This is a genomic window from Thiorhodococcus drewsii AZ1 (assembly GCF_000224065.1).
Taxonomy (GTDB): domain Bacteria; phylum Pseudomonadota; class Gammaproteobacteria; order Chromatiales; family Chromatiaceae; genus Imhoffiella; species Imhoffiella drewsii.
In genome coordinates this window covers 1-53,409 of sequence record NZ_AFWT01000031.1, presented here as the reverse complement: position 1 = coordinate 53,409, position 53,409 = coordinate 1, and the positions used below count along the sequence as shown (strand labels likewise).

Here is a 53,409-nt window from a genome sequence, read left to right as displayed (position 1 = left end):
ACCGACCTGCAGGAGATCTGGATGGCCGAGACCCGCCAGTCGGCCATCAGGCCTTCGAGCGCACCCTCAAGCGCTTCGAGGCCAAATATCCGAAGGCCATGGCTTGCCTGGCCAAGGATCGGGAGACCTTGCTCGCCTTCTACGACTATCCGGCCGAGCATTGGGTGCATATTCGCACCACCAACCCGATCGAATCGACCTTCGCCACCGTGCGCCTGCGCACCAACCGCACCCGCAACTGCGGGGCACGCGAGACCACGTTGGCGATGGTCTTCAAGCTGCTCCAGTCGGCGCAGAAGAACTGGAGACGCATCAAGGGATTTGGAAAACTGGAACTGGTCGTCAATAACGTCCCGTTCCGCGATGGAGAGCAAGTGAACGATCAGTCAGATCGGATCGCCGCCTGATGAGGGGCCATACACCAGATTTGACATTAACTCATTCTTGCCCGCAAGCGCTCCACCTCGGCTTCGAGGCTATCGGGTGGCACTGATGGGGGTGGGGCATCGCTCATGGCAAGAAATTACAGGCCCAGATCATGGCTTGGAAAGTGGTCCTGAATAGTTACGCTCAAAAAAAGCCAAAGTCGAGCCAGGAGTATGTTGCATATGAATCGCGCCGCTGATAACGCATTCGCTGAACCGAAGGAGGCTTTTCCTTACAAACCTCCAACGGAGGACATCAAGAAGAGCTATCGCTATCTGTTCGAGCTCGACGGCCCGCTGCCGGGCCGACTCCCGAAGCTGATTTTCGATAAACTGGTCGCTGGTTCGCTGCTCCTGGTGGCTGCTCCGATTCTGCTTCTACTCAAGTTCGGTTATCTCATAGAAGGCTGGATTCTGCCGGAGAACAAGGGGTCGCTCTTCTTCTTTTACAATGCGGTCAGCGCCGGTCGTGTCTTTCGCAAGTACAAGATCCGCATCATCAAACTTAAGTATATCGATCCAGAAGGCGCTAGACGCGGCGATTGGATGGCCTATTCAGCGGAGTGGACTCCGGAGAGCAGGACCGTCCTCGGGCGCTTTGTCAAGAGTTTTTATCTGGATGAGATCCCGCAATTCTATAGTGTGCTGCGTGGCGAAATGAGTATCGTCGGGCCGCGCCCCTTGTCGGTCCTGCATTACGAGCGGGATCGAGAACAGGGGAATGTGACCCGCTCGCTGATCAAGGGTGGCTTATTGGGGTTGGGTCATATCCATAAGGGAACCTCCGAGATGGGGAATCCGATCTATGAGTATCAATATGTCGATCAATACATCAAGCGGTCACCCATGGGGCTCTTGTGGCTGGATCTGACGATCATCGCCAGTGGTATCGGCGTGATGGTCCAGGGTAAGGGGTTGTGATGATCCGCGTGCCGTCATGCCTCGAGCCTTTCATGAATCTCCCGCCTCAAACAGGCCAGCGCCGTTTCACAGGTGATCGGCGTGTCATCCTCGCTGGTAATGAAAAAGACGTCGTCGACCTCCGCGCCAACCGTGGCGATCTTGGCGTTCTGCAGGCGGATGCCGCATTGCTGGAAGACGGCGCCGACCTCGGCGAGTAGGCCGGGGCGGTCGAGTGTGGTGAGCCGCATGATGGTGCGATGGTTGGGATCGTCGCACGAGAAACTGATGCGGGTCTCAATGGGGAAGTGGCGCAGTCGTCTGGGGACGGCGCGGGCGACGCGGATGTGGCCGTCGCCTTCTTCGGCGATGTTGTGCGCGAGTGTGGAGCGGATTTCTTCCATGCGCAGTGCGTCGTCCACCGGCTCTCCGTCCTGGTCGAGGATCTGGTAGCTGTTGACGGCCATGCCGTCGTCGGTGGTCATGACACGGGCATCCATGATGTCGAGGCCCATTTGGTCGAGCGTGGCGGTGGTGAGGGCGAAGAGGTTGGCGCGGTCGCGGGTGTAGATGAAGATTTCGGTTCCGCCGCGCGCGGTGATCGGGCGGATGACCACCAGTGGCTCTTGTGACGTATCGGCGGCGAGGATCTGGCGGGTCTGCCAGGCGATCTCGTCCGGGGAGTTGTGCAGGAAGAAGTCCAAGCTGAATTTGAGCCAGAGTGTGCCGCAGGCGCTGGGGTCGCCGCCGTAGCGCGCTACCAGTCGTATGCTCTCGGCCTGTTTCTGGGTGATGAGTTCGTCCTGGGCCTGGGGGTTGTCGAGTCCGCGCAGCAGGGCGCGCCGGGTTGCGTAATAGAGTTCGCGCAGCAGGGCGTCGATCCAGCTGTTCCAGCGCTCGGGGTTGGTGGCTCGGGCGTCGGCGACCGTGAGCAGGTAGAGGTAGTCGAGACGGTTGGGGTCGCCGATCAGCTCGGCGAATGACTGGATGACCTCCGGATCGCTGATGTCCTTGCGCTGGGCGGTCATGGACATCACCAGGTGGTGCTCGACCAGCCAGGCCACCAGTCGGCTGTCGAACTCGCTGAGGCCGTGCAGCCGGCAGAAGTCCCAAGCGTCGCGCGCTCCCAGTGTCGAGTGATCGCCGCCTCGGCCCTTGGCGATGTCGTGGAACAGTCCGCCCAGATAGAGCAGCTCCAGCTTGGGGATGCGGCGCCCGACCGCGCTGCACAGCGGGAATTCGTTGTCGTGCTTGGGGATGGTGAAGCGGCGCAGGTTGCGCACCAGCGTCAGGGTGTGCTCGTCGACCGTGTAGACGTGCAGCAGGTCGTACTGCATGCGTCCGACGATGTTGGCGAAGGCGGGGATGTAGGCGGCGAGCACGCCGTAGCGGTTCATGCGGCGGATGGCGTGCGTCAGCCCGTGCGGTTCGCGCAGGATCTCCATGAACAGGCTGCGTGCGCGCAGGTCGGCGCGGAAGTCGTCGTCGATGCGGTGGCGGTTCTCGCGGATCAGTCGGATGGTGCTTGCGCGCACGCCCTCCAGCTCGGGGCGAGTCTGGAGGATGTGAAAGACCTCCAGGAGCGCGATGGGGTAGCGTCGAAAGACGCTTGGCGAGGTGACTTCGAGATAGCCGCTGCGCGATTGGAAGCGCTTATTGATCGGTGTCGGCGGGCCGATGTCGTCGTGCAGCAGGATGGCCTCGCGAAAGAGTTGCAGCAGCATCTCGTTGAGCCGGTTGAGCTCCTGCACGGTTCGATAGTACTGCTGCATGAACTGCTCGACCGCGAGGTTGTTCGCGCCGTCGCGGAATCCGAATTGCTGGGCGAGGGTCCGTTGATAATCGAACAGTAGCCGATCCTCGCGCCGTCCGGTCAGCCGGTGCAGCGAGAAGCGGATGCGCCACAGTAAGGTCTGGCCACCGATGAGTGCCTGGTGCTCGTGCTCGGTGAGAAAGCCATGTCCGACCAGGTCATGCAGGGTTTCGGCATCGAAGTGGCGTTTGGCGACCCAGCCGATCATCTGGATGTCGCGCAGTCCGCCTGGGTTTTCCTTGATGTTGGGTTCCAGGTTGTAGGCGGTCTCACCGTATTTCTGCCAGCGCGCCTGTTGCTCGGCGGTCTTGGCGGCGAAGAAATGCTCGCTGCTCCAGATTCGATCCGGGCCGGTTGCGATGCGCATTTCTTGGAAGAGCGATTCGTTACCGCTCAGCAGTCGCGCCTCCAGCAGATTGGTGATGACGGTGACGTCACTCGTGGCCTCGTGAACGCATTCGGCGACGGTGCGCACGCTGTGGCCCACCTCCAGACCGATGTCCCAGAAAAAGGTGATGAGGTGTTCGAGCGGTTGGGCGAGCTGTGCGTCCGAGTCGGGTGCGACGAGGATGAGAATGTCGACGTCGGAGGCTGGCTGCAACTCCTGTCGACCGTAACCGCCGACGGCGACCAGTGCGGCGGACTCTTGATGCGGGCCGAGGTGGTGATCCCAGGCATCGCGCAGCACCGCGTCGATGAGCTGGCTGCGCTGCTCGACGAGCACGGCAATGGGGATGCCGAGATCGAACTGGTGATAGAGATCGTCGCAGCCGGATTTGAGTCGGGCTTTGTAAGCCGAAATCGATGGGGTAGGGTGGGGCGTCGCGTCTGGCGTCATGCTCGACTGCACCTGTGTCTGTGCGAGACCGGCGGTCCCCGTGTCTTCCCTCATGACTGTGCCGGCGGGGCGTCGTCTCGCTCTTCCGCGCGCAGTGTCAGGATCTCGTATCCGTCCTCCGTTACCAGCACGGTGTGCTCCCATTGGGCCGAGAGGCTACGGTCCTTGGTGACCACGGTCCAGCCGTCGGGCAGGATCTTGATGAAGCGTTTGCCGGCATTGACCATGGGTTCGACCGTGAAGCACATGCCCGGCTGAAGCACGAGCCCCTCGCCTGGCTTGCCGTAGTGCAGCACCTGGGGATCCTCGTGGAACTCGCGCCCGATGCCGTGTCCGCAATATTCACGGACGACAGAGTAGCCTTGCGCCTCGACGAACTTCTGGATGGTGTGGCCGATGTCGCCCAACGTGGCGCCCGGGCGGATGACCCCGATGCCGAGCATCATGGCCTGCTGCGTGACTGTCACCAGGCGGCGGGCGAGGATCGAGGGCTCGCCGACGAAGAACATTTTGCTGGTGTCGCCGTGATAGCCATCCTTGATCACGGTGATGTCGACGTTCATGACGTCGCCCTTCTTCAGCCGCTTGTCGCTCGGAATTCCGTGGCAGACCTGATGGTTGAGCGAGGTGCAAATGGACTTGGGGAAGCCCCTGTAGTTGAGCGGGGCGGGGATGGCGCCCTGTACCTCGGTGATGTAGTGGTGGCAGATCTGGTCGAGCTCTTCGGTGGTGACGCCCGGTTTGATATGCGGGGCGATCATATCGAGTACGTCCGCCGCGAGTCGGCAGGCGACACGCATCTTTTCGATCGCTTCTGGGGTCTTGATCTTTACGCTCATCTTGTCGGTTGAGGCGTCCACAGCGCTCCGTATCGAATCTCGTCTGCGTGAAGGGCAATTGCCCGTATCCAATCGGCTATGGTATAAAACGCGGCGCGCTGCCGCAATGAGCCTTAGGGTTCGTCCCAAAGATGGGGTGCGTTGCGTCGGCGCCAAGCGAAAAACCTTGGTTTTTCGCTTTTTTGTATCGGCTGTCCTCGGCGCGCATGTTGCCCGCGTGCCCTCTCTTCGCCCCCCGTCGTTGCCCGCTCTTTCAAAAGATGCGGGTGCCCGAGGGGTTGACGATGTGCATGTTCCGCCGAGTTTCGAATCATGTCCACACACGTATCGGCACATGCGACTGGGTGCCCGGCGATCCGGGTTGTCGCGTGGGATGCGTGGAGGTCCAACCCAACTTTTATCAGGAAGCAAGACCTTGAGCGAAGTCACGATGCGCCAGATGCTGGAGGCCGGTGTTCATTTCGGCCACCAGACCCGTTACTGGAACCCCAAGATGGCCACCTTCATCTTCGGGCACCGCAACAAGATCCATATCGTCAACCTGGAAAAGACCCTTCCGCTCTATCAGGAAGCGGTCAATTTCATGGGAACCATGACCGCCAACGGCGGCAAGATCCTCTTCGTCGGCACCAAGCGCGCCGCGCGCGATGCCATCAAGGAAGAGGCCGCCCGCTGTGGCATGCCGTACGTCAATCATCGTTGGCTTGGCGGCATGCTGACCAATTTCAAGACCATCCGTCAGTCCGTCAAGCGGCTGAAGGAACTGGAAGCGATGTTCGAGAGCGGCACCATCGAGCGCTTCAACAAGAAGGAAGCCCTCGGCCTGTCGCGCGAGCGCGCCAAGCTGGAACAGAGCATGGGCGGCATCAAGGATATGGACGGTCTGCCGGACGCCATGTTCGTGATCGATGTCGGTCATGAGAAAATCGCTGTGACCGAGGCCAACAAGCTGGGTATCCCCGTCATCGGTGTGGTCGATACCAACAACGATCCGAGCAGCGTGGACTACGTCATTCCCGGCAACGACGACGCCATTCGCGCCGTGCGTCTCTATATCTCGGGTGCCGCCGATGCCATCCTTGATGGTCGCAACACGGCGGCTGCGATGGCTGGACGTACCGCAGACGTGATCGAAAGCGCGGCGGTCGAGGAAGCGGACGGCGCCTCCGAAGCCTGACGCTGCACCGGCGCGTCAAGGCGCGTCGCTTCGAGTTGTTGACCGGCCCTGGCGCCCTTCGAGGCTCCGGGGCCGCCGTCACAAGTAAAGAATTCTGATTTGACTTGCCCGGAACGGGTACTACTGAGGTGATCAACCATGGCGATTACAGCCGCACTGGTCAAGGAACTCCGTGAGCGCACGGGCGCCGGCATGATGGAGTGCAAGAACGCGCTCGTCGAGGCCAATGGTGATATCGAGTCCGCCATTGAGGCGATGCGCAAATCCGGCCAGGCCAAGGCCGCCAAGAAATCTGGTCGCACCGCAGCCGAGGGTGTTGTCATGATCCGGGTCTCGGATGATGGCAAGAAGGGTGTCATGGTCGAGATCAACTGCGAGACCGATTTCGTCGCCAAGGATTCGAACTTCCAGGCATTTGCCGACGCGGTCGTCGATACCGCTTTGGCTGGCTCCGCCCAGGACGCCGCCGAGTTGGCTGGGCAGCCCCTGGTTGGCGATGCCTCCACCACCGTGGACGGTGCGCGCGAGGCGCTGATCGCCAAGATTGGCGAAAACGTCCAGGTCCGTCGTTTGATGCGCTTTGATGCATCCGAAGGCACCCTCTATAGCTACATCCATGGCGTCCGCATCGGCGTCATGGTGGAACTCGCAGGCGGCGACGAGACCCTCGGGCGCGATATCGCCATGCACGTCGCGGCTACCAACCCGCTGTGCGTCAATGCCGACCAGGTGCCTGCCGAGACGCTCGATAAGGAGCGCGAAATCTTCAAGGCGCAGGCGCTGGATAGTGGCAAGCCCGAGGCCATCGTTGAAAAAATGATCGTGGGCCGCATGCGCAAATACCTCGAAGAGGTGACCCTGCTCGGTCAGCCCTTCGTCAAGGATCCCGATCAGTCCGTCGAGAAGCTGCTCAAGCAGGCTGGCGCCAAGGTCGTCTGCTTCGCGCGCGTCGAGGTTGGCGAGGGTATCGAGAAGAAGGTCGAAAATTTCGCCGAAGAGGTGATGGCTCAGGTTCGCGGCAGCTGATCGATTGGGGTATGCTGCTCCTTTAACTGTGATCGGTTCCATGTGATCGATCTGCGATCAATTTGCAGTCAACCGGCGACGAGGTAGACGCCCATGGGGGCCTCAGTGTATCGACGCATCCTGCTCAAACTCAGCGGTGAGGCACTCATGGGCTCGGGGTCGTATGGAATCGACCCGGATGTTCTCCAGCGCTTTGCGCGGGAGATTGCCGACCTCGTCGCCGAGGGCGTTCAGGTTGCTCTGGTGATCGGCGGCGGCAATCTTTTCCGTGGCAGTGGTCTTGCCGTCAAGGGCATGGATCGGGTAACCGCCGATCAGATGGGTATGCTGGCGACGGTTATGAATGCGCTCGCCATGCAGGACGCGTTGGAGCACCTGGACGTGCCCACCCGTGTCATGTCCGCCCTTAAGATCAACCAGGTCTGCGAGGATTTCATTCGCCGCCGCGCGATCCGCCATCTCGACAAGAAGCGGGTTGTCGTCTTTGCTGCGGGTACCGGAAATCCCTTCTTTACCACCGACTCGGCCGCCAGTCTGCGGGCGATTGAGGTCGGTGCCGAACTTTTGATCAAGGCCACTAAGGTGGACGGTATCTATTCGGCCGACCCGGTGACCGATCCCACCGCGACCTTCTACCGTCGGATCAGTTACGATCAGGCGCTTCGCGAGGGATTGAAGGTCATGGATACCACGGCCATCGTCCTCTGCCGAGACCATGGAATGCCACTTCGTGTAATGAATATCAACGAGCCGGGAGCCTTGCTGCGATTGATCCGCGGCGAGGATGTCGGGTCGTTGGTGGTAAGCGGGAACTAAGATGATCGACGATATCAAGAAAGATGCTGCGGACCGGATGGCCAAGAGCGTCGAGGCACTCTCGCACGAACTCGCCAAGATCCGGACCGGGCGTGCCCATCCCTCGTTGCTCGACCACATTATGGTCTCCTATTACGGTTCCGACGTGCCGATTCGCCAGGTTGCCAACATCAACGCCGAGGATGCCCGTACCCTCTCGGTGGTGCCCTGGGAAAAAAACATGGTGCAGGCCATCGAGAAGGCCATCATGCAGTCGGATCTTGGCCTGAATCCGAACACGGCTGGGGCGGTGATTCGCGTTCCCATGCCCGCCCTGACCGAAGAGCGTCGTCGCGATCTGATCAAGGTTGCGCGTAACGAGGCGGAGCAGGCGCGCGTCGCCGTGCGCAACATTCGCCGCGATGCCAACCATGAGCTCAAGGAATTGGTTAAGGAAAAAATGATCTCCGAGGACGACGAGCGGCGTGGCCAGGAAATCGTTCAAAAGCTCACCGATCAGTACATCAAGGATGTCGACTCGGTTTTGGCCGAGAAAGAACAGGACTTGATGTCCATCTGAGGTCGCGAGGATCGACGGCGATCAACACTATTGTGGAAACAGCAGCATCAGCCGCGTTCATTGCAGAGCCCGATGAACGAATTCCCAAGCATGTCGCCATCATCATGGACGGCAATGGCCGCTGGGCGAAACAGCGCAGCCTTCCGAGGACGGCCGGGCACCGCGAGGGCGTCAAGAGTGTGCGCGCCGTGGTCGAGGAGAGCGTCCGGCGTGGTATCGGCACCCTGACCCTTTTTGCCTTCAGTAGCGAGAACTGGAAACGACCGCGTACCGAAGTCAACGTGCTGATGGAACTTTTCATCAGCGCCTTGCGTGGTGAGGTCCGGCGTCTGCACGAGAACAACGTCCGTTTTCGTGTGATCGGTGAACGGAGCGCCTTTCCGGAGAAGTTGCAGCACCGGGTCGCCGAGGCCGAGGAGCTGACTGCGAGCAATACTGCACTGAATCTTCAGATCGCCGCCAATTATGGTGGGCGTTGGGATATCACCGAGGCCGCGCGGCGCTTGGTGGCCGATGTCCAGGCCGGTCTTTTGGATCCGGGCGACATCGACGAGCAGGCACTGACCCGCCGTCTGTCTTTTCCCGATCTCCCTGAACCGGATCTTTTCATCCGCACGGGAGGGGAGCTGCGCTTGAGTAATTTCGTTCTCTGGCAATCCGCCTATTCCGAACTCTTTTTCTCCGACGCGCTCTGGCCGGACTTCGACGAGAAGGCCTACGCCCTGGCCCTGGACGATTATGCGCGTCGTCAGCGCCGCTTTGGTATGACCGGTGAACAGGTTAAAAAACGTCCGCTCTTGGCTGCCTATGGACGCTGAAGTCTTGCGCATATCGAGCAGTCTGCGTCAGCGCACCCTGACCGCTTTTGTCCTGGGGCCGCTGGTCATCGCGGCGGTGCTGTGGCTTCCCACGCCTGCTTTTGCCCTATTTTTCGGTGTGGTCGTGCTCGGCGCGGGCTGGGAATGGTGTGGCTTAGCGGGGATCGACGGGGTTGCGCGGCGTCTTGTCTATCTGGGGCTGATCGCCGTCTGTCTGGGGCTGTTGTGGCCGCATGCCGACTGGCGGCTGTGGCTGATCGGGATCAGCATTCCATGGTGGGCCTTTCAATCCGCACGCATGTTGCGCATGCGCGAGATTGAACCATCGCCGGGCTTTCAGCCGCTGCTGCTTCCTGTCGGTCTGCTGGTGCTGGTCGCGCCCTGGGCCGCGCTGATCGATCTGCATCGAATTCCGCATGTCGGGCCCGCGCTGGTGCTTTTCCTCATGGTCGTCATCTGGACCGCCGATTCCTTGGCCTATTTCGTTGGGCGTCGCTGGGGGCGCACCAAGCTGGCCCCGGCCGTGAGTCCGGGAAAGACGCTGGCGGGCGTCTACGGCGGCGTCGTCGGCGCCGCCCTCTGCGGTCTGCTCTTCGCCTGGCACCAATCGCTCGGTTTCGGCGCGACTCTGCTGGTGTTGCTCGTCTGCGGTGGTTCGGCGCTGATTTCGGTCGTCGGTGATCTGTACGAGAGTTTTTTGAAACGTCGTCGAGGCGTCAAGGACTCGAGTCAGCTCCTGCCTGGGCATGGCGGGTTGCTGGATCGTATCGACAGTCTCACTGCGGCCGCTCCCTTATTCGCCCTGGGGATGACCTGGGCTCTTATGTGATCGGAGTAGGATTGTGATAGGCGTAACCGTACTGGGTGCGACCGGCTCTATCGGGGTCAGTACGCTCGATGTGATTGCTCGACATCCTGAGCGTTTCCGCGCCGTGGCGCTGACCGCCAACCAGGATGCGGAGCGCTTGGCCGAGCAATGCCGGCAGCATCGTCCGAACTATGCCGTCATGGTGAATCCGGATGCGGCGCGTCGTTTGGCCGATCTGCTCGCGGATATGCCGCAGCCTCCAGAGATTCTCACGGGCGTGGAAGGGCTGGAGCAGGTCGCTGCGTTGCCTGAGTCCCAGTATGTTATGGCCGCCATCGTCGGTGCGGCGGGTCTGCGTCCGACCCTTGCGGCCGCCAATGCCGGCAAGCGTGTGCTCTTGGCGAACAAAGAATCGCTGGTCGTGGCGGGTGCCATGCTGATGCGGGCGATCACCGAGAGCGGCGCCGAGCTGTTGCCGATCGACAGTGAGCACAATGCCATCTTCCAATGTCTGCCGCCCAACTTCAGCCAGGGTCTGGCCGAGGTGGGAGTGCGCAAGATCCTGCTCACCGCCTCGGGCGGTCCGCTGCGCGACTGGCCGATCGAGCGTCTATCCTCGGTGACGCCCGAGCAGGCCTGCGCCCATCCGACTTGGTCCATGGGGCGTAAGATCTCGGTCGATTCGGCGACCATGATGAACAAGGGCTTGGAGGTCATTGAGGCCTGCTGGTTGTTTGGGACCGATACCGACCATATACAGGTGGTCGTGCATCCTCAGAGCGTCATCCACTCCCTGGTTCAATATGACGATGGCTCGGTTCTCGCCCAGCTCGGCAATCCCGATATGCGTACCCCGATCGCGCACGCCATGGCCTGGCCGCAGCGGTTCGACTCGGGCGTGGCGCCACTGGACCTCTTCTCGGTGGCCCGGCTGGATTTCCAAGAGCCCGACATGAAGCGTTTCCCCTGTCTCGCGCTGGCCTTTCAGGCGGCTCGGCAAGGTGGTACCGCGCCCACCATTCTCAATGCCGCCAACGAGATCGCCGTGGCGGCCTTCCTGGACCGGCGTATCGACCTGCCCGGCATCGCTGAGGTGGTTGCGGGGGCGCTCGACGCGTTGCCCGAGGAAGGCGTGGAGGGGCAGGGGGTCGAATTCCTGCTCGACGTGGACCGTCGCGCCCGCGAGTGTGCCGAGCAACTGGTCGTTAGGCGTAGCGCCTGATCGCAATGGATACAGTCTTCACCATCGGTTCCTTTCTCGTCGCGCTCGGGATCCTGATCGCGATCCATGAGTTCGGCCATTTCTGGGTCGCGCGTCGCGTGGGCGTCAAGGTGCTGAAGTTCTCGATCGGCTTCGGTCGACCGCTGCTGCGTTGGCAGCGTGATCCGAGCGCGACCGAATACGTGCTCGCGGTCATACCGCTCGGCGGTTACGTGAAGATGCTCGACGAGCGCGAGGAGCCGGTTGCCGAGGCAGAACTGGGTCAGGCGTTCAATCGGCAGGCGCTGTGGAAGCGCTCGGCGATCGTGGCCGCCGGTCCGCTGTTCAATCTGCTGTTCGCCATCCTCGTCTATTGGGCGATCTTTATGCTCGGCGATTCGGGTCTGAAGCCCGTGATTGCGGCCGTGGCGCCGGAGTCGATCGCCGCCGAAGCCGGTTTTCAGCCGGGCGACGAACTGCTGCGTATCGGCGATCGCCCCGCCGGTAGCTGGGAGACATCGGTCTTCGCCCTCACGATGCAGTCGATGGACGGCCGGGATCTGGATGTTCGGGTGCGCGACGCCTCGGGCGTCGAGCGGGATCGCTGGATCTCGGGTGATGCCGTCTCGGGTCTCACCGAGGAGCCGGATCTGCTCGGGCGACTCGGATTCACGCCGCAGCGGCCCGAGTTGCCGCCCGTCATCGGCGAGTTGGTGCCAGGCGAACCGGCCGATGTCGCCGGTCTGCGTCTAGGGGATCGGGTGTTGGCGGTCGACGGCAAACGCGTGACCTCCTGGCGGGCGCTGGTCGAGTCGGTGCGCGGTCGTCCGAATCAGACCCTGACGCTGGACGTCGAGCGGTCCGATGGCGCGTCCGCTCGGGTTCAATTGGTTCCGCGCGCGATCGCGGGCGAGGACGGTGTTCAGGTCGGGCGTATCGGTGCGGGCGTCCAGGTTCCGGACGATTTCATGGACGGCTATCTGGTCGATGTCCGCTATGGTCCGATCGATGCGATGGGGCACGCGGTCAACAAGACGCTGGACACCAGCCTGCTGATGCTCAAGGTCATGGGGCGGATGCTCGTCGGTGAGGCCTCGATCAAGAACCTGAGTGGCCCCATCACCATCGCCGAAACGGCTGGGCGCACCGCGAGTTACGGGTTCGATGCATTCGTCAAGTTCCTGGCTGTGGTCAGCATCAGCCTGGGGGTGCTCAATCTGCTGCCCATTCCGGTGCTGGATGGCGGTCACCTGCTCTATTACCTGATCGAGTGGGCCAAGGGCAGCCCAGTGTCCGAGCCGGTCCAGCTCCAGGCCCAGAAGGTCGGTCTCTTCCTGTTGGCGGCGCTTATGACGCTCGCGTTCTACGTAGATCTGTCACGGCTATTGGGCTGACTAGACTGTTCCCTTATACTAGCGCGCCTTGGATGCCGACTCCTGGCTGACTTGGGATTGATTAGGGGAACCCGTCTTGCGCGCGATCTATCGGATTTTACGCGGTGGCGTCCGGCAAACGTATCTGCTGTTCGCCGTTCTTTTCGTCCCCGTCCTTCTCGCTCCGAGTGCGCCGGCCGAGGCTGCTGTATTTCAGGTCTCGGACATCCGTGTCGAGGGGCTTCAGCGGATCGCCCCGGGGACCGTCTTCAACTATCTGCCCGTTCAGGTCGGCGATACGGTCGGTGACGACGTCACCGGCGGCATCATTCGCTCGCTCTACCAGACGGGATTCTTCGACGACGTGCGTGTCGAGCGCGACGGCAACGTCCTGGTGATCTGGGTGCGCGAGCGCCCGGCGATCGCCGAGATCAAGATTAGTGGTAACAAGGATATCGAGACCGATGCGCTCAACAAGGCGCTCGCCGATATCGGACTCAAGGAAGGGCGCGTCTTCAACCGTTCGGTGCTCGATCGCATCGAGCAAGAGCTGGAGCGGCAGTATTTCGCCCGAGGCAAGTACGGCGTGCTCATCCAGTCGACCGTTTCGCCCCTGGAGCGCAATCGGGTCGCCATCAATATCGATGTGACCGAGGGGCTGACCGCTCGTATCAAGCAGATCAATATCATCGGCGCCAAGGCGTTCAGCGAGGATGAGCTGCGCAAACGGTTCCAGCTCGGTGCGACCCGCTGGAATTCCTTCTATACGAAGAATGACCAGTATTCCAAGCAGAAGCTCGCCGGCGATTTGGAGGCCCTGCGCTCCTTCTATCTGGATCGCGGTTACATCAAGTTCGACATCAAATCGACCCAGGTCTCGATCAGCGCAGACAAAAAGGAAATCTATGTCACCGTCGTTATCGACGAGGGCGAACCCTTCCGTGTCAGCGACATCCGGCTCGCGGGCGAACCCTCGGTCCCGGCCGAGAAGCTCTTCCCGCTGATCCAGCTCAAGCGCGGCGAATTCTTCTCGCGCAAGGCCACGACCGAGAGCGCCGAGCGTATTTCCAGTCTGCTCGGCGACGAGGGCTATGCCTTCGCCAACGTCAACACCGTGCCGGAGATCGACGAGAAGGCCCATGAGGTTGCTGTCACCTTCTTCGTCGACTCAGGTAAGCGCGTCTATGTGCGCCGGGTCAACATGAAGGGCAACACCCGAACCCGCGACGAAGTGCTGCGTCGCGAGATGCGTCAGCTGGAGACCGCCTGGTTCTCGGCCGATCTGGTGCGTAAATCGCGCGAGCGTCTGCAGCGTTTGGGCTATTTCGACGATGTCTCGATCGAGACGCCGGCTGTTCCAGGGTCGGCGGATCAGGTCGATGTGGACGTGACGGTCAAGGAGAAACCGGCGGGCAATCTAGCGGCGGGTGTCGGTTTCTCGCAGTCGCAGGGCATTCTCTTGAATGCCAGCATCACCCAGAACAACTTCCTGGGAACGGGCAAGCGCGTCTCCGTGGCGTTCAACACCAGCACCTCGACCCGTCTGTATCAGTTGGGCTACACCAATCCCTACTACACGGTCGACGGTATCAGTCGCGGTTTCAACTTTTCCTATAGGGAAACCGATTACGACGAACTGATCGGTGCCGACTATTCCACCGATGTCGGTGTGGCCGGGATGAGCTTTGGTCTCCCGATCACGGATACCAGCCGCGCAGGCCTGGGATTCCGTTATGAGTACACTGATTTCACGGCGGGTCAATCCGAAATCGCGCAGCAGTTCGTCGCGGAAAACGGAAATACGTTCAATACCTTCATCCTTTCTGCGACCTATTCGGACGACACGCGGGATACCGCGCTCTTCCCGACCTCGGGCTTCACGCGTAATCTCTTTGGCGAACTGGCCGTTCCCGGCAGCGATCTGCAGTATTACAAGATCAACTATAAGGAGCAGCACTACGTTTCGCTGACCTCGCGCTTTGTCTTCTCGTTGACGGGCGATGTCGCTTATGGCGATGGCTATGGCGATATCGACTATCTGCCCTTCTTCGAGAACTATTACGCAGGCGGTCCACGATCCGTGCGTGGTTGGGTCGCGAATTCGCTCGGTCCGCGCGAAATCAGTACCGATGACCCCGTTGGCGGTAACCTCAAGCTGGTCGGTAGCGTGGAGTTGTTTGCGCCGGCTCCCATCGGTGGCCAATTCGAGAAATCGCTGCGTCTCGGCGCCTTCTTCGACTTCGGCAACGTCTGGTCGACTGACGATACCGATTTGTTGGACTCGACTGGATTCGATCTTGGCGATCTGCGCTATTCGACCGGCCTGTCGGTGACCTGGCTGTCTCCGGTCGGTGCGCTTTCGGTGAGTCTCGCCTTCCCGCTCAACGAGGAGGACGGCGACGACACGCAGGTCTTCCAGTTCGGGTTCGGGCAGACCTTCTGATCGTCGGTTTGGGTTCACATCGTTGGAACATTTGGTGCCTTCGTGAAGATTTTATTGCACGCTCTTCCTGTGCTGTTCGTGGCCTTGGTTTCCGGTCAGGCCGTTGCTGGCGATTATCGTATCGCCGTGGTGGATCCTAATCGGGTCGTGGAGCAATCGCCTCAGTACGAGGCCGCACGCGATGCGCTGCAGAGTGAGGTCGAGGAGCGCGAGCGCACATTGCGCGAGCAGCAGGAACAGATCGCGTCGCTTCAGAACAAGCTCGAGCGCGACGGCGCACTCATGAGCGAAAGCGAGGTCCAGCGACTGCAGAACGATATCCGCAGCCGGACTCGAAGGCTCAAGTATGCGCGCGACGAGTTCCAGGAGGACTTCGCCCTGCGTCAGAACGAGCTGCGAACCAAGCTGGGGCGGCAGGTTCAGGAGGTCGTTGTCGAGCTCGCCAAGGAGCAGAAGATCGATCTCATCCTGAGCGATGGCATCGTCTATTCCAACGCGCGTATCGACATCTCGGATCTGGTTATCGAACGGCTCAAGGCCGAGTTCGAAAAGAAGAAGTGACGCGGTCGGCTGCGTGCGATCCCCTTGCCTGTCCCCCTGGCGAGATGCATAACGATCGGAGAGAAGTCTTGGAGATCAATCTCAATGAACTCGCCGCGCGCGTGGGCGCGCGCCTATGTGGCGATGGCGGTGTCGTTGTATCCAGCGTGGCCCAGTTGACTCAGGCCAGAGCGGGAACCCTGTCCTTTCTCGGTGATTCAAAATACCGCTCTCATCTGGTCGAGACCAAGGCCTCGGCGGTGATCCTGAGGGAGGCGGATGCGGATCAGTGCCCGGTTCCGGTCTTGATCAGCGAGAATCCCTATCTGACCTTCGCGGAGGCTGCGCGCATTTTGCATCCGCAACCCCCGGTGGTTGGAGGGGTGCACCCCAGCGCGGTGGTCGATCCGAGCGCCGACATCGATCCGACAGCCTGGATCGGGCCGCTCACCGTGATCGAGGCCGGTGCGCGCATCGGTGCTCGGGTGTTCGTTGGGCCGGGCTGTATTCTCGGTGCCGGTGTCGAGATCGGTGACGACTCGCGCTTGGTGGCCAGGGTCACGCTGTGCGCCGGCACGCTGGTGGGGCAGCGTGCCATGCTGCAGCCTGGATCGGTCATTGGTCGCGACGGATTCGGTTTTGCGCGCGACGGCGAGCGCTGGGTGCGGATTCCCCAGATCGGGCGCGTCGTGCTGGGCGACGACGTCGAGGTCGGCGCCAATAGCTGCGTCGATCGTGGGGCCATCGAGGACACGTTGGTCGGGAACGGGGTGAAACTCGATAATCACATTCAGATCGGACACAACGTCGAAATCGGTGACAATACCGCGATGGCGGCGAATACCGGGATCTCCGGTTCGACGCGTATCGGCCGCAACTGCACCATTGCGGGGGCCGTCGGCATGGCCGGACATCTCGAAATCGGAGATGACGTCCATTTCACCGGCATGGCGATGGTGACGCGGTCCTTCACGGAGCCCGGCACCTACAGCAGCGGCATCCCTGCGATGCCGAGCGGGGCTTGGCGACGTAACGTGGCGCGCTTCAGACAACTTGATGATCTCGCGCGCCGATTGAAGCAACTTGAGGTATCTCTCGAAACCATGAAAGACACACAAGGGCAGGAGGAATCCTGATGGATGGGGCTCATCCGACATCAGCAGATTCCGATCAGCAGCACGACCGACCGGATAGCGTCATCAGCACCATGGACATCCATAAGGTGATGAGTCTCTTGCCGCATCGCTATCCGTTTCTGCTCGTCGATAAGGTCGTCGATTTCAAGGCCAATGACTATCTTATCGCGCTGAAGAACGTCACCTTCAATGAGCCGTTTTTCACCGGGCATTTTCCGGTGCGACCAGTCATGCCGGGGGTCCTGATCGTCGAGGCGATGGCCCAGGCGACCGGATTGCTCGCCATGGCGTCGCGCCCGGAAGAGGTTGGTGAAAAGTCGCTCTATTATTTTGTCGGCATCGACAAGGCACGGTTCAAACGTCCCGTCGAGCCGGGCGATCAGTTGATTATGGAGGTCAAGCTGGGCCCCGTGAGACGCGGGATCTGGAAGTTCGACGGTGAGGCGCGCGTCGACGATCGTGTCGTCGCCACGGCCGAGATCATGTGCACCGCGCGGGACTTCACCTCTTGATCCACCCCTCCGCCCTGGTCGATCCAGGGGCCGAACTGGACTCCAGCGTGGAGGTCGGCCCCTTCGCCGTTATTGGGTCTGGGGTCCAGATCGACGCGGGGACCCGCGTCGGGCCCCATGTTGTGGTGCGTGGTCCGACACGGATCGGCCGCGACAATCACATCTTCCAGTTCGCCTCGGTCGGCGAGGATCCGCAGGATAAAAAATACGGTGGCGAGCCGACCTGGTTGGAGTTGGGCGATCGCAATCAGGTGCGCGAATTCGTCACCCTGCATCGAGGAACCGAACAGGACCAGGGTGTCACGCGTATCGGCGACGATAACCTCTTCATGGCCTACTCCCATGTCGCCCATGATTGCCGGATCGGCGATCAGGTCATCATGGCCAACGCCGCCTCTTTGGGCGGGCATGTCGAGATCCAGGATTGGGCGATCCTCGGCGGCTTCACCATCGTGCATCAGTTCTGCCGGATCGGCGCCCACAGCTTTTGCGCCATGGGATCGGTCCTGACCCGTAATGTACCCCCCTACGTGACGGTTGGCGGCCATCCGGCCGAGCCGCACGGCATCAATAGCGAAGGGTTGCGGCGGCGCGGGTATACGCCGGATGCCGTCCAGGCCATCAAACGCGCCTATCGGGCGCTCTACATGTCCAATCTCAAGCTCGACGAGGCGGTCGAGCGGATTCGCGGCATGGCCGAGAGCCAGCCCGAACTGGCGATCCTTGCCGATTTTCTGGCCGCGACCAATCGTGGCGTCGTGCGTTGATCGCGCGGTTCTGACTCTAGCGTTTCCTGACTCTCCGTTCCGCGTCCCACTACAGGAGCCATCCGGTGCGTCCGCTCACAATTGGTATCGTCGCCAACGAGGCGTCGGGCGATCTGCTCGGCGCGGCCATCGTGCGCGAGATCCGGCGACACGGGGGCGAGGTTCGCTTCGTCGGGGTCGCGGGTCCCGCCATGTTGGCCGAGGGCTGCGAGACCCTCTTCGATATGGACCGTTTCTCGGTCATGGGGCTGATGGAGGTGCTCGGCCATCTGCGCGAGCTCCTGGGTCTCAGACGGAGCCTGGTGCGCCATTTCATCGAGAATCCGCCGGATCTCTTCATCGGTGTGGATGCGCCCGACTTCAATCTGGGGCTTGAGCGACGTCTGCGCGAGGCCGGGATCAAGACGGTTCATCTCGTCAGTCCGACCGTTTGGGCTTGGCGACCGGGGCGAGTGAAGGCCATCCGACGCTCGGTGGATCTGATGCTGAGCGTCTTTCCCTTCGAGGAGACCTTTCTGCGCCAGCACGGCGTGCCAGCAACCTATGTGGGCCATCCATTGGCCGACGAGATTCCGCTAGATGTCGACCGGGCGGCCGCGCGCGTCGCGCTCGGATTGCCGACTGAGGGATCGGTCGTCGCCATTCTGCCTGGAAGCCGTGTCGGTGAGATGCAGCGCTTGGCCGAGCCCTTCATCGAAACGGCCAAGCGTTGTCTGACTGCCCGACCGGAGCTGCGCTTCGTCGTGCCTTGTGTGAGCCTGCGTTTGCGGGCCCTGTTTGCGGCGGAGTTGGAGCGCATCGCACCCGACCTGCCGGTGATTCTGGTCGAGGGACGCAGTCGCGAGGCCATGGCGGCGGCCGACTGTCTGCTCACGGCATCCGGGACCGCCACGCTGGAGGGATTACTGTTCGAGCGACCCATGGTGGTCGCCTATCGCGTGCATCCGATTTCCTATCATGTCGTGAAGCAACTGGGGCTGGTTAAGGTGCCCTATATCGCTATGGCCAATCTGCTTGCCGGTCGGGAGTTGGCGCCCGAGTTCATTCAGTCGCGCTGCCGTCCGGATCTGCTGGCCCCGGCCGTGCTGTCCTTTTTCGACGATCCGAGGCGTGTCGAGGAGATTCAAGTGGAGTATCGCCGTATCCATCGCGCGCTGCGATGCAACGCCGCCTCGGAGGCCGCCAAGGCGCTGCTGGGGCTGGTCGAGGATCGTTCCGCATGACGCACGAGCCTCGACTCATCGCCGGTGTCGACGAGGCCGGGCGTGGTCCGCTCGCCGGCCCGGTTGCGGCGGCCGCCGTGATCCTGGATCCGACGCGACCCATACCCGGCATCGATGATTCCAAGAGGCTCACGGCCGCGCGGCGCGAGCGGTTGGAGAGCGCGATCCGCGAGGGTGCGCTCGCCTATGCCGTTGCCTGGGCAAGCGTCGAGGAGATCGATCGGCTCAATATCCTCAACGCCACCTTTCTGGCCATGCGGCGCGCGGTCGAGTCCCTGTCCGTGCGGCCCGCTCGGGTGCTGGTCGATGGAAACCGCTGCCCGGACTGGGAGATCGAGTCGCAGGCCATCGTTGGCGGCGACGGAACGGTGGCGTCTATCGGGGCCGCCTCGATTCTGGCCAAGGTCGCGCGCGATCGGCTGCTGGTGCAGCTGGATCAGGACTTCCCCGGTTACGGTTTCGCCGTTCACAAGGGCTATCCGACCCGGGTGCATCTGGAGGCGCTGCGCCGGTTGGGTCCCTGTCCGCATCATCGCCGGAGCTTCGGTCCGGTGCGCGCCTTGCTCGTCGATGGCTGATTCCGTCCATCGCTGAATCAGGAGCGATCCGCGCATTCCGAATTCAGCGGTTGGAACCGAATCAAGCTATGATAAGCGCGCTGCGTTTGGGGGTATTGCCTCGTCGGCCCTCGCGTCTTGGTTTTCGGCATCCGATGAGGCCTGTTCAGGACCATCACCCTTGGAACGTCCGCCTGCCTCGACCTCCGTCGCCGGTCGCGCGACGGCTTCAACCCCCGGTGTTGTCTTCTATGTGGTCGTGGCGCTCGTCGTCCTCGCGGCCACGGCGGTGCGGCTGTTCGGCTTGGATCATCTGTTGGTCTGGCACGACGAGGTCTTTACCCTGATTCGGGTCTTTGGCTATACGCCGAGCGAGATCCAAGCGCATCTCTTCAGCGGAACGCTGCTGACGCCGGCGGATCTGCTGCGCTATCAGATGCCGGATCCCGGGCACGGCTGGGCGGATACCATGGCGGCCTTCGCCAGTCACCCCGAGCATGCGCCGCTCTACTACATCCTGGCCCGTCTGGCGACCGACCTGCCGGTCGAGCCGATCGTGGCGGCACGTGGTGTCTCCGCCCTGTTCGGTGTCTTGCTCGTCCCCTCGACCTACTGGCTGATGCGCGAGCTCTTCGGGCGCGGCCCCGCTCCCTGGATTGCGGCGCTTCTGGTCGCCTGTTCCCCGCTAGATCTGCTCTATGCCCAAGAGGCGCGCCAGTACGCGCTCTGGATGTGCATGATCCTCGTCTCGAGCGCCGTCCTGGCGCGCGCACTGCGTGACGACCGCCAGGGTCTCTGGTGGCTCTACGGGATCACGATTACCCTGGGTTGTTATTCGCACCTGCTCTTCGTGCTGATGATTCCGGTGCATGCGCTCTTCGCCCTGATCAGCCACGCCGAGCATCGACGCTCGTTCCCTGATTTCAAGCGTCTGGCAGTGCGCTGGTCGATCGCCATCCTCGGCGCAATGGTGGCCTTTTCGCCCTGGTTGCTGGTCTTCTTGATCGGTCGGGATCAGGTCGATCAATTCACCGCCTGGATGCTGCGCCCCATCGGGCTTTCCGACATCCTCTCGGCCTGGGCTGGACACCTCTCGTCCGCCTTCGTGGATCTTTCCCCGGAGGCCGAACCCTGGTGGGGGTTGATCCTGATCCCACTGGTCTGGGTGCTCTGGCGTTTCCTGCTGCGGGCGCCACGGGGCGGGATGTGGTTTTTGGTCGCGACATTCGGGGTCTATGTGGCCATCGTGCTTGGCCCGGATCTGCTCCTGGGCGGCAGCCGCTCGCTGCATGTGCGTTATGTCCTGCCGGCGATCCTGGCGATTCAGCTCATGGTGGCTTGGGTGCTCGGCGGCTTGGTCGCCGCGCCCGTCGGAACGCCTGCTCGCACCACCGGCATCCTGCTGCTGGTCTCGCTCGTGGTGCTTGGAGGGCTGTCCGAACTCCAGATCATGCGGGCATCCAGTTGGTCGAATAAGAATTTCAGCGCCCGCAACCTGGAGGTCGCTCAGGTCGCGAACGCGGATGCGCGTACACTCGTCTTGGCCAGCGACAACAGAAGCGGCGTCTCCTCCGGCGAACTCATCTCGTTGGCCTACCATCTTGCCCCTCAAGTTCGAATCTGGGGCGAATCGCGCGGCGGAACCCCAGTGATTCCGTCCGGTTTCGGGCGGGTGATCGCCTTGACGCCGACCGAGGCGCTGCTGGCTCTGCTCAAACGACAGGGAAGGCTGGTGCCGCTGGCCGGTACCTGGCAATGGCTCATCGTCGAGCCTGCAGCGGAGCCTGTGAACGAGGGGGAAGGGGAAAAGGCCGATAGACCAGAGGACGATTAGGTCTCAGTCAGGGCCGTGGTTTCGGCCGCAGCGATCGAACTAGACATCACACAGATTCCAGCCATGAACCGTTCCATCAATTTCGTCATCCCAATCCTGATCGCGCTGCTGACCGTGTCAGCCTGGTGGTTGCTGAATCAGCCGTCCGAGGAGCCGCCATGGCCGAATCGGATCCAGGGCTTCTCTTTCTCGCCGATGCGGGCCGATGACGACCCGAGCAAGAAGATTTTCCCCTCGCTGCTGGACATCGATGCCGACCTGGCGTTGCTGCAGGGCGATGCCCACGCGGTGCGTACCTATACGGTCGAGAGCACCCTGGCCGCCGTGCCGCGCCTGGCGGCGGCCCATGACCTCAATGTGACGCTCGGTGCCTGGATCGGTGACGACAAGGCCTTCAACGACCAGGAACTCAAGAGGCTGGCCGACGTGCTTGCTGAGGGGAACCGCAACGTGGTTCGGGTCATGGTGGGCAACGAGGCGATCCTGCGCGAGGACGTCGAGGTGCCGGAGATGATCCAGTATCTCGACCGGGTGCGTAAGTTCACCTGGCTGCCCGTCAGTACGGCCGAGCCTTGGCACGTGTGGCTCAAGCATCCGGAACTGGTCGAGCATGTGGATTTCATCACCATCCACCTGCTGCCCTATTGGGAGGGCGTGCCTGTCGAACAGGCGGTGGATTACGCGATCAACCGTTACAACGAGGTTAAGGACGCCTATCCGGACAAGCCCATCATCATCGGCGAGGTTGGCTGGCCCAGCAATGGTCGACGCAATCGTGGCGCCGAGCCGTCACCGACCAATCAGACGCGCTTTCTGCGCCGCTTTCTCGCCAGGGCGGAGGCCGAGCATTACATCTATTACGTGATGGAGGCGTTCGACCAGCCTTGGAAGGCGAGGGTCGAAGGGGCGACCGGAACCTACTGGGGTGTCTACGACGCCAATCGTGAGCCGAAATTCGCCTTCACCGAACCCGTGGTACGCATCCCGCATTGGCGCGAGCTGGCGGCCTTGTCGGTCGTTATGGGCGTCTTGCTGCTGGTGTTTCTCTACCGCGACAGCTCAAGCATGTCCAAGCGCGGCAAGGGGTTTCTTGCACTCATCACCTATGCAATCTCGACGGCCGCAGTCTGGATCGTCTACGACTACACGCGTCAGTACATGACGCCCGCCACGGCGATCGTCGGTCTGCTGCTGATGGTCGGTGGTGTCGGTGTCATCGTGCTGCTGATGGCCGAGGCGCACGAGTGGGCCGAATCGCTCTGGTTGCAAAAATGGCGGCGGCCCTTCCCGCTGAGAAAGGTCGAGGACGATCGGCTTCCGTTCGTCTCCGTGCACGTTCCGGCCTACAACGAGCCGCCCGAACTGCTCAAAGAGACGTTAGACGGACTCGCGGCGTTGGATTATCCGCATTTCGAGGTCTTGGTGATCGACAACAACACCAAGGATCCGAATGTTTGGCAGCCGGTCGAGGCATATTGTCGGGAGTTGGGCGAGCGTTTCCGCTTTTTCCATGTCGATCCGTTGGCGGGTTACAAGGCGGGCGCGCTCAATTTCGCGCTGCGCCAGACCGATCCTGGGGCCGAGGTGGTCGCCGTCATCGATGCCGATTACATCGTGAGACCCGAGTGGCTGCGTCATCTGGTTCCGGCCTTCGCGGACCCCGAGGTCGCCATCGTGCAGGCCCCGCAGGATTATCGCGATGCCGACGAAAATGCCTTCAAGGCGATGTGCATGGCCGAATATCGGGGCTTCTTCCATCTGGGAATGGTCACGCGCAACGAACGCAACGCCATCATTCAGCACGGCACCATGACCATGATCCGGCGCGAGACGCTGGACGCTGTCGATGGCTGGTCCGAGTGGTGCATCACGGAAGACGCCGAACTGGGGCTGCGGCTGTTCGAGGCCGGCTACAAGGCGCTCTATATCCCCTGTACCTACGGCCGGGGTTTGATGCCGGATACCTTCTCGGACTTTCGCAAGCAACGCTATCGTTGGGCCTATGGGGCGGTTCGTATCCTGCTGCATCATTGGCGGGAACTGCTGGGCGTGCGCAAGAGCGCGCTCTCGGCCGGTCAGCGTTACCACTTTGTGGCCGGCTGGCTGCCCTGGTTTGCGGACGGCTTCAATCTGCTTTTCAATTTCGCCGCCTTGGGCTGGTCGGTGGCGATGGTCATGTTCCCGCTGTACGTGACGCCACCCTATATCACGGTCGCCCTGGTGCCGCTGGTGCTCTTCGTCTTCAAGATGACCAAGAGCTTTCTCCTCTACCGCCGTCGTGTGATCGCCACGCTACGCCAGAGCTTCGCAGCCGGATTGGCCGGTTTGGCGCTGTCGCACACCATCTCGCGCGCCATGTTCGGTGGGCTGATCACGGGGAAGCTGGGCTTCTTCCGAACGCCCAAGAAGGCCGAGGCATCCGCCGTGATGCGCGCCCTGGCGGACGCGCGCGAGGAGGCCCTGTTCGGCTTTGCCTTCTGGTTGGCGGCGGGCTTGGTCATGATGCGTGACGACGCCTTTATGCTCGATGTGCGCATCTGGGCCTCGGTGCTGGTGGTGCAATCGATCCCCTATCTGGCATCGGTCGTGGTCGCGCTCATCAGCGCCGGGCAGCATCTTTCAGCCAGTCTGGTGGGGCCGATGCACGATATGGGGTGTCAGGACATCAAAGACGCTGAGCAGCCCGTGACGCGCGATGTCTAATTTGTTGTTTTTAAAAGATGGTCTAGGCTTAAGCTAGGCTGTATGCGATGGACGATCGCTGTTGACGCGGCGATCGTCCACGGGTTGGCCGTCACGATGCGAGTGTCGATGCGATCGGTATGTAGCGAAAGCCGGAGTATTTTTGTGCTCATTAGGGTTTACCCCATATAGGGTTTTCACTTAGACTTGCGAGGTTAATAATTCTGGCGTCGTCGTTGCGTTGACTGTACGAATGAACGTGGCGTCTGTCGCAATGAGGTTTGCCCCATGAAAAAAACCTTTGCCACGGTCGCTCTCTTAATGCTGCTGCTACCCGTCGGCAGCGACGCAATGGCTCGAGGCGGCATCGGCTATGTCCAGAAGGGCATCGCTTCCTACTATCACGACAGTCTCAACGGCCGCCGGACGGCCAGCGGACAGGTCTACAACAAGAATCGACTGAGCGCGGCGCACAAGACCCTGCCATTGGGCTCCAAGGTCCGTGTCACCGACACCAGGACCGGACGCAGCGTCGTCGTCAAGGTCAACGACCGCGGTCCCTTCGTCAAAGGCCGTATTATCGACCTCTCCAGAAAGGCCGCTCGCGAACTCGGAATCGTCAAGAGAGGGGTTGCCAGGGTCGAACTCAAGGTCCTGAGCGTCCCCTCGGCCTCCGGCTCCTGATCGGGGGCATGTCTTCGTTCCCGCTCTAGTACTTCGCACCTGAAATTCACTGGTAAATTTACGCCATCAGTGGCTTGCCGATGTAGGTCCAGCGGAAGGGTTTGGCGAGAGTCTGGTTGAAGAAATCAACGAATTCGAGGATCCGCTGCTTGAGCGCCTCGGTGGATGAAAACCGTCCGCGCTTGAGCAGTCGTCGGGCCAGAATGCCGAACCAGATCTCGACTTGGTTGAGCCAGGAGCAGTGCTTGGGGGTATAGACGAAGCGGATGCGGTGCGTGGGAATCCTGGAGGAATGCGGCCCGGGAGGCCATGCTTTTGAGGATGCCGTCCTGGCCTTTGTGACCGAGATCCGTCTTGATCTCACAGCGCTCGAGCGACGAACTCCACCAGGCTGGCCGACTGGTGGATGTTGAGCTGATCGCAGATGAAGATCCATTCGCCTTGAGGATCGGTGTCGACGGTGGCGGTGAGATGGGCGAGGAAGTCGGCTTCGGTGCGGGTGTCGCCGATGGAGGGCGCGAGGATCTGCCCGGTGGCGACCTCGAAGTTGGCGATCAACGCTTGGGTGCCGTGGCGCGTGTATTCGAACTCGACGGCTTGGGGACGGCCTGGACGCGTCGGATGTGACGGATGGATCGGCTCCAGGGCCTGAATGCCGGTCTTCTCGTCCGTGGAGATGACATGCACGCCCTGCTCATGGAGTTCCTGTGCTTGATGATAGAGGGTGCACACCGTGCGGACCTCCTCGCGAAAGGCCGCCTCGTCAGGAATCTTGGGATTGAGCCAGTAGCGGGTCCGATGCGGCTTGAGGTCTGCCTGATTTTAAAATACGGCCGATTGTCGTGGCCGAAATGGTTGGCGCAATGCCGCGCTGGATCGTCTCGCGCACCAAATCCTTGCGCGTCCAGTGGGTCAAGGGAGGGGGTGGTGTTTCGCAGGCCAGGGCGATGATCTGGCAGATCTGCTCGGGCGTGAAATCGCCTGGAGCCCCGGAGCGCGGACGATCGGCCAGTACCTCCTCGATCACCGCGCGCAGGCGCTTGGGCTGACCCGCTACGGCGGCGAGTCGGTCGTGGGCGTCGAACCAACGCCGCCGCCACTGCCCGACGCCGTCTTCGTTGACGCCGAGGGTGAATGCAATGTGCTTGTTGGTCTCGCCGTCAGCGGCGCTCAACATCATCTGCGCGCGTTGGACCAAGCGGTGGGGGCTTTTCGCGACTGCGCGCGATGCGTTCGAGCTCTGCACGTTGCTCCGGGCAGAGAACAATCAAAGGGGCTGGACGGGCGATGGCGGGCGACTCCTCTGGCTGGGGTTGGATCGTCGCCTGCCATTATCCCGGCAATTTCAGGTCTGTGGTACTAGTCAGCGGGCGTCGCTACTCCCATCGAAAGAACCGGGCCGCGATTCCCAGGAAGAGTGCCGCGAGTCCCAACAGCAGTCCGATCTGGGGTAGTACGTCCAGCACTCCGCCACCATCGATCATGATCCCACGCGCGGCATCCACCAAATAGGTCAGAGGCACCAGTTGCGAGAGGTTTTGAGCCATCGCGCTGGTTCCGTCCACCGAGAACCAGATCCCCGAGAGCAACAGCATGGGCCAGGACACCAGGTTAAGTATGCCGTCCGCGACCTCTTCCGTGCGTAGCCGCGCCGAGACGATGAGTCCCAGGCTGATGAAACAGAGTGCTCCGGCGACATAGATCAGGATGAGCGCGAGATAGGATCCGTGCATGGGTGGGTGCAGGAGCAGTGCAGCTCCGAGATAGACCACCAGGCTTGCCCCCATCACCACCAGAAGTCGCGAGATCACCTGGGCGGTCAGAAACTCCCAGGGTGTCAGCGGTGTGGCCTTGAGTCGTCGCAGCACGCCGTTCTTGCGATAGCGCACCACTACCCAGCCGACGCCCCAGAGACTGGAGAACATGAGGTTCATCGCCAGCACGCCTGGTAAGGCCCAGTCCACATAGCGCAGTGCCTTGCCCTCCAGTGTGCGGCGCTCGGGTACAGCCTGAGTGGGTGTCGCGTAGGCCCCTTGCAGCAGTCGCTCGGCTACATAGCCGTTCGTCGAGTCGCGGTTGACCCAGTAGGTGGGCGCTCCACGCAGATCGAGCAGCAGATCCAACTGGTGACGCTCGACCTTGGGTATGGCGGAGTCGGGCGTCGTAAAGGGAATGAAGCGGACGTGGTCGAGTCCGAGGAAGGGCGAGGAGACGCTGGCGAGATCTCCTCCTGGAGTGACGACACCGACCTTGAGCTGAGCGCTGCCCTGTTCGTCTGGGAAGAGAAAGGCGAAGGCCATCACCATGACGATGGGCATCAGGATGTTCCAGCTCAGGCCAGCGCGGTCGCGATAAAACTCGCGATTGCGGGCGACCAGGATCGCGAGCGTTCGGTGCCACCGCATCCCTTAATGCTCCCTGTTGTGTTTCGATTCGATGTCAGGCACGCAATGCGTGTCCGGTGAGTTTGAGGAAGAGATCCTCCAGATTGGGGATGTCCACTCTCAGTGCGCTGAGATCCGCGCCCAGTCGTTCCAGATCGGCGATCGTGGCGGTCACCTCTTCGGCGAAGAGTTCGATCTCTCCATCCCGGGCCACGGCGCCCGGCGGCAAGGGCGTGTCCTCGGGCCAGGCCGAGTCCGGCAGCCGAACCACCCGCGCCGGGAAGTGCTCGCCGATCAGCTGGCTCGGTTCGCCCTCGGCGATAACGCGGCCTCGATCGACGATCGCTACACGATCGCAGAGTCGTTCCGCTTCCTCCATGTAATGGGTCGTCAGCAGCACCGTGGTGCCGCGCCGCTTGACGCGCTCGATCAGGCCCCAAAAATTGCGGCGCGCCTGTGGATCGAGTCCGGTGGTCGGTTCGTCCAGAAAGACCAGTTCCGGGTCGTTGACGAGCGCGATGGCGAGCAGCAGCCGCTGGCGCTGGCCACCCGAGAGCTTGCGGGTGTCGCGATCGAGGATCTCGGCGAGGTTGCAGATGTGGATCAGCGCGTCGCGATCGGCCGTGCGGCGATAGAGGCTTGCGAACATCTTGAGCGACTCGCCGACGGTCTGGAAGTCCTGTAGGGCGGTGGCCTGGAACTGGATGCCGATCCGTTCGTGATAGTCCCGGTCCAGTGGGCGGCCCTTGTAGAGCACCTGGCCCGAGGTCGGTTTCTGGATGCCTTCGAGCAATTCCAGCGTGGTCGTCTTGCCGGCCCCGTTGGGACCGAGCAGGCCGTAGCACTGCCCGGGCTCGACCCGTAGACCGATGCCGTCGACCGCGCGCACTCCGGGATAGAGACGAACCAGATCCCGGGCCTCGATCAATGGGTTCATGCTTGCGTCTTATCCTGTGTTGCGCATGCCGGCGGCGATGGCGTTGATGGATCGTAGCAGCGGGTCCAGCCATTCCTCGCGCTGTTCCTCGTCCTCCTCGGCCCGGTAACGCTCCAGCAGCGAGACCTGAATGTGGTTCAGCGGATCCAGATAGAGATTGCGGCGAGCCAGCGAGAGATGCAGGTCGGGCGTTTCCTCCATGAGGACGCGCAGTCCGGCCACGTTCAGGACTTGGGTCACGGTGCGTCGGTGCTCTTCCTCGATCATACCGAAGATATGAGCGGCGCGTTCCCGATCCTCTGCGAGTCGGGCGTACTGGCGCGCGATCCGCATCTCGGCCTTGAACAGCGACATCTGGGTGTTGGACAGGAGCGAGCGGAAATAGGGCCACTCCTGATACATCTTCTGCAGCTTGGCCAGACGTTCCAGGTCGTTGCCTCGGTAGCGCTCGATCGCCTGGCCGATGCTGAACCAGGCAGGAATGGTGTGTCGCGACTGACCCCAGCCGAAGACCCAGGGAATGGCGCGAATGGATCCGAGCGAGCGGTCGGCCTTCTTGCGGTGCGAAGGGCGCGAGCCGATGTTGAGCAGGCCGATGCCGTCGAGTGGTGTGCACTCGTAGAAATAATCGAGAAAACCTTCGGTGTCGCGGACCAGGGCGCGATAGGCCTCCTCGCCGTATCGGGCCAGCTCGTCCATGATGCCGAGATAGTCGTTGCGCGCCTCGTCTGGCGGCTCGATGAGGCAGCGGCTGGCCTTGATCAGACCGCTGACGCCCATGGTCAGCTCATAGCGGGCCGTTTCCGGATTGGCATAGCGGTAGGACAGTACCTCGCCCTGTTCGGTGAATTTGATCTGGCCATGCACCGTATCGACCGGCTGGGCCATGATCGCCTCGTGCGTGGGGCCGCCGCCCCGTCCGACGGTGCCGCCGCGACCGTGGAACAGTCGGCAGGCTACGCCCCGGTCGTCGGCGAGTGCGATCACCTTGTTCTGGGCCTCGTAGAGGTTCCAGCTCGCCGAAAGGATGCCGCCGTCCTTGCAGGAGTCGGAATAGCCCAGCATGACCTCTTGCTGATTGCCGGACGCCTTGAGCAGGGACTGATAGGTTGGGTTGTCGAACAGGGTGCTCATGACCTGGTCGATGTGGCTCAGGTCCTCGATGGTCTCGAACAGGGGCGAAACCTGCAGGCTGCAGAACCAGCCCTGACGGTCCTTGCCGACCAGTCCGGCGAGACGGGCCAGTAGCATCACCTCCATGACATGGCTGGCCGCGTGGGTCATGGAGATGACGTATTGGCCGAAGACCTTGTCGCCCACCTCGGCGCGCATCCGCGCCATGACCTCGAAGACCTCCAGGGTCTCGCGCGTCTCGGGGGTTAGCGTCGCCTTGTCGATGACGAACGGATGGGGGTGGGCGACGGCCTCGGCCAGCGCCATGAGACGCTGTTCCTCGCTGAACGCCTGGTAATAGGGCGCGCCGGGCTGGCGGGCGAAGAGTTCGGTCACCGCCTGGGTGTGACGGGTAGATTCCTGGCGGATGTCCAGGTGGACCAGATGGAAGCCGAACGATTCGGCCAGACGGATCAGGTCTTGCAGCGGACCGCTGGCCGCGCTGGCGTCTCCGTGGTGGATCAGCGAGTCGCGGATCAGATAGAGATCGTTCAAGAAATCGCGGTCGCTGGCGTAGCCCGCCGGCAGTCCCTCGTCGTCGTGTCCCTCCATGCGGCTGTGCAGTCGGTCCAGGTTGGCCTGGAGTCGGTGCCGCATCATGGCGAGTTTGCGACGGTAGGGCTCGTAGAGGAACAGGCGTTGGCTCTGTCCCATGGTGTCGATCCAGTAGTCCTCGTCGGAGTCGAGGCTGTCGAGGAAGGCAGGGGAGGGCTGGCAGAGCGAACTCGAATGGCTGAGCATCCGACGCAGGCGTTTCAATCGGTCGAGATACTCCTCCAGGATCAGCTCGGCGTGCATGCGCACGGCCAGTTCCGTGGTTTCGGGTTTGACGAACGGATTGCCGTCACGATCGCCACCGATCCAGGAGCCGAAGCGGATGAAACTCGGGACCTTGATCCCGGTCTTGGGACCGTAGGCGCGTCGAACCGACTTTTCCAGAAAGCGATAGATGTCCGGGACCGCCTCGAACAGTGATTCACGGAAATAGTGGAGTCCCTGGCGAATCTCGTCGGTCACCTGGGGCTTGTGGACACGGACCTCATCGGTCTTCCAGAGGACCTGGATCTGGGTCAGGATCTCCTGCAGCTTTTCCTCCAGCTCCTCTTCGTTGAGTCGGCGGCGATGCAGATCCTGGGCGATGAGAAAGATGCGTCTGAAGTTGTCCGATATGGTGCGTCGCTTGGACTCGGTCGGGTGCGCGGTAAAGACGGGAAGGTAAACGAGATGTTCCAGCAGGCTTTGGAAGTTCTCGGGACTCACTCCGTCTTCCTGGAATTGGCGGACCGTGTCGTCGAAGGAGCCAACCCACAGTCGCTCGCCCGCCGAGATACGATCCATGCGCTTGAGATGGGCGTTGAGTTCCTCGGCCGTGCTGACCAATCCGAAATAGATGTTGAAGGCGCGGATCACCTCGGACAGGGTCTGGGGATCCAGTGCTTCGATGCGTTTCATCAGCCGATCGCGTAACTCGGAGTCTTCCTGCTCGCGTAACTGCATGAAACCGTCGCGCAACCGCTCCACGATCACCAACACGCGCTTGCGGCTGTGTTCGCGTAGCACCTCGCCCAGGAGGGCGGTAAACAACTGAACATCGCGTTCTAGCGTCTGTTCCGGGGAAATTTCGTTCATCGGGGCGATACTCGATGCCGGCGGCCTCGGAATGGGGCCGGTGAGCTTGGGATACTACCTTGCCCCACGCCGACGGACAAAAATGGGCTGTTGCCAGCCGCCAGCCGCCAGCTTTCAGCCTCCAGCCGTCAGCCATACAATCTTGCTGGTAGCTGGTAGCTGGTAGCTGGTAGCTGGTAGCTGGTAGCTGGTAGCTGGTAGCTGGTAGCTGGTAGCTGGTAGCTACGTCAGTCGCAGCGCATGCACGCTGAAGAGCTGATGGGGATCGGTCCAGACACGCTCGGGTTGGAATCCGGCATCTCTGGCCAGTGCGTGGAAGTCGTCGAGTCCGTATTTATAGGAGCTCTCGGTGTGGATGGTCTCGTCCTGCCTGAAGTGGAAGGTGCTTCCCGCGACATGGACCTCTTGATCTCGGCGGCTGACCAAATGCATTTCGATGCGGCTGTGCTCTGCATCGAAGAAGGCCCTGTGCGAGAAGGCATCCAGGTCGAAGTCGGCGTCGAGCTCGCGATTGATGTGGGCGAGCAGGTTGAGGTTGAAGTCGGCCGTGACGCCCTGGGCGTCGTTGTAGGCGGCATTCAGCGTCTCGGGATCCTTGCGCAGATCCACGCCGATCAGCAGGCGACCGCCCGATCCCAGTACCTTGCCGACCCGTAGCAGGAAGCGGAGTGCCTCGTCCGGGTCGAAGTTGCCGATGCTAGATCCGGGGAAGAAGGCGGTGAGATGCGACCAGTCGGGGTCGAGCGGCAGCTCGAAGGGGACCGAGTAGTCGGCGCAGGCGGCCCGAATCCGCAGCCAGGGGAAACGCCCGGCGAGCGTTCGCGCCGAGTCGAGCAGATGGTCGCGCGAGATGTCGACCGGAACATAGACTTCGGGCTGTAGCGCGGCGAGCAGTGTCTGGATCTTGAGGCTGCTGCCGCTGCCGAGTTCGATCAGCACCCGATGGCGACCGAGGAGGTCGGCAATCTCGGTGCCGTGCGCGCGCAGGATCTCGATTTCGGTACGGGTCGGGTAATACTCGGGCAGTTCGGTGATGGCGTCGAACAGTTGCGAGCCGCGCCGATCGTAGAACAGCTTGGGCGGAAGGCGTTTTTGGGTCTGGGAGAGTCCGGTGAGCACCTCGGCGCGCACGTCGGAGGGTGTCGGGTGGTAGTCGTGGAAGCGGATTCGCTCGGACGGGCTGGCGCCGCTGTCTCGATGCTCCGATTCTCGGGTGTCCTTGGGGGTGCGACGCGTTGCTGCAGCGGTGGTCATTGGATGGTCTCCGCGAGTCGGAATCCTTTGAATTGCCAGCGTTCGTGAGGATAGAAAAAGTTGCGGTAGCTGAGCCGAGCATGATCGCGCGAGGTCGCGCAGGATCCGCCCCGCAGTACCATCTGGTTGCACATGAACTTGCCGTTGTATTCGCCGAGCGCGCCCGCTGGAGCGCGATATCCCGGGTAGGGCAGATAGGCCGATCCCGTCCATTCCCAAACGTCGCCGAAGAGCTGTTTCAGACCGTCGGCCTGTTCCGCTGGACGCGGATGCAGCCAGGCGGCGTCGACGAAGTTGCCGGCAATGGGGCGATCCGAGGCCGCACGCTCCCATTCCGCCTCTGTGGGCAGCCGTTTGCCGGCCCAGGTGGCGAAGGCGTCGGCCTCGTAGTAGCTCAGGTGACAGACCGGCTCGGCCGGATTCAGCGGGCGCAAGCCTCCCAGTGTCATGATCCGCCAGTCGCTGGGAGCGGCGTCGGGTTGGCCCTCCCAGTAGAGCGGACACGTCCAGCCCTCGCGCCGGATGGTCGCCCAGCCGTCCGAGAGCCAGAAGGCCGAATTGCGGTAGCCGCCGTCGGCGATGAAGTCGAGATACTCGCCGTTGGTGATGGGGCGGTCGGCGATCGCGAAGGGTTCGAGGAAGACGCGGTGGCGTGGGCGCTCGTTGTCGTAGGCAAAGCCTTCCGGGCCGGCCCCCAGCTCCATGAGTTCGGCGTCGAAACGGGTCCAGGTGAGCGGGGAGGGATTCGCGATCGGCGCCAGGGGCAGGTCCGCCCGGTAGGCCGGTCGCAGTGGGTTGTGTGCAAAGTGCCGCTTGATGTCCGTGACCAGCAGCTCTTGGTGTTGCTGTTCGTGATTCAGTCCGATGCCCAATCGCATCTGCACCTTGGGCCAGGCGTCCGAGGGACAGGTTGCGATCAAGCGCTCCATGGCGTCGTCGACATGGTGGCGGTAGTCATAGACCTCGGAAACGCTCGGGCGTGACAGCAGTCCACGTTCGGAACGCGGCCAGAAACCGGTGCAGGTCTGTTCGTAATAGCTGTTGAATAGATATTCGAAGCGCGGATGAAAGACCGGGTAGTCGGGAAGAAAGGGGCGCAGCAGAAAGGTCTCGTAGAACCAGGTGACGTGGGCCAGATGCCATTTGGGCGGGCTGGCCTCCGGAACCGTCTGAAGTCCATAGTCTTCTATGATCAGTGGCTCGCAGAGTTGCTCGCTGAAACGACGGATGCGTTGGAAATCGCGCCCCATCGCGAGTCGGTCCGTCTCTGCATGGTCCTTGTGTCCCGGTCTGTCCTGCTGCATGTCATCCTCGTCGAGTTCAGTGCCAGGTAGCACAGAATGCGGCCTAGCCGGATGATTTCCAGCCTGTGATGCCGCGCGTTGTCTCTGTCCCTCTTCGAATCGGACGTCGGCCGATGCGAGTGCTTGCCGATCTCGGAGTGTCGCAGGCGTTTCGGAAATACGGCAACTTGATGTAGATGCGAATACATTCGCACCTAAGAGCATCTGGAATCTGTTGCTGGATGATTCCTTCGCTTGGGTGCGATCCGCGAACGGTTCGATGATGCCATTGGCCTATTGCAGACGTTCGTGGGTGCCGGATAGCCTCTCCTTCAGTGGCTATGGAAGGATCGAGCGGTCTCGCTGTCGAAGCGTTATCGGCCCGACGCAGGTCGGGCTGTGGAACGGGTACGGGTGCCCCAAATTAGGCGAGGCAAGGCCCTTTTTAGACTCGAACCATTGGCGATGCACCCTGAAGGGGGTTCGCAGCCTGGAGTAGATGATGACGCGCAATCCATTCTTTCCGACATTCTCCGATCTGCCCGGCGAGCTCGCCATCTTTCCGCTTCCCGGCGCTGTGGTCATGCCAGGGGTCCAGTTGCCGCTCAACATCTTCGAGCCAAGATATCTGAGCATGGTGTGGGACGCTCTGGCGTCCGACCATCTCATCGGCATGGTCCAGCCGACGAGTGAAGCAGCCCTGGAGGATGCTCCGGAGATCCATCGCGTCGGTTGTGCCGGTCGGATTACCTCCTACAGCGAGACCTCGGACGGGCGTATCGTCCTGGTCCTGAGCGGGGTGTGTCGTTTTCAGGTGCGCGAGGAGATCGAGGGATGCAAGGGGTACCGCCGCGTCTCGGTCGATTGGGAGCGGTTCGCCGTAGACTATCACTCCGAGGGTGAGGTCATGGCAGACCGCTCCGGTTTTCTGACCTCGCTCAGGTCCTATTGTAAGCTGAACTCAGTGGAGATCCCCTGGGACGATCTCGACAAGATGAGCGACACGGATCTCACCAATCTGCTCTGTGCCCATCTACCCTTGAGCCCGGAGGACAAGCAGGCGCTCGTCGAGACGCTATCGATGGGCGAGCGCGCAGCCTTGATGCGCGGTCTCCTGGACATGGCCTCCGTTTCCAGTATGCGTGTCGCCGAGCATCGTCACTGAGTGGGTTTTGCTCCGGAGTGCGATCAGTTCAGCTGTTCCAGCAGCTCGACCAGCACCTTCTGTTCGAGGGGCTTGACCAGATGCCGATCGAATCCTGCCGCCAAGGAGCGTTCCTTTGCCTCCTCGTGACCCAGTCCAGTGAGGGCGATCAGCATGAGTCGTTCCGGATCCGGAAATTCCGCACGTAGCCGGCGAGCCAGTTCCAGACCATCGATGTCTGGAATGCCGATATCCAGGAAGGCGACCCGAGGACGAAAGCGCCGGACCGCAGCGATGCCGTCGGCACCCGAATTGGCCGTTTCCACCTGATAGCCCAGGATCTCCAGCAGCAGGGCCAAGGCGCCGGCGACGTCTGGGTTGTCGTCGACGACCAGGATGCGCTTGGAATTGGATGCTGGGTTGGGCTCGGCGCAATCGATGGGGGCCGGCTCCTGCGCGCTCGCCTCGGAAGGCTGTAGCCGAGGCAGATGCAGTCGCATCTCCGTGCCCTGTCCGACGCCCGTGCTGATGGCGTCAAGCCGTCCCCCGTGCATCTCGGTCAGACGCCGGGCGATGGCCAGCCCAAGCCCGAGTCCACCGCTCGGGGTATCGATGGGGCGCATCCCAGGGGAGAAAAGCTTAAAGAGCGAATCGATCTGTTCCTGGCTCATCCCTTGACCATTGTCGCTGACCCGAATCCTCACCTCGTCGGCTGTCGACTCGGTTTCGACGCTGACCCGGCCGCCCTCCGGGGTATATTTGGCCGCATTGACCAGCAGGTTGAGCAGGACCTGGGAGAGGCGGACCGAGTCCCCCTCGACCTGGACCTGCGGATCGGGAAGCGTCCAGGTGAAATGGTGGTGACGTTCGTCCATCAAGAAGCGCACACCGTCGACGACCTGCTGGACCATGTCGCTGATCTGAACCGGGCGATGCTCCAGCTCCAGTCGCCCGCTGACGATGCGCGAGACGTCGAGCAGGTCGTCCAGGAGGCGTCCCATGTGGGCCGTCTGGCGGTCGAGCAGTTCGACCGCCCAGTGGATGCGCGTATCCTCGCCGATTCCGACCCGACGGATGATTTCGACCGCATTGCGGATGGGGGCCATTGGATTGCGCAGCTCGTGACCCAGCATGGCGAGGAACTCGTCCTTGCGTCGATCGGCCTTCCGCATGGCCTCCTCGGCGGCCTTTTCCTTGCGGATGTCGCGGGTGACGGTCGCGAACCTCATGGGGCGGCCGGTTTCGGGATCGTCGATTCGCAGTGCGTCCCAGTAAACGTCGATCGGCTCTTCGGTGACGAAGTGACGGAAACGGATCTCCCCGGCCCAGCGGCCCTCGTTCATGACGGTCGGAAGCACGGTTTCCTTGGCGAACGGCAGATCCTCGGCGAAGATGAAATCCAGGATTTGCGTCGTCCGAACGGACGCGTCGCCGTCCAGTCCGACCAACTTCTGGCCCGCGTGATTGATATAGATGCCGCGCTCGTTCAGGTCGGCAACCCCGATGAAATCGGATGAGCACTCGACGACGGTGGCCAGTTCGCGTGCGCGCGCCTCGGCTTGGCGTCTGCCCGTAATATCGATGGCGGCTGCGATCGTTTTCAGCGGATATCCCGCTGCGTCACGGATGAAGGCGGCGTTGACCAAGGCCCAGACGACCTGTCCGTCCTTGCGGATATAGCGTTTTTCGGTGAAATAGTCGTCCTTTTCCTGGCGCATGGCGCGCTGGAAACTCACCAGATCCTGTTCGCGGTCTTCCGGGTGAGTCAGGTCGTAGAAGGTCATGCCGAGCAATTCGTCGACCGAATAGCCGAGCAGTCGGCAGAGCTGCTGATTCACATGCAGGATGGCGCGGGTTTCCGGGTCCACGAGCGCCATTCCGACGGTCGCCAGCTCGAACATGAGACGGAACTGATTCTCGCTTTCCCGCAATGCGTGTTCCATTTGCATCCGATCCGTGACATCACGATTGCTGGCGCGCTTTCCGGCGAATGCGCCATTCGATTCGAAGACCGCCTGACAGATCTGCTCGATCCAACGGATCTCGCCGTCCGGTCGCAGGATGCGAAAGGTCAGGGTATCCGGTTCCCTGTCTCGACAGCGCTGTAACAGATGTCGTGCGACCATCGCCCGATCTTCGGGATGGATGATTCTATCCAGGAGTTCGGGGTCGAGGAAGAAGGCCGTCGGCTCGCGCCCCGTGACGCGCTCGCTGGAAGGCGACATCCAGCGCAGGCATCCGTCGGGCGAAATCCAGTATTCCCAGTCGTACGTGTAGTCCGCCGCCAAGCGATAGCAGTCGGCGCTGTTTGCGCTCGCCTCCTCGGCCCGCAGCAGATCGGTCACGTCGAGGACGCAGACCATAAGGTGGCTCGGGGTGCCGTCGGCGGTTTTCACCGGGGTCAATGTGAGGTCGAACCGTCGGGCTCCGGTCGGCTCGCGCAGCGTCAGTCCACGGCGTTCTGCCGTCCCCCTTTCCCAGACGTGTCGTGCGGCACCAATGAACGCTGTGTCGCTGGTGAGGCGTTCGGTCCATGCCCCAGCTGGGTTCGTCTCGGGGGACGTTTCGTGCAGGGTGTCAGAGGTATAGAGCCAGGTCGGCTTCAGCTCGGCATCCAGGATGCACAGGCCGATGGGGATGCCCGTATCGATTTCTGGCGATCGGCGCTGGTCTAGGTGGAAGGTGGTCGGGTCGAGAGGCAAGAGGGGGGATCTTCTAAGCTATGGTCCCAACGTTCCGTGAAGATACTCGTGGTACATGGAGGCTTCAACCTTGAAAATGGTCGCTCGGATGTCTAATTCAGCCTCCAATGACATCAGGCAAAAATAGGGGATCACGAACATGGCTGTCACACTGACCGAAGCGGCCGCTCAACACGTTTCCAACATGCTCGCCAAGCGTGGCACAGGGGTCGGCCTGCGCGTCGGAACCAAGAAGAGCGGATGCAGCGGCTACGCCTACGAGGTCGATTACGCAGACGATTTGGCTTCCAGCGATCGGATTTTCGAGAGCCATGGGGTTAAAGTAGTCGTCGACGAGGACAGTCTTGGGCGGATCGACGGAATGGAGATCGATTTCGTCAGATCGAATCTGCTCAATCAGGGCTTCGAGTTTCGCAATCCGAACGCCAAGAATCCATGCGGCTGCGGCGAATCCTTCGGCGTCTGAGCCTGTTTCGGATCGCATACGGGCCGCTCGGATGGCGAGCCTATAAACAGACATGCGCGACAGGGGACAGATGCGGGACACAGAAATCAGCGACATCATCGACGACTTCGAACTGCTCGGTGATTGGGATCAGCGTTATCAGTATTTGGTCGAGCTCGGTGAGCGGTTGGCGCCCATGGATCCGGAAGACAAGACCGACGCCAATCGGGTCATCGAGTGCATGAGTTTGGTTCACGTCTGTGCCCGCCAGGATTCGGCTAGGGCGGATCGTGTTCAGTATCAGGGCGATTGCGATACCGCCATCATCAAGGGGGTCGTCGCGTTGCTGGTCGGGCTCTTCTCCGGCAAGACGCCCGCCGAGATCGAGACACTCGATGTGGATGCTTTGTTCGAGGGGCTGCATCTGCAGGAGCATCTCAGCCCCAACCGTCATGTTGGTGTCTATGCCATCGTCAACAAGATGAAACGCCAGGCGCTCGCCTTGGCGGCCTGATAGGCCGCGATAGAACGTGATCGATTCCGAGGCGGAGGATCTTGTTCGGATGATTGAGCGGGCGGGCGTTGCAGGTTGTTGCTCCGTCTCCGTGCTTCCATGACCCATTGATGCTTGCGCGCCTGGCCGTGACTGGTCGGGCGCGCAGGCATGGGGTTTATCCCAGTCGGATCGGCAGTGACCGAACCGGTTCTCCGGTCAGAGAGAACAGTGCATTGGCGACGGCTGGAGCCATGAGGGGCGAGGCGAGTCCGCTGACGCCGCCAGGCTCCGCATCGCTCTTCACGAGATGAATGGTGACGTCCGGCATCTCGTTTGCTTTGAGTAGCGGATAGTCCCGAAGTGTCGATTGGTCGACCCGTCCCTTGGTCAGCGTGATCTCGCCTTTGAGTGCCGAAGTCAAACCGAATGCGATTCCGCTTTCGATCTGGGCGCGAACGATTTCCGGATTGACGGCCTGTCCGCAATCGACGGCACAGATGACCCGTCGGACCCTTACCTTGGTTTCTTCGATGGACACCTCCGCAATCGCAGCGATCAGGCTGCCGAATGCCTCCATGAGCGCGATGCCGCGTCCTCGACCGGGTGCGGGCGGGTTGTCCCAATCCGCTTCCTCGGCCGCTCTGTTCAAGAGATTCAGCAGACGCGGCCGGTCGGTCAGATGGTCGCGTCGTAGCTGGAGAGGATCCTTGCCCGCGATATGGGCCAGTTCGTCGAGGAAGCATTCGGTGGCGAAGATGTTGTGTCCCTGTCCGCCGCCAGGCCAGAGCCCGATCGGTACCGGTGTATCGGCGCGGCGGTACTCGACACGGCGGTGGGCAACGCTGTAGGGCAGATCGGTCGCCCCGGCCATCATAAAGGGGTCGACGCCATTCGTGATCTGGTCCGGTGCGATACGCGCCAGAACGGAGGGGCCAGCGACGCGATGGAACCAGGCGGTCAATCGTCCCTCGGCATCGATGCCGCCGCGCAGTCGGTGGAGGCTCATCGGTCGGAAAAAATCGTGGCGCAGATCGTCCTCGCGCGTCCAGATCACCTGCACTGGGCGCTTGAGTTCCTTTGAGAGTTCGACCGCGTCCACGATGAAATCCTGCTCGCGACGGCGTTCGAAACCGTTGCCGAGGAAGGTCGTGTGGACGGCGATTCGATCCGCCGGGAGTCCGGTGATGCGTTGAGCCGTCGCCCGCGCCCTGGCTTGGGACTGGGTGGGGACATAGAGATCGCAGTGGTCGCGGCGGACATCCGCCGTGCAGTTCATGGGTTCCATACAGGCGTGGGCCTGGAAGGGAACCTCGTAGATCGATTCGATCTGATGGGGTGAGGCGTTCAGTGCCGCGCTGACATCGCCTTTCTTATAGGCGACGGCGGCGCGTCCCTTGAGCGCGATCCGCAGACGGTTGCGGATGCGCTGGGTGTCTGCTGCGAGGTTCGTGGACGGACGGGTCGTGATTTCCAATGTCTCGCGACCACGCAACGCGGCCCAGCTGGACTCAGCGATTACGGCGATTCCGTAACGGACTGCGAAGACGTTCAGGACTCCGGGGATCGCGCGCGTGGCGTTTTCGCGCCAGTTGGTGATGTGTCCGCCGATCAGATCGCAGCGTGCGATCGAGGCATAGAGCATCTCGGGAAGCCGGACGTCGAGTCCGAAACGCGCGGCGCCAAGTACCTTGTCCGGTGCATCGATCCGTCGTTGCGTGGTGCCGATCAGGCTCCAGGTACCGCTTGGCTTGAGCGCGGGCAGGGCGGGCAGCGGTAGCTTGGCGGCTGTGGCAGCTAGCTCGGCATAGGAGAGGCTGCGCTGATCGTCGAGTAGGTGGATCACTCCGCGCCGCGCCTCACAGCGGCTTTCTGGCACCGACCAGATCGCCGCCGCTGCCGTGATCAGGAGTTGGCGGGCCACGGCCCCGGCCTCGCGCAGAACCAGCCAGGCATCGCGGATCGAGGTGCTCTCTCCCGTCGCCTGCTCGCCCAATAGGTGGTTGATGTAGGCCGCATCGACCGGAGCCTGTTCCACCCGGATCTGATCGAGTCCGACCTCCAGTTCTTCCGCCAGCAGCATCGCCAGGCTGGTCGTGACCCCCTGTCCCATCTCCGAACGGGCGACGACCAGCTGGATACCGCCATCGCGATGGATACGGATCCAGGCATTGGGTGCAAGGGTCTCCGGGCCGTCATCCTGTTGCGGTTGATCTGGGGCGCTGGTTTCGGCCTGTGCCGGAAACAGGATGCCGAGCGCCAGGCCGCCGCCCGAAGCCGCCGCGACACGCAGCAGGGCACGCCGGCTCAGGCGCAGCTGGGCGTCTGAGTCAGCCATTTTGGGCCTCGGGATTGGACGCGCGGAGGATTGCGCGGCGGATGCGGTTGTAGGATCCGCAGCGACAGATGACCTCTGACATGGCGGTTTCGATCTGTGCGTCGGTGGGGCGCGGATGCGTCGCCAGGAGGGCGGCGGCCGTCATCAGCTGGCCGCTCTGGCAGTAACCGCACTGCGGCACCTCTTCGATGATCCAGGCCAGCTGAAGCGGATGGCGGCCGTCTGGAGACAGTCCCTCGATCGTCTTGACGGAGCGACCGGACGCCTCCGAGAGTGGGGTGATGCAGGCATTGACCGGCTTGTCGTCGAGATGGACGATACAGGCCCCACATTCACCCTCGCCGCAACCGTATTTGGTTCCGGTGAGTCCAAGATGGTCTCGGAGAACCCACAGCAACGGGGTATCCGGATCCAAGTCGAATTCCAGCGTCTCGCCATTCAGCGTTACGGAGATCATTGTGTCCCCAATCAAGATCAATCGAACAAAAGGCCGCTAGCATTGCAGATTTCGCTCGGCTGCGAAAGCGAGCCGGCAACCGGCGGCGCGCCGAGAGTCTACTGGCTCACGTTGGACTGGCAATCCCTGTTGCGGTTTGCGGTCGCGCATTAATCCGGGGATCTTTTCCCGAGTCCGCAACTCTAGAGTTCAGTGCCTTGTTGATGGGAGACTCCATCGAATTCTCCACCTGGTCTCGGCCTCATTCTCAACGGATATCTCTGTGCGCCATTTGGATAGTCTTTTGCTCATACACGGCCTCCCGCTCGCTATTCTGTTGTGTGGCACGCTCTGCATGGTCCCAGTCGGCCGCGCGGCGCCCGCAGATGGGGTTGTGGTCATGGTCGCCGAGGTTCAGCGCCAGACGCTCGCCGAGCCTGTCGAGGCGCTCGGAACCCTTCAGGCCAACGAATCGGTGGCTATTACCTCCAATGTGACCGAGACCATTTCGGCACTGCATTTCGACGATGGACAGCGGGTTCGCGCCGGGGATCTCCTGGTCGAGATGACCAATGCCGAGGAGCATGCCTTGCTGGAAGAGGCGCGGGTCCGTGCCGCCGAGGCGGAGCGTCAGTTTCGTCGTGTCAAATCGCTGGTCGCTCAGGGCTCGGCGTCGGAGTCGCTATTGGACGAGCGTCGACGCGATTTGGATGCGGCGCGTGCCATGTTGGTGGCGCTCGAATCCCGGTTGGCGGATCGTGTGGTCAAGGCACCCTTCAATGGGGTTCTCGGTTTGCGCAACGTCAGTCAGGGCGCCTTGGTCGAGCCGGGCGATCTCATCACGACGCTGGATGACGATAGCCGCATGAAACTCGACTTCTCGATTGCCAGCGTCTTCCTCGGGGCGCTTTCGCCTGGGATGACGATTTCGGCCAAGACGGCGGCCTTTCCCGAGCGGGTCTTCAAAGGGCAGGTGACGGGCATCGACAGTCGTATCGATCCGGTGACCCGCTCGGTCAAGGTGCGAGCGCTGATTCCCAATGCGGACGGGCGCCTCAAACCTGGATTGCTGATGCAGGTCGAGTTGCGGATCAATCAGCGCGAGACGCTCGTCATCCCCGAGGCCGCCGTTCAGCACCGCGGCGAGGAGCATTTCGTCATGCGGGTTTCGCGAGGGGAGGCGGGGCCGGTGGCGGAGCGCCGCGCGATCGCGACCGGGACGCGACAGGCTGGTGTGGTGGAGGTCCTGTCCGGTCTCGATCTCGGTGATCGGGTCGTGACGGACGGCAACGAGAAGGTCCGTCCCGGTCAGTTGCTGCGCATCCTGTCGAAGGCTGGGCAGGCGCGTCCCGAGGCATTGACGATGGAAGCGAGCCCGTGATCCTGTCCGATATCTCCATTACCCGGCCGGTTCTGGCCACCGTTCTCTCGCTGCTCTTGGTGGCCTTCGGGCTGGTTTCCTTCGATCGGCTGCCGTTGCGCCAATTCCCGGACACGGATCCACCCGTGGTCTCGATCGATACACTCTATCCGGGAGCGGCGGCGGCCGTCGTCGAGAGCCGTATCACACAGCTGATCGAGGACCGCATCTCCGGTCTGGAAGGCATTCGGACGCTCGAATCGAGCAGTGAAGACGGGCGCTCTCGCATCACGGTCGAGTTCGACATCGATCGCGACATCGATGGTGCCGCGAACGATATCCGCGACCGGGTCTCCAGCGTGTTGGATCAGTTGCCGGACGAGGCCGAGCCGCCTGAGATCGAGAAGGTCGACAGCAACGAAGACGTCATCATGTGGCTGAATCTGGTCAGCGATCGGATGTCGGTGCCGGAGTTGACCGATTATGCGCGGCGTTATCTGGTCGATCGCTTCTCGGTGCTGGACGGCGTGGCGCGCGTGCGTGTCGGCGGCAATCAGGTCTATGCCATGCGTGTTTGGCTCGATCGCAGCGCGCTCGCGGCACGCAACCTGACCGTGGCGGACGTGGAGGATGCCCTGCGCGCTGAGAATCTCGAATCGCCGGCGGGGGAGGTCGAGTCGATCGATCGCCAGTTCAGCGTGCGGCTGACCCGTGCCTTCGAGACTCCGGAGGATTTTGCGCGTCTGGTGCTGGCGCGCGGCAGCGGTGGGCATCTCACCCGTCTGGGTGATGTGGCGCGCGTCGAGCGTGGCACCGAAGAGGATCGTACCCTGTTTCGCGGCAATGGCGTGCCCATGGTTGGGCTCGGCATCATCAAGCAGTCCACCGCCAATACCATTTCCGTCGCCGATGCGGCCAAGGCCGAGATGGCGCGTATCAATCCGACTCTGCCGGAAGGTATGGCGCTCAAGCAGAGCTACGACACCTCTGTCTTCATCCGTGGCGCCATCAAGGAGGTCTACAAGACGCTGGGGATCGCCATCGGTTTGGTGGTGCTGGTGATCTTTCTCTTCCTCGGTAGTCTGCGCGCGACCCTGGTTCCTGCAGTGGCCGTACCCGTGTCGGTCGTGGCGACCTTTACGGTGCTGCTGGCGCTCGGCTTTTCGGTCAACATTCTGACCCTGCTCGCCCTGGTGCTCGCCATCGGTCTGGTGGTCGACGATGCCATCGTGGTGCTCGAAAACATCCATCGACGCATGGAGGACTATGGTGAAACGCCCTTGGTGGCCGCCTATCGGGGGACGCGTCAGGTCGGTTTCGCGGTCATCGCCACGACCATCGTGCTCTGCGCGGTGTTCGTGCCCATCTCCTTCATGGAGGGTGATATCGGTCGGATTTTCTCCGAGTTCGCCCTGACCATGGTTGCCGCCGTGCTCTTCTCGTCCTTCGTTGCGCTGTCCTTATCGCCCATGCTGGCGTCGAAGTTCCTGACGGCCACCGACTCAGGGCATCCGCGACGCGCCGCCTTGTCACGGGGCGTCGACCGTCTCTTTCAATCCCTTCGGCGTGTCTACGGCCTGGTGCTGCGTTGGCTGCTGCGTCGGCCCTGGATCGTCCTGGTTGGTCTGTTGGGAACCTTGGGGATCGCGGGCTGGCTGTTCGAACGCATTCCTCAGGCCTATACCCCGCGCGAAGATCGAGGGGCCTTTTTCATCTTGGTCAATGGTCCCGAGGGCGCCTCCTTTTCCTACATGCAGTCGTACATGGACGAGATCGAACGCCGTCTCATGCCCTACACCGAATCGGGCGAGGTGCTGCGTCTGTTGGTGCGCGCCCCGCGCTCATTCTCCAACACGGCGAGTTTCAATTCGGGCATGGTCGTCATCGTGCTCAACGACTATGCGCAGCGCCGCTCGGCCTGGACCATCATGGGCGAGGTGCGGGCCAAGCTTGGAGACCTGCCCGGCGTCAAGGCCTTTCCGATCATGCGCCAGGGCTTCGGCGGGCATACGCGTAAGCCGGTGCAGTTCGTCATTGGTGGCGGGACCTACGAGGAATTGGCCGCCTGGCGCGATACCCTGCTGGCCGAGATCGAGAAGGACAATCCGGGGTTGACCGGAATCGATTGGGACTACAAGGAGACCAAGCCGCAGCTGCGGATCGCGATCGACTACGACCGCGCGGCGGATCTCGGGGTCACCGTCAGTACCATCGGACGCACGCTCGAAACCATGTTGGGGTCGCGCAAGGTCACGACCTACCAGGATGAGGGTGAGGAATACGATGTGATCCTGGAGGGCGAGCGCGGTGAGCAGCGCACGCCCGGCAGCTTGGACAATCTCTATGTGCGCTCTGCCAGGAGCGATCAGCTGATTCCCTTGGCAAATCTGGTGCGTATCTCGGAAACGGCCGATTCCAGCACTCTGAAACGCTTCAACCGTGTGCGAGCCATTACCATCGAGGCCAACCTGAGCGACGACTTGGCCTTGGGCGATGCGCTGGCCTATCTGGATTCCAAGGCGAAGGCGTCTCTACCGGACCGCGTGCAGATCGATTACAAGGGCGACAGTCGTGATCTGCGCTCCAGCAGCGAGAGTGTGCTGTTCGTCTTTCTGCTCGGCGTGGTGGTGGTCTATCTGATCCTGGCGGCGCAGTTCGAGAGCTGGGTCCATCCGTTCATCATCATGCTCACGGTTCCACTGTCGATGGCGGGCGCCTTGATGGGGCTTTGGCTGTCCGATCAGACGCTGAACATCTACAGCCAGATCGGGCTCATCATGCTGGTGGGGCTGTCGGCCAAGAACGGCATTCTGATCGTCGAGTTCGCAAACCAGTTGCGCGATCAGGGGCGCGAGTTTCGGGATGCGTTGTTGGAGGCGTCGGATGTGCGTTTGCGCCCCATCCTCATGACAGGGATTACCACGGCAGCTGGTGCGATTCCGCTGCTGATGTCGAGCGGCGCGGGCGCCGAGACCCGCGATGTGATCGGCACCGTCATCCTGACCGGGGTGCTTGCGGCGACCTTCTTCACGCTCTTCGTGGTTCCGGTCGCCTATGATCTGCTCGCCCGCCGCACGGACTCTCCAGGCGCGGTTAAGCAGCGTCTGGAGCGGGAAAGCGGCTGAAGGCTAGATGATTCGGCGCGATCAGCGGCGCGATGTGCGGATTGCGCCGCTGGTTCGAATCAAGAAACTCGCGTCGGATCAGTCTTTCTTGGCGCCTTGCTCGATCCATTGCTCGATCGTTGCGATCTGAGTCTCGCTGATTGGATCCTTGCCATGCGGCATCCTGATGGATTGGTCGACCTCTCCCGCGACCAGCCGGTAGAGACTGCTAGACAGCGGGTCGCCAGCGACGACCACCGGGCCGAACTTGGTTCCCTTCATGACGGATTCATAAGACTCCACCAGGAAGCCGCTGGCCTCGAATCCTTGACCTCCCTTCAAATGACATTCGGCGCAGTGCGTGTTGAGGATGGGTTGAACATCCTTCTTGAACGTCACATTCGGCTGCTGCCCGCAGGCACTCAGGCACATCGCGAGCGGCAAGACGATAACGCTAGCGTTCATTGTCGTTTTCATCGTGTTACTCCTGCTCCGGCGAAAGATAAGGTCGCAGCTGCGCTCCCGCAGAGGGATCGCAGCGTCGTGATACCGCGTTCCGTGCGGTGATGACATTATTCGCTAACGGTGGAGCAAAACCATGATCGAGGCATCAGTTTAGGCGGAAAACCGCCTTTTTGTTGTGTTTGGGCAGGAGCGGAGCGGGTTTGTGGTTCTGGGCAATGGTTGGTGGATGTCGATCGATCGGTCGGCGATCTGTTCGATGCAGGCTGGTTCGCGGGCGTCCGCTATCTCGACGCGTCCGCGTTGGAAAGGTCATTGGACCGGTCTGAGGTGCAACAGGGGTTGATTTCGATCGTGACATGGGCCAATCCACAATGGGGCGGCAGCAGCTTTTTTATCTCGGAAGGCGATTTAGGGTCGTGAGATACGACCGAAATAGCTGCGGCGTACATGTCAGGTCCTATCGACCACAGGTGTAGGTCGGAGACGCAGTCTTGCGAATCCTGCTCGATCGCCGTGCGAATCTTCGAGCGAATCGTCTCTGGGCCTTGTCGATCGACCAGGACTGCGCTTGTCGTTTCCAGCAGGCGCCACGACCAGCGTCCGACCAGCATGGCTCCGACGATGCCCATGAGTGGATCCATCAGAATCCAGCCGAAATACTTGCCGGTCAGGAGCGCGAAGATCGCTAGGAGAGAGGTGAGGGCGTCCGCCAGCACGTGCAGATAGGCTGAGTGGAGGTTGTGATCCTGTTCGTGCGCGCGCGCGTGGTCGTGGTCGTGGTCGTGGTTGTGGTTGTGGTTGTGGTCGTGGTCGTGGTCGTGGTCGGCGCCAAGAATCAGTACCGAGGCGCCATTGACGATGAGTCCGATGACGGCGACGGCGATGGCCTGGTCGAACGCGATCGAGATTGGGTCGAGCATGCGTGCGAGGCTTTCCCAGGCCATGATGAGGGCAAAGATCACGAGCAGGATGGCTCCGCTAAAGCCCGCCAGGGCATTGACTTTGCCTGTTCCGAAGCTGAAGCCGGTGTCTTTGGCGTGTTCGCGCGCATAGATGTATGCGAAGGCGGCGATGCCCAGTGCGGCCGCATGCGAGGCCATATGGAGGCCATCCGCCAGTAGCGCCATGGATCCGAAGAGAAGGCCGGTCCCGATTTCGATCACCATCATCGCTGCAGTGATGGCGATAACGATGAGGGTGCGTTGCTCTCCGGGGCGTTTCTGTTCCTGGCCGAATACATGATCATGTTGCCAAAGGTGAAGATGTTCGGTGTGCATCTGCTGCCTCGCGCGTTCGATGTCGTGGGAATGTGTCGTCTCGTGCGCCGGTATCAAGCGTAAGACGTGGCACACTAATCTTAAGGCGAATCGATCTTATTATCACCGTTTGGCCGCCGAGCAAGAGATGACTTCAATCTGCGCTCGCGCGCATCCGCTACAGTCTCGTCGCGGGCTGGACCTCACCCTATCCCGGTGACAATGTGTCGACCTGCAAATACAATCCCCTGAATGTTGTGGGCAAACTCCATCCTAGGCGGAGGCGGACGCGATTGGTCGGTCGACCTCTAGTCGCGTCGCCTGCGTCGTCGCCCTCGTCCGTATCAACGATTCCTGCGTTCGTCTGGATGATGCGGCGAGAGATTATCCTTGGCTCCGAATCAATGAGGAATTGCTCGTGAAGTATGCGGCGAAGAAAACCTGGCCTGAAAAGTCCCAGTCCTGGGAACATCAGGGCGACAGTGAATCCATTGAGGCATTCGCAAACGAGTTTGCTGTTCTCGAACAGCTTGGCGCTGACGCCGAGTTCGTCGTGATGGAAAAAGAGGCGGCGTCCAGTCCCAGACTGCAGTTTTTTCGGGTGGTGAGCGTGTCTCCGCTGGAGCTTGCAGCCGCCGAGCCTAGGGCAACGGCCAGCGCCGAGCCGGTTACGGCCGTGCGCGCGGAAGACTCAGAGGTCGAGGAGGGCTCGGAGGCCGAGTCTGTGGGCATGCCCAACTTGCGTCCGGTGATTTCGACCTTTTTCTACATGGGCAAAGTGGCCTTCATCGCAACGGTTGGCATTGCTTTGATGGCGGTCCTGATATCGTTTCTTCGGAAGCTTCTGGGTTAGATCCAGGTCGTTGTTCGGGCTTGGAATAATGCCGATTGCGGTTGTTGGCATCATGCGTCTCCATGCGGCTAATGTCTTGATGCAAAAGACTTCAGGAAACCTGTGCCGGTTCGTTTGATGGCATGTAAAACATACTTGACATCCTGTCATGTCAAGCTAAGATGACACCCAGGATCTCTGATGGATCCTAAGGTTTTTGAAGCCCCATTCAAGTGGGCGTGGCATGCATCTGGTGGCTTCCTTAGAGTGGTTTCCAGATTTGAGTAACGGCATCATTTTCTTAATATCGGAGGCCAACCATGGCTGATATGAAGAGTCTGTCGGGTCTGACCGAGCAGCAGGCAAAAGAATTCCACGAGCAGTTCAAAGTGACCTACACCGCATTCGTCGGTCTGGCTGCTCTGGCTCATTTGTTCGTCATTGCGGCGAATCCTTGGTGGTAATTTAGAGAGGGCATGACAATGCAATTCATGGGTTACAAGCCGCTCGAAAACGATTACAAAATCTGGCTCGTCGTCAATCCTGCGACCTGGCTGATTCCTACCCTGATCGCTGTTGGTGCTCTGGCGATCCTGGTTCACGTCGTTGCGTTCTCGCTCGACGGTCAGGGCTGGCATGCGCCGGCGCCGGAAGCTGTTGAGGCTGCTCCGGCCGAGTAAGATTGTTCTTTCGCGGTCGTTTAAGCCGCGGTTGAATCCTTGCCAACTGTTGTAGCAGTGGCGTAGTCAAACATCCCTTTGGGAGGCAATACAATGGCCGATCAATCTCTGTCGGGTCTCACCGATCAGCAAGCGAAAGAATTCCACGAGCAGTTCAAGGTCACCTATACCGCATTCGTCGGTCTGGCAGCTCTGGCTCACTTGTTCGTGATCGCCGCCAATCCTTGGTGGTAATCCGCTTCTTATTCACTCTAGATTAAGAGAACATTGCAATGAGCGACGTCGCAAAGCCGAATAATCCCGAAGACGATTGGAAGATCTGGTTGGTTGTTAACCCAGCTACCTGGTTGATGCCGATCTTCTTTGCTCTGCTGGTCCTCGCGATCGCAGTGCATTGGGTTGTTTTCGCTGTCGGTCTCGGCTGGCAGTAAGATCCCTCTGGGATCGATGTGGTCGCGTCAGCGATCACGACCGTGCCGGGCACATGGCCATGGTGCGATGGTAGATGGGGTGTTCGTCGATTGATCGAAGCCCCATCTACCTGGATGATCAACTCAGACTAGCTGTTGCGCTAAACTTGGCTTCTGAGTTGTAAGTTATCCGCCTCCTTCCTCGTTTGACCTGTTCTGCTTGAAATCCGCCGCATCTTAATTCGTGAGCATGCATCGTTGTCTTCCGATGTCTGGCGATTGCTGGCGCTCGGGAAACAGGGTGGCCTGATGTGGAAGTCTATTTCCTCGCATTTCAGTGGCTGAAATGCAGATACATTCGTACCTACGGGCACCGGGACCGCTTGTTTGGTCGCTCCTTGGTGTGGGTCTGTCTGTCGCGACCTATTCTTTCCGTGCTCTTCCTGAGCGGGATTCTTCGGCCTTCCAAATGGTCCCAATGGGGCGTACCATCGCCGCCTTCCGCTCCGGTGGCACCTTAGGTGTGCCCGAGTCGTGGGCGGGTAATCTGTAAGTGAGATTGGATAGGGTGCCGTCGGTATCTCTCGTCGCAACTCTTTTCATCTCGAATCACAAGTGGGAGATGATCTCGGCATGAGTCAACCTGTTGATCCCCGAGTTGCCGCTGCGTGGCGCGAACTTCTGACGCGCTTGATGCCGTTTGCTGATGTGGCGTCGGCGGATTTGCCGCTACGGCGCCTGCTGCGTTTGTCGTTGTTTCAGGTTTCGGTTGCGATTGCAATGGTTCTGTTGACCGGGACCCTGAATCGCGTAATGGTGGTCGAGCTTGGTGTGCCGACCTGGTTGGTCGCGACCATGGTTGCCTTGCCATTGGTCTTCGCGCCGTTCCGCGCCCTCATCGGACATCGCTCCGACTATCATCATTCTGCGTTCGGTTTACGACGTATTCCTTATATATGGTTCGGCAGCATGCTGCAGTTCGGTGGATTCGCAATCATGCCGTTTGCGCTTCTATTGCTGGCGGACGCTGATAATGCGTTGAATTTGCTAGGTAAAATTGGTGCTGCTCTGGCCTTTTTGATGGTTGGCGCTGGTCTGCATACCACGCAGACGGCTGGTTTGGCCTTGGCGACCGATTTGGCTCCGCCGGATAAGCGCCCGCGGGTGGTGGCGCTGCTCTATGTAACCCTATTGTTGGGCATGTTGTTGAGCGCCTTGCTGTTTGGTCGATTGTTGACCCATTTTTCCCAGCAATTGCTGATCCAGCTCATCCAGGGCGCGGCTGTCGCGACCATTGTTCTGAATGTCGTAGCCTTGTGGAAGCAGGAGGCCATTAATCCCGCTCGGGCCGCCGCGCCAGAGGAGAGGCCGCCTTTCATGGACTCTTGGCGCGCTTTCACGCGTGGTGGGCGCGCAAGTCGCCTGCTGGTCGTCGTCGGCTTGGGGACCGCCGCCTTTACGATGCAGGACATCTTGCTCGAGCCCTACGGAGGGCAGGTGTTGGGGATGACGGTGTCGCAGACGACCGCGTTGACCGCACTGTTGTCGGCGGGTACCTTGGCGGCCTTTGCGATTGCTGGCTATGTGCTGGGTCGTGGCGGTAATGCCTATCGGATTACCGGCTTCGGTGCGCTTGTCGGGCTCGTGGCCTTTGCCGCAGTGATTTATGCGGCGACCATCGGGTCGACGGATATCTTCCGTGTCGGAACGGCTCTCATCGGGTTTGGGGCGGGGTTCGTCTCGGTCGGAACCCTGACGGCGGCCATGGATCTCGCCGACGGAGGGCATAGCGGTCTCGCGCTCGGGGCCTGGGGCGCGGTTCAGGCAACGGCCAATGGTGTCGCGGTTGCTTTTGGGGGCAGTATGCGGGACATCGTTTCGGATGTCGCCGAGAGCGGGGCATTCGGCCCGGACTGGACTGGCCCTGTGATCGGCTATACATCGGTCTACATGCTCGAGATCGTTCTGCTCCTGGTGACCCTCGTTATACTCGTCCCGCTGCTATTGCGCCGTGAGCCAACGGCCAAACGTTCCGCGTCCAAGATCGGTCTTGATCAGCTGCCCTGATTTCCCTGGGTGCCTTCCTCACGCCTTGTCGACGCCAGCAATTAACCCAGATTCTCTAGGTTGCTGGCGTCGGCGGTCGACCGCTGTCTAATCTCCTCGTCGTGGCGCGAAAAATGTCCCCCTCGATCGCTGAATACGCTTGATCGAGGGGAGGGCTGTCGTGTCAACTCGTCGCTTGCGCTTGCGCCCGTGTGATCAGGCCGTCCGCGATCGTGAGGATGTCCTTCAAGCTCTTTGCGTTGCGCCCAAGCACGACGAATTTTCCGCCAACGGTTAGGGTCGGAACGGCGTCGATCCGAAAACGGTTGGCGAGGTAGTCCGCGCGCCCGACTTGGGTTTGCACGTCAAAGGAATTGAATACATTCATGAAAGCGTCCGTATCGATTCCCTCTCCTTTGAGCCACTTCAACATTTCATCCTCCTTGTAGAGCTTCAGGCGCTGCTTTTGCATAGCATCGAAGACGGCTTGGTGAAGCTGTTCGAGGCGCCCGAGGTCCTTTAGCGTGTAGAAAAGTCGGGACAGATTGCTCCAGGCGGCGCGGCCGAACGAGACTGGGACCTGTCGGAAGGCGATATCTTCTGGGAGCTCTTCCGCCCAAGGTGTGATCAATGGGTTGAGGTGGCTGCAATGTGGGCAGCCGTAAGAGAAGAATTCCAGAACCTCGATCTTTCCTGGTGTGTCACTTGGATATGCAGGATTGATCGCGCGCCAGTCCTGGCCCTCCACAAGTTCTGCGGCTGCGGCAGGCAGTGCGTAGTAGCCCAGGCTGGCTATCAGAAGCTGATTGAACTGACGGCGGTTCAAGGTCACTGTGGGTCTCCTATCGAAAATGGATTCATCTGATGTCGAGGTCCGTTTAGGCTGGGCCTTGGTTGCGCAAGGTCGGTGACTGCCACAAGATCCATGCCCCGGTTGCGAGGCTGATCACGAAAAAGATCAGCGCCCAGTTGGCCAGGGAGAGGCCCGCCATGGTCATGCCTGCGTCTTCGCAAAATCCCGTGGCTAGAAACAGGGTTGGCCAATGTGCTCCGAGCCATTCGACGACCTGCTCGATCACACCTGGATTGCCTCCGGAGCAGGTCACCACGCCACTCGGCTGCATCTGCATCCAGCTTTGGTACGATGCGGCGACGACTCCGGCGAGCGCTGTCGTTAAAAAGCTGGCTTGTGTGGCGAGGCCCAGGATTCTGGTTCCGTATGCCAAAGCTGCGGCCAAGGCTTCTGCAGCCATGATAAAGAGCAGTAGGCGCTGAAATACGCAGAGATAGCATGGGTCGAGGTTGAGCTGCTCGGTTAGCATGATGGTAAGGATTGCCACCGCGCCAGAGGCGACCGCGAGGGCCGACCAGGTTAGGCGGGGCGTTGTCCTGATCATTGAGGTACTCCCATTCTGATTGGTGAAATTCAACCTGACGCTCTAGAGGCCGCATCGCGGTGGCTCAGGGTCCGTGCAAATCATACCGGAAGGCCGTGATGTTCCGGGAAAGGGCGGGGTGACTGCGGTTTCCCGTTGTTTCGCAACCGACAACGGTTAGGTTTGAAAGATCCCGAAGAGCTCGCGAATCGCCGATCGACAGCTGGCTGGCTCCTTGTGAGAAATATTTACAGTGGGTCTTGACAGCCGCGCTAAAGTCGCTAGAATGCGCCGCTCTGCTGAGGGAGCGGCGGGAAGTTGGAAGGGACTCGAGCGGTACAGGAGGTACTGCGGGCGTGGATAGCGCCGAGGTTCGGGAGCGGAACAAACGCTCTGAACTGAAGCTTGACGCGTTAGGCGCTGGATGTGCTATAATTTACGGCTCGCTGATTAGGAATTTGGCGAGGCTCTGCGACAGCGGAGCGGCCCTCTGAAAAAGAGGGGTTGACAGACCCGAAGGGAAGCGTAGAATGGTCGGTCTTGGCAGCGATTAACCGCTGCGATCGAAACGCTCTTTAACAATCTGTTCAGATAATTTGTGTGGGTGCTCCGGTGTCGCTTTGGGTTCCAAAGAGATATCGAAGGAGCATCTTCAGTGAAGATGAACCGTCGAGCAAGGATTATCTCTATC

47 protein-coding genes and 1 pseudogene are annotated in these 53,409 nt (G+C 61.2%); 31 read left to right on the top strand and 17 right to left on the bottom strand.

The window, feature by feature from the left end:
- Both THIDRDRAFT_RS17630 and THIDRDRAFT_RS17625 read left to right on the top strand, forming a co-directional pair.
- Positions 1-407: pseudogene (locus THIDRDRAFT_RS17630) on the top strand (transposase); the annotation flags it as partial.
- Between the two features lie 201 nt (positions 408-608).
- Positions 609-1,346: a sugar transferase gene (locus THIDRDRAFT_RS17625; RefSeq protein ID WP_007042256.1), complete on the top strand. Its 738-nt coding sequence runs from the start codon at positions 609-611 to the stop codon at positions 1,344-1,346.
- Positions 1,347-1,360: 14 nt separating this feature from the next.
- Here the strand turns inward: THIDRDRAFT_RS17625 and glnD are convergent, their stop codons facing one another.
- Positions 1,361-4,030, bottom strand: a complete 2,670-nt coding sequence (glnD, locus tag THIDRDRAFT_RS17620; protein ID WP_007042255.1) for a [protein-PII] uridylyltransferase — start codon at positions 4,028-4,030, stop codon at positions 1,361-1,363.
- Positions 4,027-5,151 carry a type I methionyl aminopeptidase gene (map, locus tag THIDRDRAFT_RS17615; RefSeq protein ID WP_281054771.1) on the bottom strand — a complete coding sequence of 375 codons (1,125 nt, stop codon included), beginning with the start codon at positions 5,149-5,151 and terminating at the stop codon, positions 4,027-4,029. Before map ends, glnD begins: the two co-directional genes overlap by 4 nt.
- 94 nt (positions 5,152-5,245) lie before the next feature.
- Here map and rpsB point away from each other — a divergent pair, with 94 nt between their 5' ends.
- The 18 genes from rpsB (at position 5,246) to THIDRDRAFT_RS17525 (ending at position 24,971) form a co-directional block, all read left to right on the top strand.
- Entirely contained in the window at positions 5,246-5,992 is a 747-nt protein-coding gene (rpsB, locus tag THIDRDRAFT_RS17610) for a 30S ribosomal protein S2 (RefSeq protein ID WP_007042253.1), read from the top strand.
- A 138-nt stretch (positions 5,993-6,130) separates the two neighbouring features.
- Positions 6,131-7,018 carry a translation elongation factor Ts gene (gene tsf / locus THIDRDRAFT_RS17605; protein WP_007042252.1) on the top strand — a complete coding sequence of 296 codons (888 nt, stop codon included), beginning with the start codon at positions 6,131-6,133 and terminating at the stop codon, positions 7,016-7,018.
- A 93-nt stretch (positions 7,019-7,111) separates the two neighbouring features.
- Positions 7,112-7,834: a UMP kinase gene (gene pyrH, locus THIDRDRAFT_RS17600; protein WP_007042251.1), complete on the top strand. Its 723-nt coding sequence runs from the start codon at positions 7,112-7,114 to the stop codon at positions 7,832-7,834.
- 1 nt (position 7,835) lies between these two features.
- Positions 7,836-8,393: a ribosome recycling factor gene (gene frr, locus THIDRDRAFT_RS17595; protein WP_007042250.1), complete on the top strand. Its 558-nt coding sequence runs from the start codon at positions 7,836-7,838 to the stop codon at positions 8,391-8,393.
- Between the two features lie 59 nt (positions 8,394-8,452).
- Positions 8,453-9,211 (top strand): undecaprenyl pyrophosphate synthase, encoded by a 759-nt coding sequence (locus tag THIDRDRAFT_RS17590; RefSeq protein ID WP_281054772.1) that lies wholly within the window; start codon positions 8,453-8,455, stop codon positions 9,209-9,211.
- Positions 9,201-10,040, top strand: a complete 840-nt coding sequence (locus THIDRDRAFT_RS17585) for a phosphatidate cytidylyltransferase (protein WP_007042248.1) — start codon at positions 9,201-9,203, stop codon at positions 10,038-10,040. Before THIDRDRAFT_RS17590 ends, THIDRDRAFT_RS17585 begins: the two co-directional genes overlap by 11 nt.
- A 13-nt stretch (positions 10,041-10,053) precedes the next feature.
- Positions 10,054-11,241: a 1-deoxy-D-xylulose-5-phosphate reductoisomerase gene (gene ispC, locus THIDRDRAFT_RS17580; protein WP_007042247.1), complete on the top strand. Its 1,188-nt coding sequence runs from the start codon at positions 10,054-10,056 to the stop codon at positions 11,239-11,241.
- 5 nt (positions 11,242-11,246) lie between these two features.
- Positions 11,247-12,614: an RIP metalloprotease RseP gene (rseP, locus tag THIDRDRAFT_RS17575; RefSeq protein WP_007042246.1), complete on the top strand. Its 1,368-nt coding sequence runs from the start codon at positions 11,247-11,249 to the stop codon at positions 12,612-12,614.
- Between the two features lie 76 nt (positions 12,615-12,690).
- Positions 12,691-15,036, top strand: coding sequence for an outer membrane protein assembly factor BamA (gene bamA / locus THIDRDRAFT_RS17570; RefSeq protein ID WP_007042245.1), 2,346 nt, complete (start codon positions 12,691-12,693; stop codon positions 15,034-15,036).
- A 54-nt stretch (positions 15,037-15,090) separates the two neighbouring features.
- A complete protein-coding gene (locus THIDRDRAFT_RS17565) occupies positions 15,091-15,597 on the top strand; it encodes an OmpH/Skp family outer membrane protein (protein WP_245535878.1) in 507 nt (168 codons plus the stop codon).
- A 68-nt stretch (positions 15,598-15,665) separates the two neighbouring features.
- Entirely contained in the window at positions 15,666-16,712 is a 1,047-nt protein-coding gene (lpxD, locus tag THIDRDRAFT_RS17560) for a UDP-3-O-(3-hydroxymyristoyl)glucosamine N-acyltransferase (RefSeq protein WP_007042243.1), read from the top strand.
- Entirely contained in the window at positions 16,712-17,224 is a 513-nt protein-coding gene (fabZ, locus tag THIDRDRAFT_RS17555) for a 3-hydroxyacyl-ACP dehydratase FabZ (protein ID WP_007042242.1), read from the top strand. Before lpxD ends, fabZ begins: the two co-directional genes overlap by 1 nt.
- Positions 17,221-17,991 carry an acyl-ACP--UDP-N-acetylglucosamine O-acyltransferase gene (gene lpxA / locus THIDRDRAFT_RS17550; RefSeq protein WP_083827511.1) on the top strand — a complete coding sequence of 257 codons (771 nt, stop codon included), beginning with the start codon at positions 17,221-17,223 and terminating at the stop codon, positions 17,989-17,991. The genes fabZ and lpxA overlap by 4 nt, the downstream gene beginning before the upstream one ends.
- A gap of 65 nt (positions 17,992-18,056) precedes the next feature.
- On the top strand, positions 18,057-19,214 hold the full coding sequence (lpxB, locus tag THIDRDRAFT_RS17545) for a lipid-A-disaccharide synthase (protein ID WP_007042240.1): 1,158 nt from the start codon (positions 18,057-18,059) through the stop codon (positions 19,212-19,214).
- Entirely contained in the window at positions 19,211-19,792 is a 582-nt protein-coding gene (gene rnhB / locus THIDRDRAFT_RS17540; RefSeq protein ID WP_007042239.1) for a ribonuclease HII, read from the top strand. Before lpxB ends, rnhB begins: the two co-directional genes overlap by 4 nt.
- A 160-nt stretch (positions 19,793-19,952) precedes the next feature.
- Positions 19,953-21,605 (top strand): glycosyltransferase family 39 protein, encoded by a 1,653-nt coding sequence (locus THIDRDRAFT_RS17535; protein WP_007042238.1) that lies wholly within the window; start codon positions 19,953-19,955, stop codon positions 21,603-21,605.
- A 63-nt stretch (positions 21,606-21,668) separates the two neighbouring features.
- Complete coding sequence (locus tag THIDRDRAFT_RS17530) at positions 21,669-24,308, top strand: glycosyltransferase family 2 protein (protein WP_007042237.1); 2,640 nt, start codon at positions 21,669-21,671, stop codon at positions 24,306-24,308.
- A 267-nt stretch (positions 24,309-24,575) separates the two neighbouring features.
- Positions 24,576-24,971: a septal ring lytic transglycosylase RlpA family protein gene (locus THIDRDRAFT_RS17525; protein WP_007042236.1), complete on the top strand. Its 396-nt coding sequence runs from the start codon at positions 24,576-24,578 to the stop codon at positions 24,969-24,971.
- A gap of 58 nt (positions 24,972-25,029) precedes the next feature.
- Here the strand turns inward: THIDRDRAFT_RS17525 and THIDRDRAFT_RS27120 are convergent, their stop codons facing one another.
- From THIDRDRAFT_RS27120 to egtB, 8 genes are all read right to left on the bottom strand, one after another.
- On the bottom strand, positions 25,030-25,335 hold the full coding sequence (locus THIDRDRAFT_RS27120) for a transposase (protein WP_007042235.1): 306 nt from the start codon (positions 25,333-25,335) through the stop codon (positions 25,030-25,032).
- On the bottom strand, positions 25,332-25,703 hold the full coding sequence (locus THIDRDRAFT_RS27115; protein ID WP_007042234.1) for a transposase: 372 nt from the start codon (positions 25,701-25,703) through the stop codon (positions 25,332-25,334). Before THIDRDRAFT_RS27115 ends, THIDRDRAFT_RS27120 begins: the two co-directional genes overlap by 4 nt.
- Before the next feature lie 31 nt (positions 25,704-25,734).
- Positions 25,735-26,148, bottom strand: a complete 414-nt coding sequence (locus tag THIDRDRAFT_RS17515) for a helix-turn-helix domain-containing protein (protein ID WP_245535877.1) — start codon at positions 26,146-26,148, stop codon at positions 25,735-25,737.
- Positions 26,149-26,347: 199 nt separating this feature from the next.
- Positions 26,348-27,376: an ABC transporter permease gene (locus THIDRDRAFT_RS17510; RefSeq protein ID WP_007042232.1), complete on the bottom strand. Its 1,029-nt coding sequence runs from the start codon at positions 27,374-27,376 to the stop codon at positions 26,348-26,350.
- A gap of 34 nt (positions 27,377-27,410) precedes the next feature.
- Positions 27,411-28,292, bottom strand: coding sequence for an ABC transporter ATP-binding protein (locus THIDRDRAFT_RS17505; RefSeq protein ID WP_007042231.1), 882 nt, complete (start codon positions 28,290-28,292; stop codon positions 27,411-27,413).
- A 9-nt stretch (positions 28,293-28,301) separates the two neighbouring features.
- Entirely contained in the window at positions 28,302-31,094 is a 2,793-nt protein-coding gene (gene ppc, locus THIDRDRAFT_RS17500; RefSeq protein WP_007042230.1) for a phosphoenolpyruvate carboxylase, read from the bottom strand.
- 222 nt (positions 31,095-31,316) lie between these two features.
- Complete coding sequence (gene egtD, locus THIDRDRAFT_RS17495) at positions 31,317-32,348, bottom strand: L-histidine N(alpha)-methyltransferase (RefSeq protein WP_007042229.1); 1,032 nt, start codon at positions 32,346-32,348, stop codon at positions 31,317-31,319.
- Complete coding sequence (gene egtB / locus THIDRDRAFT_RS17490) at positions 32,345-33,652, bottom strand: ergothioneine biosynthesis protein EgtB (protein WP_007042228.1); 1,308 nt, start codon at positions 33,650-33,652, stop codon at positions 32,345-32,347. Before egtB ends, egtD begins: the two co-directional genes overlap by 4 nt.
- A gap of 481 nt (positions 33,653-34,133) precedes the next feature.
- Between egtB and THIDRDRAFT_RS17485 the strand changes: the two genes are divergently transcribed.
- Positions 34,134-34,796 carry an LON peptidase substrate-binding domain-containing protein gene (locus THIDRDRAFT_RS17485; protein WP_007042227.1) on the top strand — a complete coding sequence of 221 codons (663 nt, stop codon included), beginning with the start codon at positions 34,134-34,136 and terminating at the stop codon, positions 34,794-34,796.
- A gap of 23 nt (positions 34,797-34,819) precedes the next feature.
- Here the strand turns inward: THIDRDRAFT_RS17485 and THIDRDRAFT_RS17480 are convergent, their stop codons facing one another.
- A complete protein-coding gene (locus THIDRDRAFT_RS17480; RefSeq protein ID WP_007042226.1) occupies positions 34,820-37,477 on the bottom strand; it encodes a PAS domain-containing hybrid sensor histidine kinase/response regulator in 2,658 nt (885 codons plus the stop codon).
- Positions 37,478-37,616: 139 nt separating this feature from the next.
- Here THIDRDRAFT_RS17480 and THIDRDRAFT_RS17475 point away from each other — a divergent pair, with 139 nt between their 5' ends.
- A complete protein-coding gene (locus tag THIDRDRAFT_RS17475) occupies positions 37,617-37,943 on the top strand; it encodes a HesB/IscA family protein (RefSeq protein WP_007042225.1) in 327 nt (108 codons plus the stop codon).
- Between the two features lie 70 nt (positions 37,944-38,013).
- Positions 38,014-38,436, top strand: coding sequence for a SufE family protein (locus THIDRDRAFT_RS17470; protein ID WP_007042224.1), 423 nt, complete (start codon positions 38,014-38,016; stop codon positions 38,434-38,436).
- Between the two features lie 157 nt (positions 38,437-38,593).
- Here the strand turns inward: THIDRDRAFT_RS17470 and THIDRDRAFT_RS17465 are convergent, their stop codons facing one another.
- Together THIDRDRAFT_RS17465 and THIDRDRAFT_RS17460 are read right to left on the bottom strand one after the other, a co-directional pair.
- Positions 38,594-40,753, bottom strand: a complete 2,160-nt coding sequence (locus tag THIDRDRAFT_RS17465) for a xanthine dehydrogenase family protein molybdopterin-binding subunit (RefSeq protein WP_007042223.1) — start codon at positions 40,751-40,753, stop codon at positions 38,594-38,596.
- The gene (locus THIDRDRAFT_RS17460) at positions 40,746-41,210 is read right to left on the bottom strand and encodes a (2Fe-2S)-binding protein (protein WP_007042222.1); all 465 of its coding nucleotides are present in this window, start codon (positions 41,208-41,210) and stop codon (positions 40,746-40,748) included. The genes THIDRDRAFT_RS17465 and THIDRDRAFT_RS17460 overlap by 8 nt, the downstream gene beginning before the upstream one ends.
- A gap of 379 nt (positions 41,211-41,589) precedes the next feature.
- On the opposite strand from THIDRDRAFT_RS17460, the gene THIDRDRAFT_RS17455 reads away from it, so the two are divergent.
- Together THIDRDRAFT_RS17455 and THIDRDRAFT_RS17450 are read left to right on the top strand one after the other, a co-directional pair.
- Complete coding sequence (locus THIDRDRAFT_RS17455) at positions 41,590-42,570, top strand: efflux RND transporter periplasmic adaptor subunit (protein WP_342610895.1); 981 nt, start codon at positions 41,590-41,592, stop codon at positions 42,568-42,570.
- Positions 42,567-45,674: an efflux RND transporter permease subunit gene (locus THIDRDRAFT_RS17450; protein WP_007042220.1), complete on the top strand. Its 3,108-nt coding sequence runs from the start codon at positions 42,567-42,569 to the stop codon at positions 45,672-45,674. Before THIDRDRAFT_RS17455 ends, THIDRDRAFT_RS17450 begins: the two co-directional genes overlap by 4 nt.
- A gap of 78 nt (positions 45,675-45,752) precedes the next feature.
- Here the strand turns inward: THIDRDRAFT_RS17450 and THIDRDRAFT_RS17445 are convergent, their stop codons facing one another.
- Together THIDRDRAFT_RS17445 and dmeF are read right to left on the bottom strand one after the other, a co-directional pair.
- On the bottom strand, positions 45,753-46,130 hold the full coding sequence (locus tag THIDRDRAFT_RS17445; RefSeq protein ID WP_007042219.1) for a c-type cytochrome domain-containing protein: 378 nt from the start codon (positions 46,128-46,130) through the stop codon (positions 45,753-45,755).
- A 269-nt stretch (positions 46,131-46,399) separates the two neighbouring features.
- Entirely contained in the window at positions 46,400-47,395 is a 996-nt protein-coding gene (gene dmeF / locus THIDRDRAFT_RS17440) for a CDF family Co(II)/Ni(II) efflux transporter DmeF (RefSeq protein WP_007042218.1), read from the bottom strand.
- 397 nt (positions 47,396-47,792) lie between these two features.
- On the opposite strand from dmeF, the gene THIDRDRAFT_RS17435 reads away from it, so the two are divergent.
- The 6 genes from THIDRDRAFT_RS17435 (at position 47,793) to THIDRDRAFT_RS17415 (ending at position 51,363) form a co-directional block, all read left to right on the top strand.
- The gene (locus THIDRDRAFT_RS17435; protein WP_007042217.1) at positions 47,793-48,227 is read left to right on the top strand and encodes a hypothetical protein; all 435 of its coding nucleotides are present in this window, start codon (positions 47,793-47,795) and stop codon (positions 48,225-48,227) included.
- Positions 48,228-48,526: 299 nt separating this feature from the next.
- Positions 48,527-48,670: a light-harvesting antenna LH1, beta subunit gene (pufB, locus tag THIDRDRAFT_RS17430; protein ID WP_007042216.1), complete on the top strand. Its 144-nt coding sequence runs from the start codon at positions 48,527-48,529 to the stop codon at positions 48,668-48,670.
- 18 nt (positions 48,671-48,688) lie between these two features.
- Positions 48,689-48,886, top strand: a complete 198-nt coding sequence (gene pufA, locus THIDRDRAFT_RS17425; protein ID WP_007042215.1) for a light-harvesting antenna LH1, alpha subunit — start codon at positions 48,689-48,691, stop codon at positions 48,884-48,886.
- Between the two features lie 93 nt (positions 48,887-48,979).
- Positions 48,980-49,120 carry a light-harvesting antenna LH1, beta subunit gene (pufB, locus tag THIDRDRAFT_RS17420; RefSeq protein WP_007042214.1) on the top strand — a complete coding sequence of 47 codons (141 nt, stop codon included), beginning with the start codon at positions 48,980-48,982 and terminating at the stop codon, positions 49,118-49,120.
- A gap of 38 nt (positions 49,121-49,158) precedes the next feature.
- A complete protein-coding gene (pufA, locus tag THIDRDRAFT_RS24805) occupies positions 49,159-49,317 on the top strand; it encodes a light-harvesting antenna LH1, alpha subunit (RefSeq protein WP_007042213.1) in 159 nt (52 codons plus the stop codon).
- Positions 49,318-49,929: 612 nt separating this feature from the next.
- Complete coding sequence (locus THIDRDRAFT_RS17415) at positions 49,930-51,363, top strand: BCD family MFS transporter (protein ID WP_007042212.1); 1,434 nt, start codon at positions 49,930-49,932, stop codon at positions 51,361-51,363.
- A gap of 163 nt (positions 51,364-51,526) precedes the next feature.
- Here the strand turns inward: THIDRDRAFT_RS17415 and THIDRDRAFT_RS17410 are convergent, their stop codons facing one another.
- Positions 51,527-52,174 carry a thiol:disulfide interchange protein DsbA/DsbL gene (locus THIDRDRAFT_RS17410; protein WP_007042211.1) on the bottom strand — a complete coding sequence of 216 codons (648 nt, stop codon included), beginning with the start codon at positions 52,172-52,174 and terminating at the stop codon, positions 51,527-51,529.
- 46 nt (positions 52,175-52,220) lie between these two features.
- Positions 52,221-52,739, bottom strand: a complete 519-nt coding sequence (locus THIDRDRAFT_RS17405; RefSeq protein ID WP_007042210.1) for a disulfide bond formation protein B — start codon at positions 52,737-52,739, stop codon at positions 52,221-52,223.
- Between the last annotated feature and the right edge of the window lie 670 nt (positions 52,740-53,409).

Bases quoted from the DNA above. Each gene is read 5' to 3' on its own strand.
- THIDRDRAFT_RS17625 (WP_007042256.1), top strand. From the start codon at position 609: ATGAATCGCGCCGCTGATAACGCATTCGCTGAACCGAAGGAGGCTTTT.
- glnD (WP_007042255.1), bottom strand. From the start codon at position 4,030: ATGAGGGAAGACACGGGGACCGCCGGTCTCGCACAGACACAGGTGCAG.
- map (WP_281054771.1), bottom strand. From the start codon at position 5,151: ATGTGCCGATACGTGTGTGGACATGATTCGAAACTCGGCGGAACATGC.
- rpsB (WP_007042253.1), top strand. From the start codon at position 5,246: ATGCGCCAGATGCTGGAGGCCGGTGTTCATTTCGGCCACCAGACCCGT.
- tsf (WP_007042252.1), top strand. From the start codon at position 6,131: ATGGCGATTACAGCCGCACTGGTCAAGGAACTCCGTGAGCGCACGGGC.
- pyrH (WP_007042251.1), top strand. From the start codon at position 7,112: ATGGGGGCCTCAGTGTATCGACGCATCCTGCTCAAACTCAGCGGTGAG.
- frr (WP_007042250.1), top strand. From the start codon at position 7,836: ATGATCGACGATATCAAGAAAGATGCTGCGGACCGGATGGCCAAGAGC.
- THIDRDRAFT_RS17585 (WP_007042248.1), top strand. From the start codon at position 9,201: ATGGACGCTGAAGTCTTGCGCATATCGAGCAGTCTGCGTCAGCGCACC.
- rseP (WP_007042246.1), top strand. From the start codon at position 11,247: ATGGATACAGTCTTCACCATCGGTTCCTTTCTCGTCGCGCTCGGGATC.
- fabZ (WP_007042242.1), top strand. From the start codon at position 16,712: ATGGATGGGGCTCATCCGACATCAGCAGATTCCGATCAGCAGCACGAC.
- rnhB (WP_007042239.1), top strand. From the start codon at position 19,211: ATGACGCACGAGCCTCGACTCATCGCCGGTGTCGACGAGGCCGGGCGT.
- THIDRDRAFT_RS17530 (WP_007042237.1), top strand. From the start codon at position 21,669: ATGAACCGTTCCATCAATTTCGTCATCCCAATCCTGATCGCGCTGCTG.
- THIDRDRAFT_RS17525 (WP_007042236.1), top strand. From the start codon at position 24,576: ATGAAAAAAACCTTTGCCACGGTCGCTCTCTTAATGCTGCTGCTACCC.
- THIDRDRAFT_RS17515 (WP_245535877.1), bottom strand. From the start codon at position 26,148: ATGTTGAGCGCCGCTGACGGCGAGACCAACAAGCACATTGCATTCACC.
- THIDRDRAFT_RS17510 (WP_007042232.1), bottom strand. From the start codon at position 27,376: ATGCGGTGGCACCGAACGCTCGCGATCCTGGTCGCCCGCAATCGCGAG.
- THIDRDRAFT_RS17505 (WP_007042231.1), bottom strand. From the start codon at position 28,292: ATGAACCCATTGATCGAGGCCCGGGATCTGGTTCGTCTCTATCCCGGA.
- ppc (WP_007042230.1), bottom strand. From the start codon at position 31,094: ATGAACGAAATTTCCCCGGAACAGACGCTAGAACGCGATGTTCAGTTG.
- egtD (WP_007042229.1), bottom strand. From the start codon at position 32,348: ATGACCACCGCTGCAGCAACGCGTCGCACCCCCAAGGACACCCGAGAA.
- egtB (WP_007042228.1), bottom strand. From the start codon at position 33,652: ATGCAGCAGGACAGACCGGGACACAAGGACCATGCAGAGACGGACCGA.
- THIDRDRAFT_RS17485 (WP_007042227.1), top strand. From the start codon at position 34,134: ATGACGCGCAATCCATTCTTTCCGACATTCTCCGATCTGCCCGGCGAG.
- THIDRDRAFT_RS17475 (WP_007042225.1), top strand. From the start codon at position 37,617: ATGGCTGTCACACTGACCGAAGCGGCCGCTCAACACGTTTCCAACATG.
- THIDRDRAFT_RS17470 (WP_007042224.1), top strand. From the start codon at position 38,014: ATGCGGGACACAGAAATCAGCGACATCATCGACGACTTCGAACTGCTC.
- THIDRDRAFT_RS17465 (WP_007042223.1), bottom strand. From the start codon at position 40,753: ATGGCTGACTCAGACGCCCAGCTGCGCCTGAGCCGGCGTGCCCTGCTG.
- THIDRDRAFT_RS17460 (WP_007042222.1), bottom strand. From the start codon at position 41,210: ATGATCTCCGTAACGCTGAATGGCGAGACGCTGGAATTCGACTTGGAT.
- THIDRDRAFT_RS17455 (WP_342610895.1), top strand. From the start codon at position 41,590: ATGGTCGCCGAGGTTCAGCGCCAGACGCTCGCCGAGCCTGTCGAGGCG.
- THIDRDRAFT_RS17445 (WP_007042219.1), bottom strand. From the start codon at position 46,130: ATGAAAACGACAATGAACGCTAGCGTTATCGTCTTGCCGCTCGCGATG.
- dmeF (WP_007042218.1), bottom strand. From the start codon at position 47,395: ATGCACACCGAACATCTTCACCTTTGGCAACATGATCATGTATTCGGC.
- pufB (WP_007042216.1), top strand. From the start codon at position 48,527: ATGGCTGATATGAAGAGTCTGTCGGGTCTGACCGAGCAGCAGGCAAAA.
- pufA (WP_007042215.1), top strand. From the start codon at position 48,689: ATGCAATTCATGGGTTACAAGCCGCTCGAAAACGATTACAAAATCTGG.
- pufB (WP_007042214.1), top strand. From the start codon at position 48,980: ATGGCCGATCAATCTCTGTCGGGTCTCACCGATCAGCAAGCGAAAGAA.
- pufA (WP_007042213.1), top strand. From the start codon at position 49,159: ATGAGCGACGTCGCAAAGCCGAATAATCCCGAAGACGATTGGAAGATC.
- THIDRDRAFT_RS17415 (WP_007042212.1), top strand. From the start codon at position 49,930: ATGAGTCAACCTGTTGATCCCCGAGTTGCCGCTGCGTGGCGCGAACTT.
- THIDRDRAFT_RS17405 (WP_007042210.1), bottom strand. From the start codon at position 52,739: ATGATCAGGACAACGCCCCGCCTAACCTGGTCGGCCCTCGCGGTCGCC.